The organism is Methyloversatilis discipulorum, from assembly GCF_000385375.1.
In the GTDB taxonomy this organism is placed as follows: Bacteria; Pseudomonadota; Gammaproteobacteria; order Burkholderiales; family Rhodocyclaceae; genus Methyloversatilis; species Methyloversatilis discipulorum_A.
Genome location: NZ_ARVV01000001.1, coordinates 3597820 through 3654030 on the forward strand (window position 1 = coordinate 3597820; position 56211 = coordinate 3654030).

Consider the following 56211-nt stretch of genomic DNA (forward strand, 5'->3'; position numbering starts at 1 on the left):
GGACGGCCTTCCGCGGCGACGCACAAACGGCTTAAACATGCCCGACCTCCTTCGCTGCCGGCGGACAGCCGCGCACGGCGCGCCTCGCCGACCACGGCGAGCGCAATGCGCAGATCGGGCTGCGGCAGATGCGCGCCCGCCTTGTCCGGCCACTCGACCAGACAGACGCCCGCGCTTTCGCCGGTTTGCCCGAAGTATTCGTCCAGACCTGCTTCGATGAATTCATCAGGATCCGTGAAGCGATAAAAATCAAAGTGATACAACGGGAAGTTTAAGCTAGAAATAGCATACGATTCAAGCAAAGTGAAGGTCGGACTTTTTACCTTTCCCGTGTGGCCCAGCGCCCTGAGCAGTCCGCGCACCAGCGTGGTCTTGCCGGCGCCCAGGTCGCCGTCCAGAAACACGCACAGGCCGGGCGCCAGCGCGCGCGCCAGTCGCGCGCCCAGCGCCTCGGTGGCGGCGGTGTCGGCGAGGTCCATCGTCAGGGTTGAATCATTCATGGCGGTCTGCGTGAAATCGGAGCGGCCGCCATTATCCGCCCGCGCGGTCGCGCAATGAGCGACACCCTGCCCTGCAGCCCGGACGGACTGGTCGCGCGCATACGCGACTGGGGACGCGAGCTGGGCTTCGCGTCGATCGGCATTTCCGGTGTCGATCTGGGTGAAGCCGAAACCCGCCTGCTCGACTGGCTCGCCGCCGGCCGTCACGGCGAACTGGACTACATGGCGCGCCACGGCGCGATTCGCGCACGCCCGGCCGAACTGGTGCCGGGCACGCTGTCGGTCATCAGCGCACGCATGCCGTACTGGCCGGACGATGCGGCGGACGCGCAGGCGGTGCTCGACGACGGCGACCTCGGCTATGTGTCGCGTTACGCACTCGGCCGCGATTACCACAAGGTGCTGCGCAACCGGCTGCAGAAGCTGGCAGAACGGATCGAGAGCGTGGTCGGCCCCTTCGGCCACCGTGCCTTCACCGACTCGGCGCCGGTGCTCGAAGTCGAGATCGCCCGCCGCGCCGCACTCGGCTGGCGCGGCAAGCACACGCTGCTGATCCACCGCGACGCCGGCTCGATGTTCTTTCTCGGCGAACTGTTCACCACGCTGCCGCTGCCGCCCGACGAGCCCCAGGCCGACCACTGCGGCACCTGCACCCGCTGCATCGACATCTGCCCGACCGGCGCCATCGTCGCGCCCTACCAGCTGGACGCGCGGCTGTGCGTGTCCTACCTGACGATAGAACTGGACGGCCCGATCCCCGAGCCACTGCGCCCCCTGATCGGCAACCGCATCTACGGCTGCGACGACTGTCAGCTGGTGTGCCCGTGGAACCGTCACGCGGCCAAGGCCGTCGAGCCGGACTTCGCGGTGCGCAACGGGCTGGACCACGCACCACTGACCGCGCTGTTCGCCTGGTCGGAGGACGAATTCAACCGCCGCCTCGAAGGCAGCGCGATCCGGCGCATCGGCCACGAGCGCTGGCTGCGCAATATCGCGGTCGCGCTCGGCAACGCGCCATCCTCCGCCGCCCACATCGCCGCGCTGCAGGCGCGCGCCGACCACGCCTCACCGGTCGTGCGCGAACACGTCGCCTGGGCGCTGGCCCGACAACATTCTCCGGACACACCGACATGACCGACCGCCTGAACGACCTTGAAGCCCGCATCACGCTGATGGATGACATGCTGGACGCGCTGAACCGCACAGTGTTCGAGCAGCAGCGCGCGATCGAGTCACTGCAGTTGCAGCTCAAGCACGTCTATGCGCAGGTGCAGGGCATGCAGCCGGCCGAACGTGCCGACGCGCAGCAGGACATTCCGCCGCACTACTGAGTCCGTCTCCTACCGCGTCCCGGACAGCGCAGTCAGCGTCCATCGCTGCACCGCCCACGCCAGCACATCTTCGCGCCCGGACGCCACGACGTCGGCCGGCGGCGGGTGGCGCAGGAAGGCGAGCGCCTCCTCCAGGTCGGTCAGCGCATCGGCCGGCTCCAGCGCCGGCGCGCGTGTCTGCTTGGACAGCTTCTCGCCGTTCGCATCAAGCACCACCGGCACGTGTGCGTAGCGCGGCTGCGCCAGGCCGAGCGCGCGCTGCACCAGGATCTGCCGCGGCGTCGAGGTGAGCAGATCGGCACCGCGCACGATGTCGGTCACGCCCTGGTCGGCGTCGTCCACCACCACAGCAAGCTGATAGGCACAGTAGCCGTCGGCACGCCACAGCACGAAGTCGCCGGAATCAGCCGCCACATCGACCGCGATGCGACCGAGTACGCGGTCGTCGAACGCGACCTCGCCTGCCGGCACGCGCAGCCGCCAGGCGCGTGGCGCGATGCCGGCGCGATCGCGGCAGGTGCCGGGGTAACGCCGTGCGCCATCGGAGGCCAGCGGCTGCGATTCGAGATCACGACGGGTGCAGGCGCACCCGTAGGCCGCGCCGCCAGCGATCAGTGTGTCGAGCGCAGCGCGATACAGCGCGGTACGCCGGCTCTGCCACACCACCTCGCCGTCCCAGTGCAGGCCGAGCGCGTCGAGCTGGCGCAGTATGGTGTCGGTGGCCGCGACTGAGCAGCGCGGCTCGTCCACGTCCTCGATGCGCAACAGCCAGCGGCCGGCGGCGGCGCGTGCATCCAGCCAGCTGGCCAGCGCCGCCACGAGCGAACCCTTGTGCAGCGGGCCGGTCGGACTGGGTGCGAAACGGCCGACATACAGGCGACGCTCGGCTACCATGCCGGCTCGCCTCCGAGCGACTTACACCCAAGGACCCCCATGGCCACCATCGAACTTACTGAAGACAGCTTCAACAGCACGGTCGAGAACAATCCCTTCGTCATCATCGATTTCTGGGCACCCTGGTGCGGCCCCTGCCGCAATTTTGCCCCGGTCTACGAAGCGGCGTCGGAAAAGTATCCGGACATCGTGTTCGCCAAGGTGAATACCGAAGAGGAACAGGGCATCGCCGCCGCCTTCGGCATCCGCTCGATTCCGACCCTGATGGTGTTCCGCGACCAGATCGTGCTGTACGGACAGCCGGGCGCGCTGCCGGCCGGCCAGTTCGAACAGCTGATCGAACAGGCCAAGGCGCTGGACATGGACAAGGTGCGCGCCGAAGTGGCCGCCCAGCAGAGCGACGGCGCGACGTCCTGATCGCAACGCAACGCCGGCGGATCCGCCGGCTCAGCGATAGCCTTCTTCGGCCAGCACGCGGCGCACCACCGGCCGCTCGCGCATGCGCCGGTAGAACGCCAGGCAGCGTGACGGCAGCGGCAGGCCGATGCGGTCGGCCCAGAAGGTGACGTAGAACAGCGCGGCGTCGGCGACCGTCAGGTCGTCGCCGAACAGCCTGCCGTCGTCGTCGATGCGCGCGTCGACCAGTGTGAGGGCCTCCTCCACCAGGGTCCGGCCCTGCGCCTGGATCGCCTCCAGCCACTGCGTGGCCGCCCCCTCGTTCACACCCGCCGGCAGGTAGCGCTCCGGCGTGAAGATGCGGGTGTAACCGGCGCCGTGCACGGTGCCCACGACATGGGTCATCAGATCGACGGCGCGCGCCGCGTCGAACGGCGACGCCGGCAACAGCCGTGCCCGCGGGAACTGCCAGGCCAGCCACAGCGCGATGGACTGGAATTCGGTCAGCGCCGGATCGTCGTCGATCTGCAGCGCCGGAATCGTGCCCTTGGGGTTGATCGCCAGATATGCCGGCCGACGGTGATCGCCGGCAGGCAGGTTCACGACGTATGCCTCGAACGGCAGCTCCAGATGTTCGAGCAGGATGTGGATGCCGGTCGAGCACGAGCCCGGCGTCATGTGGAAGCGCAATCGCATGGTCTGCCTCTGTCGGTGTGTGGCCGGCGCGTCGCGCGCCGCATCTCTCCCGCACCGGAAAAGCAAGATGCATGCAGCGCATGCACGGATCTTGCTGAGCGACCCGCATCCGCCGGCCAGCGCGGATGCATGAGCCCGCTCGCCCGCCTGAATGTGGACTTTGGCGTACGCGGCTGTCCTCATTGTCGCGTTCGCGCCGGCCGCACCTGCCGCCCGCGAAGGACATCCGATGAGCACCGACACCGCACTCGCACCGCGCAACCGACTGGCCGGTGAAGCGTCCCCCTATCTGCAGCAGCACGCCGGCGATCCGGTGCACTGGTATCCGTGGTGCGAGGCCGCCTTCGCCGAGGCGCGCCGGCTCGACCGCCCCATCCTGCTGTCGGTCGGCTACGCCTCCTGTCACTGGTGCCACGTGATGGCGCGAGAATCCTTTGCCGATCCGGCCACGGCTGCCGCAGTGAACGAGGGCTTTGTCGCCATCAAGGTGGACCGTGAGGAGCGACCGGACATCGACGGTCTCTACCAGCAGGCGCTGCAGCTGCTGCGTCGCGGCAACGGCGGCTGGCCGCTCACCGTCTTCCTGTCGCCGCAGGGCGTGCCCTTCTACGGCGGCACCTATTTCCCGCGCGAAGCGTCCGGCGGGCAGATCGCACTGCGCGACGTACTGGCGTCGGTCAGCACCGTATGGACCGAAAGGCGCGCCGATCTTGCGCGCCAGGACGAAGCGCTGATTGCGGCACTGAGCGCCGCCCTGCCACAGCCCACCGGTGCGCCGCTGGACCCGTCGGTGCAGGAGCAGGCGATACAGCAGCTGGCGGTCGCCTTCGACGCCCGGAACGGCGGCTTCGGCGGCGCGCCGAAGTTTCCGCACCCGACCGACCTCGATTTCCTGCTGCAGCTGGACAGCGACATCGGCACACCGTCGCCGCGCACGATGGCGCTGGAGTCGCTGCGTCACATCGCCGAAGGCGGTCTGTTCGACCAGCTCGGCGGCGGCTTCTTCCGCTACAGCGTCGATCCGGCCTGGCATATCCCGCACTTCGAAAAGATGCTGTGCGACAGCGCCATGCTGCTGCCGCTCTACGCCAATGCCTGGAGGGCGAGCGGCGAAGCGCTGTTCCGGCGTGCGGCCGAACTCACCGTGGACTGGGCATTGCGCGAAATGCGCAGCGACGACGGACTGTTCTGCAGCGCCCTCGCCGCCGACGACGCCAGCGGCCGCGAGGGGGGCACATATCTGTGGGAAGCGTCGGCGCTGCGCGAAGTGCTGACACCGGTCGAATGGGATCTGTGCGCCGCACACTGGGGGCTGATCGACCCGCCCGGCTTCGAGGGGAAGTTCTGGCATCTGCGCGTTGCCCGCCCGGCGGAAAAGCTCGCCACGATGCTGGGCCAACCGGTGGACGCTGTGCAGGCGGTGATAGACGAGGCGCGCAGTCGTCTGCTGGAGCGGCGCAACGAGCGCGGGCGCGCCGCACGTGACGGCAAGACACCGACTGCCTGGAACGCGCTGATGGTGAACGCGCTCGCCCACGCCGGCGCCGTACTCGGCCGCAGCGACTGGCTGGAGGCGGCGCGCACGACCTTCGACGCGCTGCGCGCGGCACGCTGGCGCGAGGACATCGACGGCGCCGACCGTCTGCAGTCGCTGCCCCGCATCGACGGCTTTCTCGACGACCACGCCTTCCTGCTGGATGCCGCACTGACGCTGCACGAAGCGATGCCGCGCGACGGCGACCTCGCCTTCGCCGCACGGCTGGCCGAGGTGATGCTGCTGCGTTTCGAAGACGACGCCAGAGGTGGCTTCTTCTTCACCGCACACGACGCGCTACCACTGTTCCACCGCAGCAAACCCGCCCTCGACGCTGCCACGCCTGGCGGCAACGGCGTCGCCGCGCTGGCCTTGATCAGACTGGCACGGCGTACCGGCAACACCCGCTACGTGAACGCGGCCGAACGCTGCGTGCGTCTGTTCGCCGCCACCGTGCGAGCCGACCCGGCCAGCCATACCCGCCTGCTCATGGCCGCGCGCTGGCTGGACGAGGGGCGTTGATCAGCGGAGAGGGCGCGGCGCTCAGGCGGCTCGCTGTCTCCGGTAGCGGATACGCATGATGGGCGACCAGTTGCCGTCGGCATCCTGCACGTGCGAAGACAGCGTCCGCTCGTCCGGACCATGGACCTCTATCGTGTCGCGGTAGCGCGCGGTGCCGCTGCCCGAGAAGGCCGGTCCTTCGCTGTACAGCGACAGCACGCGGCCGGCTGCGTCCAGTTCGCCCTCGTACTGCCACAGCGTCGTCATCATCGACCCTGCCCAGTTGCCGACGAAGCGGCCTCCGTCTGCGCGCGCGGGGTCGAAGCCCAGGGTCATCAGAGTGTAGGCCGCGCTGCCGTCCGGCATGTCACCGCGCCCCTCGAACAGCACCCACAGTTCGCCGAGCGCGCGCACGGTTTCGCTACCGCTCCAGCACGCGTCGTCCGCGGCCCCGTCGGCCACAGGTTCGCTCTCTCCGCGCCATTCACCCTCGAACTGCCTCAGCCATCGATGCTGATCCTGCGGCGCTGTATTCATCATCTTCTCGCCCTCCATCCTGTCGTGACGCCTTTCCCGATGCCCGGCGTATACGAGGTAGACGAACCGGAGCGGAAAGATTCGACAGCGGACGAAAAAAGCCCTGGCAACCACGGGTTGCCAGGGCTTCTGCGGCGGTGGAAATGCAGCTCAGACGTTGAACAGGAAGTTCAGCACGTCGCCGTCCTTGACCACGTATTCCTTGCCTTCGGCGCGCATCTTGCCGGCTTCCTTCGCGCCCTGTTCGCCCTTGAAGGCGATGAAGTCGTCGAAGGCGATGGTCTGGGCGCGGATGAAGCCGCGCTCGAAGTCGGTGTGGATGACGCCGGCCGCCTGCGGTGCGGTGTCGCCCTTGTGGATGGTCCAGGCGCGCACTTCCTTCACACCCGCGGTGAAGTAGGTCTGCAGGCCCAGCAGGTCGTAGCCGGCGCGGATCAGCCGGTTCAGGCCCGGCTCTTCGAGGCCGAGATCGGCCAGGAAGGCCTTCTTGTCCTCGTCGTCGAGGTCGGCCAGCTCGGCCTCGATCTTCGCGCACACCGCCACCACCGGCGCACCTTCCTTCGCCGCGAATTCGCGCAGGCGGTCGAGGTAGGGGTTGTTGTCGAAGCCGTCTTCGAGCACGTTGCCGACATACATGGCCGGCTTGATCGTCAGCAGGCACATCGGTTTCACGATGGCCTTGTCGTCGTCCGACAGGTTCAGCGTGCGCGCCGGCTTGCCTTCGTTCAGGTGCGGCAGCAGCTTTTCCAGCACGGCGACCAGCTTGGCGGCGTCCTTGTCGCCGGCGCGCGCCTTCTTGGTGTCGCGCGCAATGGTGCGTTCGACGGCGGCGAGGTCGGCCAGCGCCAGTTCGGTCACGATGGTTTCGATGTCGGCGATCGGATCGACGCGACCATTCACGTGCACCACGTTCTCGTCGTCGAAGCAGCGCACCACGTTCACGATGGCGTCGGTTTCGCGGATATTGGCGAGGAACTGGTTACCCAGGCCTTCGCCCTTGCTGGCACCGGCGACCAGACCGGCGATGTCGACGAATTCGACGATGGCCGGCTGTATCTTCTGCGGCTTCACGATTTCGGAAAGCTGGGCCAGACGCGGGTCCGGCACCTCGACGATGCCGACGTTGGGCTCGATCGTGCAGAACGGGTAGTTCTCGGCGGCGATGCCGGCCTTGGTGAGCGCATTGAAAAGCGTGGACTTGCCGACGTTGGGCAGGCCGACGATGCCGCATTTGAGGCTCATGTCTGGATTCCTTGATTAGGCACTCTTGGGCGCCTTGCCGGCGCCGGGCTTCGCATTGAGCAGGGTGGACACGCGCGTCCAGTCGCCAGCGGCAATCATCGGCCAGGCGTCGAGCGCACGCTCGATGGCGGCGTCGATGTCGCGCTGTTCCTCGATGCGCGGACGGTGCAGTACATAGTCGGCCACTTCCGACCCCGGCGCCAGCTGGCGCGGGTGACCGATGCCGATGCGCAGCCGCCAGTAGTCGTTGCTGGCCAGGTGGGCGCTGATGTCCTTCAGTCCGTTGTGACCGCCGAGGCCGCCGCCGAACTTCAGGCGCAGTTCGCCCGGCTGGATGTCGAGCTCATCGTGCACCACCAGTATTTCAGCCGGTGCGATGCGGAAGAAGCGGGCAAGCGCACCGACCGACTGGCCGGAGCGGTTCATGAAGGTCTGCGGCAGCAGTATTGTGATGCCGTCGGCACGCGACGAACCGGTGAAGCCGTTGAATCGCGCTTCACGGTTGAGCGTGACGCCCAGCTTGCGTGCCAGCCCCTCACAAAACCAAAACCCGGCGTTGTGCCGGGTTTCGGAATAGTCCGGACCGGGGTTGCCCAGTCCGACGACGAGCCGGGGCACGGCTTTGGAACCGTTCCCGGACATCGTCTGTACTTACTTCTCTTCGCCGCCTTCGGCCGCGGCAGCTTCGTCAGCCTTGGCGCCGCGCGGCAGCGTCACGGTGGCGATCACCGGATCGGTGCCGTGGGTCAGCGCTTCGACACCGGCCGGCAGCTTGATCTGCGACACGTGGACCGACTGGCCGACCGACAGGCCGGACAGATCGACTTCGATGAATTCCGGCAGCTGGCTGGGCAGGCACTGGACGTCGATCTCGTTCATCACGTGCGACACGATGCCACCCTGCAGCTTGACGCCCGGGGCCACGTCGGCATTGATGAAGTGGAACGGCACCTTGGTGTGCAGCTTGTGCGTGGCATCGACGCGCTGGAAGTCGACATGCAGCACCTGCAGCTTGTAGGCGTGCATCTGGGTGTCGCGCAGCAGCACGGTTTCCTTCGTGCCTTCGACGTTCAGCGTCAGCACGGATGCGTGGAAGGCTTCCTTGCGCAGGGCGTGGAAGATTTCGTTGTGGTCGAGCGTGATCGGCGTGGCGGGCTTGTCGCCGCCGTAGATGATGGCCGGGACCTGGTCGGCGCGACGCAGGCGGCGGCTCGCTCCGGTGCCCTGCGCATCGCGCTTCTTGACGTTCATTTCGATGGACATGATGACTCCTGGTGGATGAAGGGTCGCCCGCGACCAGGCGACCCGGGGTGTCCCGCTTCAATTACTCCATGAAGAGGGACGAAACGGATTCCTCGTTGCTGATGCGCAGCAGGGTTTCGGCCAGCAGCTCGGCGATGGACACGACACGGATGCGGCCGCAGGCCTGGGCGGCCGGCGACAGCGGGATGGTGTCGGTCACGACCAGCTGGTCGAGATCGGAATTCTGGATGCGATTGACGGCCTCGCCCGACAGCACGGCGTGCGTACAGTAGGCCAGCACGCGGGCGGCGCCGTGCTCCTTCAGCGCCTGCGCCGCCTTGCACAGCGTGCCGGCGGTGTCGACCATGTCGTCCATGATGACGCAGGTGCGGCCGGTCACGTCGCCGATGATGTTCATCACTTCGGACACGTTCGCCTTCGGGCGACGCTTGTCGATGATGGCGAGATCGCACTCGAGACGCTTGGCAAAGGCACGTGCGCGCACCACGCCGCCGACGTCGGGCGAAACGGCCATCAGGTTCGGATATTCCTGCTTCCAGATGTCGCCAAGCAGGATGGGCGTGGCGTAGATGTTGTCGACCGGGATGTCGAAGAAGCCCTGGATCTGGTCGGCGTGGAGGTCCACCGTCAGCAGGCGCTGCACGCCCACGGCCTGCAGCATGTTTGCCACCACCTTGGCGGTGATCGGCACGCGCGCGCTGCGCGGGCGGCGATCCTGGCGGGCGTAGCCGAAATAGGGCATCGCCGCGGTGATGCGGCCGGCCGAGGCGCGCTTCAGCGCATCGACCAGGATGACCAGTTCCATCAGGCTGTCGTTGGTCGGCGCACAGGTCGATTGCAGCACGAACACGTCCTTGCCGCGGACGTTCTCGAGGATTTCGACGTTGACTTCGCCGTCGGAGAAACGGCCCACCTGCGCGCGGCCGAGCGACATGTTGAGCCGCTTGGCAACGTCCGCCGCCAGTTTGGGGTTGGCGTTGCCGGTAAAGATCATCAGGCTGTCGTAAGCCATGCTGCCTCGCGAAACTCGGTGATTGCTGAATTGAAACCGGGAGAACCGGTCCTGCTCTTTCCAGGCGGATGACCGGTTTCAACCCGTCGGCATGCCTGCTGCCCTGAAAACACATCGGGCAGGCCCGCACTCCCTGCGGGCCCGCCCGATCAAATTTGGCTGAGGAGGAAGGATTCGAACCTTCGAATGCCGGAATCAAAATCCGGTGCCTTGACCAACTTGGCGACTCCCCAAACTCTGCATCGACCGCGTCGCGCTCCTGCGCCACACGGCGTCAAACCTGTGCAGTCATCCGGTACAGCGGGTGCTCGTCCAGCCCCTGTGCAACGAATCCCTGCCAGCCCGCCGGCCACGATGCCGACGACGCCTTCATCAAATCCTGTGCTGCCTGCAGATCGGCGCATTGTACAAACACGCACGCGCCCGAACCGCTCATTCTTACCGCGCCACGCCCGGCCAGTGCCGCCAGCATGTCGATGGCCTGTCTGACTTCCGGGTACAGCCTTGCCGCGACCGGCTCAAGATCGTTGCGCCCGAAAAGCGCCGCCGAGTCGGCTGCTGCAGCAAAGTCCGCTATTGTGCAAGCTTCAGTATTTCGTGTCAATTCCGGGTCGGCAAAAATCCGTGGCGTCGGTACCGACACGCCGGGCGCCACGACGAGGTAGGCCGCCGGCCGCAGTTCGAGCGGCTGCAACAGCTCGCCAACGCCCTCGGCGAAGGCGCTGCGACCGAACACGAAAACCGGCACGTCGGCCCCCAGCCGCAGCCCCAGCGCCTGCAGCCGCGCGCGCGGCAGATCAAGTTCCCACAGTCGGTTCAAGGCCAGCAGCACGGTCGCGGCGTCGGAACTGCCGCCGCCGACGCCACCGCCCATCGGCAGCCGCTTGTCCAGTTCGATGTCCACGCCACGCCGGCAGCCGGTTTCCGTCTGCAGCAGGCGGGCAGCACGCACGCACAGGTCGTCGGCCTCGGGCACGCCGGGCAGCGGGTTGACGCGCCTCACCTCGCCATCGTCCCGTGGCGAGAAGCGCAGACGGTCGCCGAAATCGACGAAGCGGAAGGCGGTCTGCAGCAGATGGTAGCCATCCGGGCGGCGGCCGGTCACGTGCAGGAACAGATTGATCTTGGCCGGCGCGTCGAGCCAGACCTGCCAGTCGATACGCGCAGTCACGGCAACGGGTACCAGGCGTCGATGCGCAGACGGAAGCTGTGTTCGCCGTCGCTGGCGTCGATCTGTCGCGGCAGCGCGTCCGGGCTTTCACCGTCGTACTCGGTGAATTCGACCCGCCAGGACTGTTCGGTCAGCACCGCGACACGGCCGGCGGCGTCGCGCGACCGCACGTCGGCACTCCCCGGCCGACCGGTCACCCAGTAGGCGGCCCGCGACAGCGGCAGTTCGGCGCCGAACACCGCACGCGACAGTTCGTCGAGCGTCGCCGCCTCGGTGACGCGCTGGCGCTCGTCGATCAGGCGCACCCCCTGCTCGTCGCGCACCAGCTGCGCCAATACCTTGCCGAGTGGTCCGTTGATCTGCAGCTCGTCGCGATCGCGGGCATGCTGCCAGTCCAGCGCCGCCGAGGCGGTCTGTTCGGGCCCTTTCACGACGAAGCGCCCGCTCAGCGAAAAAGCGGGATTGACCGCGTCACGCGCACGTTCGCGCAGCGCGAGCACCTGCGGATCTTCGACAGCCGGCGGCGGCAGCGCGGCACAACCGGCCAGCGCCAGAGCGCCGGCACACAGCAGCACGCGCATCACGGGATGTAGCGCTTGATGGTCGATTCCAGCGCGGCGTTGTCCGGATGCTGTGCAGCAACCGTGCGCCACAGCTTCTCGGCGTCCTCGCGACGACCGAGCAGCCACTGCACTTCGCCGAGGTGAGCGGCGATTTCCGGGTCGGGCCGGATCGCGAAAGCGCGCTCCAGATAGGTCAGGGCGCCGTTCAGATCGCCGCGCCGGAACAGCACCCAGCCCATGCTGTCGAGAATGAAAGGGTCATCCGGCGCCAGTTCGAGCCCCTTGGCGATCAGCGCCTGCGCCTCGTCGAGGCGGATGTTGCGATCGGCGAGCGAATAGCCGAGTGCGTTGTAGGCATGGGCATGATCCGGTTTCACCTCGATCACCCGGCGCAGACGCTGTTCGGCGACCTCGATGCGGTTCTGCCGCTCGGCGATCATCGCCGTCTCGTACAGCAGTTCCGCATTGTCCGGCTGCGCCACCAGCGCCTCCTCGAGCACGGCGTAACCTTCCTCGACCCGGTTCGCATCGCGCAGCAGCTGGAATTCCATCAGCGCCGAACGCGCCTTGTCGCCACCCGGCCGCGCGGCCAGTTCGCGCAGGTGGGCACGCGCTTCGTCGAGCCGCCCGGTGCGGCTGAGCAGCAGCACGTAACGCCCTTGCGCGCCGAGGTAGTGGTCCCCCTGCCCGACCTGGCGATACCAGTCGAGCGCTTCGTCCGGCTGCTTCAGCTCCTCGGCCAACTGACCGAGATAGAGCTTGATCAGGTTCATGTCCTGATAGCGCAGCGTCAGCAGCCGCTTGAAATAGGTCTGCGCGCCAGCGTAGTCCTGCATCTGCATCGCCAGCACGCCGACCGCGAACACGACGTCCGGATTGTTCGGCGCGCCGCCGAGGATGTTCTCGAACTGCTTGCGCGCCTCGGGGAAATTGCGTTCGGCGACCAGCGAACGTGCATATTGCAGCCGCACGTCGCGCGCCTGCGGATACTTCTTCAGGTAGTCACCCATCAGCCGGGTTGCCGCGTGCGGATCGCTTTCGGCGGTGGCCTGCGCCTTCAGCAGCAGGCCGGGCTCCCATTCCGGGCGCATGTCGTGCGCCTTGGTCGCATCGGCCAGTGCACGCTTCGGCTCGCGCGCCTGCATCGCTGCCTGTGAGCGCGCGAACCATGCTTCCGGGTACTGCAGATAGGGCTCGGTCAGGCGATCGACCATGGCCAGCACCTCGGCCTTGTCCGACAGGCGCCCCAGCACACGGTTGAGCCGCAGCAGACTTTCGCCTATCTGGTTGCCCTCCTGCGCGAGCAGGCTGGCGAGTTGCGGTTCGAGTTCCTGCGGCCGGTTCGCGTTGACCAGCAGGCCGGTCAGCATCTGCCGCGCCTGTACCGACTCGGGATCAAGTTCCAGCCAGAGCTGGGTGGCCTGCAGCGCGATGTCGTTCTGCCGGCTGAAGGCCGATATTTCGGCCGCGCGTTTGGCGATGCGCGGGTCGCGGGTCGACTGCGCCAGATCCATATAGGCGGATGCCGACAGACCCAGTTCGCCGCGCTGTGCCGCCACCTCGCCGAGCAGCAGCTGATAGGTGATCTGGCGCGTCAGTTCGATTTCGGGCAGCTGCGGTGCGCGTGGCGGCGCGGCCTCTGCCGGAGCCTCGGTCGGCGCAGCCGCCACCGGCGGCCGCTTGGCGGTCTGCGCGCAGGCGCCGAGCACGAGAGGAAGAAGGACAGCGAGCAGGAGGGGTCGGGTCGTCATGGGCATGATCGCCAGTGGCCAGGGTGATTTCGCAACGGACTGAAGCGCTTACGGCCTTTGAGTGTGACGGCTAGAATTCGTTGCAGCGCCCCCGGCGCACCGCCCTATGCGGCGCCAATGCCGGAAACGGCTTCGATCTTATTCCAAAACACGTCCCCGCCGCCGTGCCGCGGCTCACCTTTCCGATGCCTGAACTGCCAGAAGTCGAAGTGACACGCCGTGGCATTGCCGCGCCCCTGACCGGTCGCGTGGCGACCGCGGTCACGCTCCGCAACGCGCGGCTGCGCTGGCCGGTGCCCGCCGACCTGCCCGCCACGCTGCCCGGCCAGACGCTGCGCGACATCGACCGGCGTGCCAAATACCTGCTGCTGCGCTTCGACCGCGGCACGCTCATCCTGCACCTCGGCATGTCCGGCAGCCTGCGCGTGCTCGACCGCGACGTGCCGGCGGCCACGCACGATCATGTCGACATCGTCTTCGGCGACCGCGTGCTGCGGCTGCGCGATCCACGCCGCTTCGGCGCGGTGCTGTGGCACGAGGGCGCCGACGCGACCCACCCGCTGCTCGCCGGCCTCGGTCCCGAGCCGCTGGGCGACGATTTCAGCGCCGCCGGGCTGCACGCCGCACTGACGCGGCGGCAATGCGCGATCAAGCTGGCCATCATGGACAGCGCGGTGGTGGTCGGCGTCGGCAACATTTACGCGTCGGAGAGCCTGTTCCGTGCCCGCCTGCGCCCGGGCATGGCGGCCCGGCGCCTGACCCGGCCGCAGTGCGCGCGTCTGCACGACGAGATCCGCGCCACGCTGCGCGACGCGCTCGACGCCGGCGGCAGCACGCTGCGCGACTTCATGCATGCCGACGGCGAACCCGGCTATTTCCAGCAGTCCTATTTCGTCTACGGACGGGATGGCCAGCCCTGCCGCGTCTGCGGCACGGCGGTGCGCAACCGCCGGATGGGCGGACGTTCGACCTTCTTCTGTCCTACCTGCCAGCGATAGCGCGCAGCGCCTGTGCTAGATTGACATTTGCGTGGAGGAGACGGCGATGGGCATGCAGGAGGAATTGTCGGCATATGGCGCCTGGCGTACGCGGGTCGAACAGACCATCGTGCGTCTGCGCGGCTGGCTGTTCGAAAGCAACCTGAACGACAGCCACAACGATCTGTGCATCGAACAGCTGCTGCAGAAGCTGCGCGACGACCGCCTGGTCGTCGCCTTCGTCGCCGAGTTCTCGCGCGGCAAGTCCGAACTGATCAATGCCATCTTCTTCGGCGACCAGGGCGCGCGCGTGCTGCCGTCCAGCTCGGGCCGCACCACGATGTGCCCGACCGAACTGATGTACGACGGGTCTCGCCCGGCCTGCATAGACCTGCTGCCGATCGACACCCGGCGTGGCACCACCACGGTGTCCGACCTGAAATCACAGCCCGGCGCGTGGAAGCGCATCGAGCTCGACACCACCTCGACGGCGGCGATGCAGCAGGCGCTCGGACGCGTCAGCGAACAGCGCAAGGTGGCCATAGGCGAAGCCGAAGCGTTGGGCTTCCGCATCGACCTGAGTGGCGAAAACGGCCTGCAGCCCGATTCGCAGGGCATGGTCGAGGTGCCGGCCTGGCGCCATGCCATCATCAATCTGCCGCACCCGCTGCTGCGCCAGGGGCTGGTCATCCTCGACACGCCGGGTCTGAACGCGATCGGCGCCGAACCCGAACTGACGCTGTCGCTGCTGCCCTCGGCACACGCCGTGCTGTTCGTGCTCGGCATGGACACCGGCGTCACGCAGAGCGACCTCGGCGTCTGGAAGACGCATGTCACTGCAGCCGGCGGTTCGCGTCAGGGCCGCATCGCCGTACTGAACAAGATGGACAGCCTGTGGGACGGCCTGCGCTCGGAAACCCAGATCGAGTCGGAAATCGCGCGCCAGATCGCCTCCTGTGCAGCCACGCTGGACATCCCGGAGTCGCGCGTGTTTCCGGTGTCGGCGCAGAAAGGCCTGCTGGCACGGATACAGCATGACGGCACGCTGCTGTCGCGCAGCCGTCTGCCGCAGCTCGAACGCGCACTGGTCGAGGATCTGCTGCCGGCCAAGCGCGACATCGTCGGCGCCGCCGTCGACAAGGACGCACGCGAGCTGATCGCCCGCACGCGCGAGGTGCTGGCCGGCCGCCGACGCAGCATCGACGACCAGCTGGCCGAATTCTCCGACCTGCGCGGCAAGAACCGCGGCGTCATCCAGTACATGCTGAAGCGGGTGCGGGCGGAAAAGGAAGAGTTCGAACGCGGCCTCGAACGTTTCTACGCCACACGAAACGTGTTCTCGTCGCAGACCAATGTGCTGTTCGCCCACCTCGGCATGGACGCGCTGCGCGCGCGCACCAACCACACGCGCGAACAGATGGAGGCAGCCAACTTCTCGCTGCAGCTGCGCGACGCGATGAACGCCTTCTTCGACGACGTGCGTGACAGCCTGACCCGCTCGGCCGCCAGCGTGGATGAAATCTTCCGCATGATGGAAGCGATGTACCAGCGCTTCTCGACCGAACACGACCTGCGGCTGGGCGTGCCGGTGCCGTTCTCGGTCCATCGTTACGAGAAGGACATCACCCGGCTGGAAAAGGCCTTCCACCAGCAGTTCAACACCTGGCTGAACATGCTCACCACCGAAAAGCGCCAGCTCACGCAGCGCTTCTTCGAAACCGTCGCCGTGCAGGTGCGCAAGCACATGGAAGTGGTGAACCGCGACGTCGAGCACTGGCTGCGCGCCATCATGGCGCCGCTCGAGAACCAGGTGCGCGAGCACCAGAAACAGCTGAAACGCCGGTTGGAGAGCGTCAAGCGCATCCACGAGGCGACCGACACGCTGGAGGAGCGGATCGAGGAACTCCGGCAGAACGGCGCGGCGATCGATCAGCAGCTGGAGGAACTGGCACGCCTCGAAAGCGCGCTCGATTCGGCGCTCAAGGCGCCGGTACTGCGGGTCATCTCGGCCGCGGCCGCCTGAGCACGCCGCGGCCGGCGAGCGTCAGGCCTTGGCGGTGAGGTGGTTGTACTTCTCCAGCAGCTGTTCGCGGGTTTCCTTGTTGTTCGGATCCAGCGGAATGCAATCGACCGGGCAGACCTGCTGGCACTGCGGCTCGTCGAAATGGCCGACGCACTCGGTGCACTTGGACGGATCAATCACATAGATTTCCGGTCCCTGCGAAATCGCCCCGTTCGGGCACTCCGGCTCGCACACATCGCAGTTGATGCATTCGTCGGTGATTATCAAAGACACTTCATTTGCCTCCACGCATTGCTTCAACCTTGTCGCCTATCCGTGCGAGCACCGAAGGCTGCACGAACTTGCTGACGTCACCGCCCAGCGAGGCGATTTCCCGGACCATCGTCGCCGAGATGAACATGTACTGATCGGCCGGCGTCAGGAACACCGTTTCGACGTCAGGACGGAGCACCCGGTTCATGCCGGCCATCTGGAATTCGTATTCGAAGTCGGACACCGCGCGCAGACCGCGCACGATGATCCGCGCCTGGCACTCGCTCAGGAAGTCCATCAGCAGGCAGGAAAACCCGCGCACCTCGACGTTAGGATAGGCCGCGAGTATTTCGCGCGCCATGTCGACCCGTTCTTCGGTAGTGAAGAAGGGCCGTTTGGAACGGCTTTCGGCGACGCCGACGATGACGCGGTCGAACATCGCCGCTGCGCGCCGCACGAGGTCTTCGTGGCCGCGCGTGATCGGGTCGAAAGTGCCCGGATAGACCGCAATGGTGCCGTTCATGATCGTTCCAGCAGCTGGTAATGGACTTGCCCTGCCCGCCCCGCCCGCGTCGCCCGGTAATCGCCGAGCGCCGGCACGGGCTGTTCGGCCTCGCAGTAGATCACCGCGTCGTCGGTCAGCAGGTGCGGCAGATGCGGTACCACGCGATCGAGCAGACCCTTGCCGTAAGGCGGGTCGAGAAAGAGTACATCGAAGCGCTGCGGTGGCTGGGCGGCGAATTCTAGCGCATCGCCCCTGACCAGCCTGACCTGTGGTGCGGGCAGCAGTTCGACCGCTTCGCGCAGCTTGCCGAATGCGCGGGCATCGCGCTCGACCAGCGTGACCGAGGCGGCGCCGCGGGACGCGGCCTCGAAGCCGAGCACGCCGGTGCCGGCAAAGAGATCGAGGCAATGCAGCCCGTTCAGGTCCTGGCCCAGCCAGTTGAACAGGCGTTCGCGCACCGAATCCGGAGTGGGACGCAGCCCCGGCACCGCCGCGACCGGAAGGAGGCGGCTGCGCCACTGGCCGCCGATGATGCGTATGCGGGACATGCCGAGATTCTACCTGCGCGCCCGCAGGCACTTGTGGCGCCTTGTTTCGTGAAGCCGGGCGCCGCCGCAGGCCGCAGCCGGTCCTCAGTCGCCGGCGACGATCACCCGCACCATGTGGTCGGCGGACAGGCGGCGCTGGAAAGCCTCCTTCACCTGTGCCGCCGTCACCGCCTCGACCCGTTCCTGGAACTTGCTGAGCCAGTCCAGCGGCAGCCCGTAGAAACCGATGGTCGCGAGGCTGTCGAGCAGCTTGCGATTGCTGTCCAGGCGCAGCGAGAAGCCATCGACCAGATTGCGCTTGGCCGCCTTCAGCTCGTCAGCGGTCGGGCCTTTGGCGATGAAGGACGCCAGCGTTTCATCAACCACCTTCAGCGCATCCGCCGCCTGGGCGCGCTGCGTCTGCAGACCGATCTGGAACGGACCGGGCTGGCGCTGCGGGCTGAAATAGCTGTACACGCTGTAGGCGTATCCGCGCTTCTCGCGCACCTCCTTGGTCAGCCGCGACACGAAGCCACCGCCGCCGAGGATGTAGTTGCCGACCTGCAGCGGGAAGAAATCCGGGTCACCGCGGCGGGTCACCGGCTGACCGACGAAGATGTGGCTCTGGTTGGCCGGATGCGCGACGCGCTCGGTCGCGGCCTTGGGCATCGTCACGTCGGCGATCGGCGGCAGCGGTTCGCCGGCCGGCAGGTCGCCGGTCAGCTGCAGCGCGATCGCTTCCGCCTGTTCGCGCGTCACGTCGCCGACGATGGACACCACCGCGCGCGAGGCGACGTAATGGCGGCGGTAGTGCGCCAGCACGTCGTCGCGGGTGATGGCGGCGATCGACTCGACAGTGGCGCTGCGGCCGTAGGGGTGGTCGCCATACAGCGCTTTCGCGAAGCGCTTGGCGCCGATCTGGTCCGGTTTGGTGTCGGCTTCGCGCAGGCTGGCGATGGCACGCGCCTTCTCGCGTTCGAGCACGGCGGCCGGAAATTCGGGCGCCGTCAGCACGGTGCGCATCAGCGCCAGCGCGCCCTCGCGCTCACGTGCGCTGGCCAGTGTGCGCAGCGACAGCCCGGCGCGGTCGTTGTCGGCCGAACCGGACAGGCGGGCGCCGAGATCGCTGAGCTTTTCGGCCAGCGCGTCCTCGTCGAGGCCACCGGCACCGGAGTCGAGCAGGCCATGAGTCATGCCGGCGAGGCCGCTGCGTCCCTCGGGGTCACGCGCCGAGCCGGCGTCGAAATCGACCTGTACGTCGAGTATCGGCAGCACGTGGCTTTCGACGAAATAGACGCGTGCGCCGTTGGCGGCCGTCCAGTGCTGGATATCGACATTGGCCAGCGCCGGCGTTGCGAACGCCAGCACGCTGACTGCGCGCAGCAGCGCGCTGCGGAAGAATCGGATCATCGGAATCACCTGCAGGAAATCGTTGTGCGTACGCATCAGTGGCGCAGACCGGCCGGCTTGGCGCGGGGCTTCGCGTCCGGGTCGAGCGGCTGCGGATCGAGCACGGCGACGGTCAGCGTGTCGTCGCCGAAATACTTGCGCGCGACCGCCTGCACCTCGTCGGCGGTGACCGAGCGCAGCTTTTCCAGCATGCGGTCGGCGTCCTGCCAGCGGTAGCCGGACGCTTCAAGGCGACCGATCTCCATCGCCTGCACATAGGTGGAATCGAGCTTGTATATCTGCGAAGCAACGGTCAGCGTCTTGATGCGCTCGAGTTCGGCCGCCGACACACCTTCATCGGCGATGCGCTTCACTTCCGCCCGCAGCGCGGTCTCCAGTTCGGCCACCGTGTGCCCCTTGGCCGGCGTACCGCCGAGCATGAAAGTCACCTCGCCGCGCGCGGTCGAGTCGTAGTAGGCGCCCACCTCGACCGCGATCTGGCTGCTGCGCACCAGCGCGCGCGGCAGGCGCGACGCCGCGTGACCGTCGAGAATGCCGGCCAGCACCTCCAGCGCGTACGGTTCGCGATCGTTCTCGACGTCGCTCAGCTTCGGCACCTTCCACGCCATCGCCAGTTGTGGCAGTTCGGCCGGCGCCTTGACGGTGATGCGGCGCTCGCCGGTCTGTGGCGGCTCGGCAGTCACCTTGCGCACCGGCTGCGCAACCGGCTTCATGTGTCCGTAGTGCTTCTTCACCAGCTCGAATACCTTCTTGTGGTCGACGTCGCCGACCACCACCACGTAGGCGTTGTTCGGCGCGTACCAGAGCCGGTACCAGTCGCGCGCGTCGTCCGGACGCATGTTCTCCAGATCGTTCATCCAGCCGATGACCGGACGGCGGTAGGGGTGGGCGATGAAGGCGCTGGCCATCAGCTGTTCGTGCATCTGCGACTGCGGCTGGTCGTCGGTGCGCAGCCGGCGCTCTTCCATCACCACCTTCAGCTCGCGCGCGAACTCGTCGTCACCGATGACCAGATTGCGCATGCGGTCCGCTTCGAGCTCGATCATCTTCGGCAACGCCGCGGCGGGTACGCGCTGGAAATAGGCGGTGTAGTCGTGGCTGGTGAAGGCGTTGTCGTTGCCGCCGGCGCGGGCGACGATGTCGTTGAACTCGCCCGGCTTCAGTTTCTTCGTGCCCTTGAACATCATGTGTTCGAGCAGGTGGGCGACACCGGTGGTGCCGTCCTTCTCGTCCATCGCGCCGACGCGGTACCACACCATGTGCATCGCCACCGGCGCCCGGCGATCTTCCTTGACGATGACGCGCAGGCCGTTGCTCAAGGTGGTTTCAAAGGGGTTGGCGCGGGCCGGTGACGCCACTGCAAGCGTCAGGGCCAGTGCGCCACACAGTGCGATGCCATTGGAAAAACGGCGCAAATCCATCTGATACACTCTCCGCCAAAGTACGCGATCCGGGCCAAACCCTTGATCGCGCCTGTATTTTCAAGCCGTGCGGCTGTCTGCACGGTGCTTCACTGACCGTCCCCCACATGTTTGGTTTCTTCAAGAAGGACAAGCCGGCCGCACCCGAAGCGGTCGCGCAGCCGGAAACTGCGCCGACTGCGGTCGCGCAGGATAGCGCGCCCGAGGCGGCCGCGCCGAAACTGTCCTGGGCGCAGCGCCTGCGTGCCGGGCTGTCGAAGACCCGTGCTCAGCTCGGCGGCCAGCTCAGCGCGCTGTTTTCGCGCACCAAGGTCGACGACGAACTGCTGGAAGAGCTGGAAACCCTGCTCATCACCTCCGACGTCGGCCTCGACGCCACCACCCACCTGCTGGACGTGCTGCGCGAGCGCGTGCGCCGCGAGCGGATCGAGGACCCGGCCAGGCTGCGCGACGTGCTGAAGGAAGAGCTGACAAAGCTGATCGCACCGCTGGAAATGCCGCTCGATCTGGACGCGCACAAGCCCTTCATCATCATGATCGCCGGCGTCAATGGCGCCGGAAAGACCACCTCGATCGGCAAGCTGGCCAAGCACTTCCAGGCCCAGGGCAAGAGCGTGCTGCTGGCTGCCGGTGACACCTTCCGTGCCGCCGCGCGCGAGCAGCTGGAAACCTGGGGCGCCCGCAACAACGTGGCGGTGATCGCGCAGGATTCCGGCGACCCCGCTGCGGTCGTGTTCGACGCCGTCAATGCCGCCCGCGCACGCAATATCGATGTCGTGCTTGCCGACACCGCCGGCCGCCTGCCCACGCAGCTGCACCTGATGGACGAGATCGCCAAGGTGAAGCGGGTGATCGCCAAGGCCGACCCGACCGGCCCGCACGAGGTGCTGCTGGTACTGGACGGCAACATCGGCCAGAACGCGCTGGCGCAGGTGAAAGCCTTCGACGCCGCCATCGGTGTGACCGGCCTGGTCATGACCAAGCTGGACGGCACCGCGCGCGGCGGCGTCATCGCCGCCATCGCCAAGCAGCATGCGCCGTCGCGCCCGATCGCGCTGCGCTACATCGGCGTCGGCGAAGGCGTGGACGACCTGCAGCCCTTCCGCGCCGCCGAATTCGTCGACGCGCTGTTCGACACTCCGCAAGGCGCCTGATCGACGCATGATCCGTTTCGAACAGGTTACCAAGCGTTACCCCGGCGGCCACACCGCACTCGAACGCGTCGACATCGACATCGCACGCGGCGAAATGGTGGTCGTGACCGGCCACTCCGGCGCCGGCAAGAGCACGCTGCTCAAGCTGCTGGCGGTACTCGAACGGCCGACCGAAGGCCAGGTGCTGGTCGGCGGCGAGAACGTATCGGCGCTCAAGCGCGCCGCCCTGCCCTACTGGCGCCGCTCGATCGGGCTCATCATGCAGGACCAGCGCCTGCTGTTCGATCGCAGCGCCTTCGACAACGTGATGCTGCCGCTGGCCATCAGCAGCCACCCGCCGCGCGAGGCGGCAAAGCGGGTCAGCGCCGCGCTGGAACGGGTCGGCCTGGCCGGTCGCGACAAGGCGATGCCGGTCGAACTGTCCGGCGGCGAACAGCAGCGCCTCACCATCGCCCGCGCCATCGTGAACCGGCCGCAGATCCTGCTCGCCGACGAACCGACCGCCCACCTCGACGACGCCTACGCGCGCGACATCGCCGACCTGTTCCGCTCGTTCAACGAAGCGGGCGTGACCGTGCTGCTGACCACGCACGACGGCGGGCTGTTCGAACGCTACGCACCGCGCCGGCTGTCGCTGGCACACGGGAAGCTGCAATGAACTGGCTGCGTCTACAGATGCGCGCAGGGCTGCGCGCCGCCCGGCAGATGGTCCGCCAGCCCTTCAACACGCTGCTGGCCGCACTGGTGGTCGGCATCGCCGCCGCACTGCCGGCCACCGGCTACATGCTGCTCGGCAATCTGCAGCGGCTGGCCGGCAATGTCAGCGCCGCGCCGGAAATATCGGTGTTCATGCAGCCGGGTGCGAGCGCCGACGTGGTGAAGGACAGCGAGAAGAAGATCCGCGCGCTGGCCAAGGAGGGCCGCGTCGAACTGATTTCGCGCGACGCGGCGCTGAAGCGCTTCCGCGACAACGACGCGCTGGCCGAAATCCTCGACGCGCTGCCGGACAACCCCTTCGCCGACGCCTTCGTCGTGCGGCTGAAGGACGCCGACGCCGAGCGCCTCGAAGCGCTGCGCGCCGACCTCGCGAAGCTGCCCGAAGTCGAACACGTGCAGCTCGATTCCGACTGGGCCAAGCGGCTGGACGCGCTGATCGCGCTCGGCCGGCAGGCGCTGTCCATGCTGGCCGGCGTGCTCGGCCTCGGTCTGGTCGCGGTGACCTTCAACACGATACGGCTGCAGTTGCTGACCCAGCGCGACGAGATCGAAGTGAGCCGCCTGCTTGGCGCCACCGACGCCTGGATACGCCGCCCCTTCCACTGGTTCGGCGCGCTGCAGGGCCTGCTCGGCGGCGCGCTTGCCGGCCTACTGACGCTGGTCGCCACCCGCATGCTGGCGCAGCCGATGAGCGAACTGGCCGGCCTCTACAGTCTGGAATTCGTGCTGCGTCCGCTGGCCGTGCTCGACTGGGCGGTGCTGCTGGCCCTCTGCGCGCTGCTCGGCTGGCTGGGTGCCAGCGCTTCGGTGCGCCGCCACCTGTCGCGCATCGCCTGAGCCGATGCGTCTGCTGCTCGGTGCGCTGCTGACCCTGCTGTCGCAGCTCGCGCTGGCGGTGCTGCCGGCGCCGGTACTGCAGGCGCTGCGCTCGGCCGACATCCCGCCGTCGGCGATATCGGTGGTGGTGCAATCGGTCGAAGGCGGTCCGGCACGGATCAGCCACCGCGCGAAGCAGCCGATGAACCCGGCGTCGGTGATGAAGCTGGTCACCACCTACGCCGCGCTCGATACGCTGGGCCCCGCCTACAGCTGGCGCACCGAACTGCTCGCCACGGTGACGCCGCGCGACGGCGTACTCGACGGCGACCTCTACATCCGCGGCAGCGGCGACCCGGCGCTGTCGATGGAACAGTTCTGGCTGCTGCTGCGCGAATTGCGCAGCCGCGGCATCCGTGACATCCGCGGCGACGTGATCACCGATCGCAGCCGCTACGCTCTGCTCGCGCACGACCCGGGCGCCTTCGACAACGAACCGCTGGCGCCCTACAACGTCGGCCCGGACGCGCTGCTGCTGGCTCACAACGCATTGCGCATCCGGCTGCAGCCCACCGAAGGTGGCGCCCCCGTACTGTGGTCGGAACCGCCGCTGGATGGCGTGCAGATCGACAACCGGGTACAGCTGGTGGCGGGCGACTGCGGCGACTGGAAGGACACGCTGTTCGCCGCCGTCCAACCGGCCGGCAATGGTGCGCTGACCTTGCAGATCAGCGGCCGCTACGCGCGCGATTGCGGCGAGCGCATCTGGAATGTCGCGCCGCTGCCGCATGCCGACTTCTTCGCCCGCGCGCTGCGCGCGATGTGGGCGGAACTGGGCGGACGCATCACCGGCCGCGTGCGCGAAGGGGTTGTGCCGATCAACGCAGCGGTGCTCGGCGGCATCGATTCGCCGCCGCTGGCCGAGGTGATCCGCGACATCAACAAGTACAGCAACAACGTGATGGCGCGCCAGCTCTTCCTCGCGCTGTCCCCGTCCGGTGTGCCGGCGGACACGGTCGGTGCGGCCGCTGGCGTGCGTGCCTGGGCGGCGCAGCGCAACCTGCCGCTGCCCAGCCTGGTGATGGACAACGGCTCGGGTCTGTCACGGACGGAGCGGCTTTCGGCCTATGACCTGGCGGCGCTGCTGCGCCGCGCCTGGGCCAGCCCGGTCATGCCCGAATTCGTGTCGTCGATGCCGGTGCTGGCGGTCGACGGCACGCTGCGCCGGCGGCTGAAAACATCGCCGCTGGCCGGCCAGGCCCACCTGAAGACCGGCTCGCTGGCCGATACGCGCTCGATCGCCGGCTATGTGCTGGACCGCAACGGTCAGCGCGTGCTGATGGTCGCCTGGCTTAACCACCCGAACGCGAAGCGCGCTCAGCCGGTGCTGGAGGCGCTGCTCGAATGGGTGTGGAACGGCAATCCGCAGCCCTTGCCGACTACGGACTGAAGCGCGCCGCAAGGAGCCCGCGCATGCGCGGAGGCGGGCTAACCCGCTCCCGCGCACGACGGGCGCCGATCAGAGGCCTTCCAGTTCCTTCTGCAGTTCGCCCGACTGGAACATCTCCTTCATGATGTCGCAGCCGCCGATGAACTCGCCGCGGATGTAGAGCTGCGGGATGGTCGGCCAGTTGGCGTAATCCTTGATGCCCTGGCGGATTTCGGCGTCTTCGAGCACGTTCACGGTGTGCAGGTTCTGCACGCCGAGGTGCTTCAGGATCTGGATGGCAGTGGCGGAGAAGCCGCACTGCGGGAACTGCGGCGTGCCCTTCATGTACAGCACGACCGGGTTGCCGGTAACGGTTTCCTTGATGCGTTCCTGGGCGCTCATGTCTCTTTCCTTTGCGGATGTTTGAAAGTCAGCTGTCTGACCGCGCCTGCGCACGGACAGTGTGTAGGGACGCAGACGGGGCGCAAACGCCTCATCCACGTCGGATCATTCCGGGGCCAGCCGTCCTCCGCTGACCCGTTCGATGCCGGCAATATCGCGCCACGACGCGACGTCGGCAAGCCCGGCGCAACGCATCAGCGCGCGTACTGCCGGCGCCTGATCGTAACCGTGTTCGCACAGCAGCCAGCCGCCTTCGGCCAGTCGCTGCGGCGCCTGCCGGCACAGCGTGCGCAAGGCATCCAGCCCGTCCTCACCACTGGCCAGCGCTGCCGGTGGCTCGAAACGCAGGTCGCCCTGCGCCAGATGCGGATCGTCCGCCCGAATATACGGCGGATTCGACACGATGCAATCGAAGCCTTCGTCGACGATCGCTTCCAGCCAGTTTGAGGCGACGAAGCGGACTTCAAGCCCGAGCCGCTGCGCGTTGCCGCGGGCGATCGCCAGCGCCGCTTCGGAGCGGTCGAGCGCGGTCAGTTGCGCCTGCGGACACTGCGCCTTGATCGCCAGCGCGATGGCGCCGGAGCCGGTGCCGGCGTCAAGCACACGCGGCGACGCGAGGCCGGCGATGCGCGCCAGCGCCAGGTCCACCAGCCCCTCGGTTTCCGGCCGCGGAATCAGCACGCCGGGCGCGACCGCCAGATCCAGCCCGAAAAATTCACGCCGGCCGACCAGATAGGCCACCGGCTCGCCGGCCGCGCGCCGTTCAAGCAGGGAATCGAGAGTGGCCAGCGCGGCCTCGTCCAGCGCGTCGCGCCCGCGCGCGATCAGGCCGGCGCGGTCGCAGCCCAGCGCGTGCGCGGCCAGAACCTGGGCATCGCGACTGTCGATGCGGGCGCGCGCGGCGCGCAGCCAGTCGTCGAGCGTCATGGGTGGGCGCCGGTCAGGCGCCCTCCTCCGCCAGCTGCGCGAGCTGTTCGGCCTGGTGCTCGTGCGCCAGCGCGTCCATCAGTTCGCCCAGGTCGCCGTCCATGATGGCGTCCAGCTTGTACAGCGTCAGGTTGATGCGGTGATCGGTCATCCGGCCCTGCGGGAAGTTGTAGGTGCGGATGCGTTCCGAACGGTCGCCGCTGCCGACCAGGCTCTTGCGGGTCGAGGCGATCTGGCTGTCGCGCGCGCGCACCTGTGCGTCGCGGATGCGCGCCGCCAGCACCGACATCGCCTGCGCCTTGTTGCGGTGCTGACTGCGGTCGTCCTGACACTCGACCACGATGCCGGTCGGAATGTGCGTGATGCGCACCGCCGAGTCGGTCTTGTTGATGTGCTGACCGCCGGCGCCGGAGGCGCGGAAGGTGTCGATGCGCAGGTCGGCCGGATTGATGTCGATCTCGGCCACCTCATCGACCTCGGCCATCACCGCAACGGTGCACGCCGAGGTGTGGATACGGCCCTGGGTTTCGGTCACCGGCACGCGCTGCACGCGATGGCCGCCGGATTCGAACTTGAGCCGCTGATAGACGCCGTCACCGGTCACCCGGGCGATGATTTCGCGGTAGCCGCCCAGATCCGACTCGCTGGCCGACACCACTTCGACCTTCCAGCGATTGCGCTCGGCGTAGCGCGAATACATGCGGAACAGGTCGGCCGCGAAAAGCGCCGATTCGTCGCCGCCCGTGCCGGCCCGGATTTCCAGGAACACGTTGCGACCGTCATCCGGGTCCTTCGGCAGCAGCGCACGCTGCAGCTCGCCCTCCAGCCGCTCCATGTCGGCGGCCGATTGCTCGATTTCGAGCTGGGCCAGTTCCTTCATGTCGGCGTCGGCCAGCAGGCCACGCGCCGCCTCACCGTCGTCGCGCGCCCGGCACCAGGCCTGGTACAGCGCGATGACCGGCGTCAGCTCGGCGTGTTCGCGCGTGAGCTTGCGGTAATGATCGATGTCGGCGGTGACGCCCGGATCGGCCAGCGCGGCGTCGAGATCGGCCAGACGGGTCGACAGCTGTTCGAGTTTTTCGGCGATGCGCGGCTTCATGCGGAGGAATTCGGGGAGAGGAACGAGCGCCGGACAGGCCGGCACGGCGGACGGACAGGCGCGCCGCTAGGCGTCCCGGTCGTGCTGCGGGAACAGGCGCTGGACCAGCCCTTCGATCTGCTCGCGCGCTTCCGGCGGCGCTTCGTTGAGCAAGCGCGTCGGCCCGTGCAGCAGCTTGTTGGTCAGATTGCGCGACAGCGTGTCGAGCACGCGGTCCGGCGCTTCGCCGCGGGCGATGGCGCGCAGCGCGCGTTCGAGTTCGGCGGCGCGCATTTCCTCGGCGTGACCGCGCAGCGCACGGATGGCCGGCACCGCCTCGCGTGCCTGCACCCACTGCAGGAAGTTGGACACCCGCGCATCGATGATGGCCTGCGCCTCGACCACGGCCGCCTGTCTCGATTCGAGGCCGGAATCGACGATCTGCGCCAGATCGTCGACGGTGTAGAGGAATACGTCGCCCAGCTTGTCGACTTCCGCTTCGATGTCGCGCGGCACGGCGAGATCGACCATCACCATCGGTCGATGCCGGCGCTGCTTCAGCGCCCGCTCGACCATGCCCAGACCGATGATGGGCAGCGGACTGGCCGTACAGGACAGCACGATGTCGAAGTCGGCCAGGCGCTCGCCCAGTTCGTCGAGGCGGATCGCACCGACCTTGAGATCGCTGCGCGCGAAGCGCTCGGCCAGCACCTGAGCGCGATCCAGCGTGCGGTTGGCAATCACCATGTCGCGCGGCGTACAGCCGGCGAAGTGCGCCGCACAGAGCTCCATCATTTCGCCGGCACCGACACAGAGCACGCGCTGGCCGGAAATGCTGCCGAAGATGCGCTCCGAAAGGTGCACGGCCGCCGCCGCCATCGACACGATGTTGGCGCCGATCGCAGTGGTCGAACGCACTTCCTTGGCGACGGCGAAACTGCGCTGGAACAGCGTGTGCAGCAACGCGCCCAGCGTGCCTGCGCCCTCTGCGAGGCGCACCGCCTGCTTCATCTGGCCAAGTATCTGCGGCTCGCCCAGCACCATCGAATCGAGGCCGCTGGCTACCCGGAACACGTGGCGCACCGCCTGCTGGTGTTCCAGCCTGTATATATAGGGGGCGATCTCGGATGGGCCGATGCGGTGGTACTCGGCCATCCAGTCGAGCGCGCTGTCCGGGTCGTTGGTCGCGCAGTACAGCTCGGTGCGATTACAGGTGGACAGGATGGCCGCCTCCTGCACCGGTCGCACGCGCGTCAACTGGCCGAGCGCATCGGGCAGCGCTTCCGGCAGGAAGGTCATGCGTTCGCGCACGGCAAGCGGTGCCGTGTGGTGGTTGAGACCGAGCGCAAACAGGGACATGGACGGGCGTTGGGGCAGCAGGTTCGGCAGGATTGATCGGCAGAATAAGCCGAAAGTGCCGCGAATTATAGCAGCCGCGGTTTTCGCGCCCGCGCCGCCTCAGCGCACGGTGGCGAGCAGGGCCGACAGATGGCTGGCCGGTATCGCGTAACTGATGCCGCTCGGCTGCGACAACACGCTTTCCTTGCCCGCCTTGACCAGCACCATATTGATCACGCCGATCACTTCGCCGCTGTCCGGATCGAACAGTGGACTGCCGCTGTTGCCCGGGTAGGCGGTGGCGTCGAGCTGGAACACGGTGAAGGTGCCTCGCGCCAGCCGGTTGCGGTTGGCCGCGTTGAGCTGGCTCACGTTATCGACCGGAATCACCATCGGGGTGATGGCCGACACGATGCCGCGATGGGTGACCGGGGTGAAGCCCAGTACGCTGCCGATCGGGAAACCGGTGAAGGCCACCGACTGGCCTTCACGCACGTTGGCCGAGTCGCCGATCTTCAGCGCCGGCAATGCGGCACCCTGGATCTTCAGGATCGCCAGATCATTCTCGGTGCTCGACGCGACGATACGCGCCTCGCGCAGTTGCTGACGGCCGTCGACGCTGGCGATCACCGCCAGCGTTTCGAAACGGTCGGCGTCGAGCGGCACGCTGGCCACGTGTGCATTGGTCGCGACCAGCGTGCCGTCACCGATGACGAAGCCGCTGCCCTTCAGTTCGAAGCTGGGCGCGCGCGATCGCATATTGGTGCCGACGATGACGATGGACGGCTTGACGCGCACGATGGTGTCGCTCAGCGCGGCGCGCGCCAGCAGCGGCGACGACAGCAGCGCTGCGCAGACGAGGCGGCGCCGGCGATCGTCCGGTGCGCGCTCAGCCACGACGGGACACGAGCGTGCGCAGCACCGGCGAAGGCGTGGTCACGTTCTGGTCGTAGCGATGCTCGGTCTTGCGGAACAGGGTCTGGATGCGCTTCACGTACTCGCGTGTCTCGCGGTAGGGCGGTACGCCCTTGTAGCGGTCAACCGCCCCTTCGCCGGCGTTGTAGCCGGCGGTTGCCAGCACGACGTCACCTTCGAAATAGGCGAGCAGCCAGCGCAGATAGGCCATGCCGCCGCGGATGTTCTGTACCGGGTCATACGTGTCGCGCACGTTGAAGCGCTGCGCGGTTTCCGGAATCATCTGCATCAGGCCCTGCGCGTTCTTCGGTGAGCGCGCCTTGGGATTGAAGTTCGACTCGGTGCCGATCACGGCCAGCACCAGTTGCGGGTCGATGTCGAAATGCGGTGCCAGTTCGCGCACGATTTCGATCACGCGCTTGCGGTCGGCGGTAGTACCGAAGGCCGCTTCGAGATCGGGATCGATGTCGGCAACCATCACCGGTTCGGGCTCCGGTGGATCCTGCATGCACAGCGGCAGTTCGCGCGTCGGCGCACCGGTGAAGCGCAGCATGCGCTGCGCGTGTTCGTGACCCTGGCGGGCCGCCAGATCGAAGAAGGTCGCCGCCAGCGCGTCGTCGCGGTCCACACCGCGTCCGTTGGCGTACATCCAGGCCAGGTTGAACTGCGCCTCGGCGTCGCCGAGCTTGGCCGCCTGGCAGTAGAGCGCCGCCGCGCGGGCGGTGTCGCGTCGCACGCCCTCGCCGTGCTCGAAGGATCGCGCCTCGGCAAGCAGGCTGCGCGCAGCCGCTTCGGGCTCGAGCGCGTGCACCGGCGCGCTGGCGCAGCAGGCAATCAACAGGGCGAGTCGTACAGGCTTCATCGTCAGGCAAGCGTCGCCGGCGCAAAACGCGCCACATACCAGTTCATCGCCTCGGCCAGACCGCGCGACACGTCGTGTGTCGGCGCGTAGCCAAGAAGTGTTTGCGCGCGGGTGATGTCGGCCAGCGAATGGCGCACGTCACCAGCCCGGAAATCGCGATAGTGCGCCCGGGCGCCGGCAATGTCCGGGAATCGTTTCACGAGTTCGTCGCGCATCGCTGCAAACAATTGATTCAGCGAGGTCTGACGGTGAGCGGCAACGTTGTAGACGGTGTTCACCGCGTCGGTACGCTCGGTCAGCCCGGCCAGCAGATTGGCCTGCACAGCGTTGTCGACGTAGCAGAAGTCGCGACTGGTTTCGCCGTCGCCGTTGATCTGCACGGTATCGCCGAGCAGCAGCGCGCGCGCCCAGCGCGGAATCACCGCGGCGTAGGCGCCTTCCGGGTCCTGCCGCGCGCCGAACACGTTGAAGTAGCGCAGACCCACGCAGGGCAGGCCATAGCAGCGGCCGAACACATCGGCGTACAGCTCGTTGATGTACTTGGTCACCGCGTAAGGCGACAGCGGCTTGCCGATGACGTCCTCGACCTTGGGCAGATTGGGCGAATCGCCGTAGGTCGAACTCGACGCAGCATAGACGAAGCGACCGACGCCGGCGTCGCGCGCCGCGACCAGCATGTTCAGGAAGCCGTTGACGTTCGAATCGTGCGAGGTGATCGGGTCGGCCAGCGAACGCGGCACCGAGCCGAGCGCCGCCTGGTGCAGCACCACGTCGACACCGCTGCACACCCGGGCGCAGGTCGCCAGATCGCGGATGTCGCCCTCGACGAAATCGAGGCGCGCCGCGGCCTGCGACGGCAGGCCGCCGAGCACCTCGTCAAGGTTGCGCTGATGACCGGTCGAGAAGTTGTCCAGCGCCACCACGTTCTGGCCGGCGTGCAGCAGCACTTCGACCAGATGCGAACCGATGAAGCCGGCCGCACCGGTCACCAGCCAGCGGCGCGGGCGCGCGGCCAGCGCGGCGGACAGGGACTCGGGCAGGGTTGCAGGCAGGGTCACGGGCGGCTCACAGGCGCCAGACGCTGACGCCCTGCGCCTCGAGCGCGGCCGTATCGAACTGGTACTTGATGTCGGCCAGCACGCCGCCAGCCTTCAGCTTGCCGACGTAATCGGACAGCGGACGGGCGGCAAACTCCTTGTGCGACACGGCGGCGACGATGGCCTCGACCTTGGGAATGTCGTCCCAGTCGGTCAGCGACACGCCGTATTCATGTTCAGCTTCCTTCGACTCGGCCACCGGGTCATGCACGATGACCTCGACGCCGTAGCTCTGCAGTTCGCGGATCACGTCGATCACGCGCGAATTGCGCAGGTCGGGACAGTTCTCCTTGAAGGTAAGGCCAAGCACCAGCGCCTTCGCGCCCTTGACCGACGCACCGCTCTGGATCAGCTTCTTCACCGTCTGTTCGGCGACGTACTTGCCCATGCCGTCGTTGATGCGGCGACCGGCCAGGATGACCTGCGGGTGATAGCCCAGCATGTCGGCCTTGTGAGTGAGGTAGTACGGATCGACGCCAATGCAGTGGCCGCCGACCAGGCCCGGACGGAAGGGCAGGAAGTTCCACTTGGTGCCCGCCGCCTTCAGCACCTCTTCGGTATCGATGCCGATCTTGCCGAAGATGATGGCCAGTTCGTTCACGAAGGCGATGTTGAGGTCGCGCTGCGTGTTCTCGATCACCTTGGCCGCTTCGGCCACCTTGATGCTCGAGGCCTCATAGACGCCGGCGGTGATGACCGCCTTGTACAGGTCGGACACCTTCTTCAGCGTATCCGGCGTGTCGCCCGACACCACCTTGAGGATCTTGGTAACCGTGCGTTCCTTGTCGCCCGGGTTGATGCGTTCCGGCGAGTAGCCGACGTTGAAGTCCTGCAGCCACTTCAGGCCGGAGAACTTCTCGATCACCGGAATGCACACCTCTTCGGTCGCGCCCGGATAGACGGTCGATTCGAACACGACGATGGCGCCGCGCTTCATGTACTTGCCGCAGGTTTCCGAAGCGCCGACCAGCGGCGAGAAATCCGGCTGGTGCGCGTCATCGACCGGGGTCGGCACGGCGACGATGATGTAGTCCGCTTCAGCCAGTGCCGCGCCGTCGGTGGTCACCGTCAGTTGGGTGGCGGCGCGCAGGTCCTCGCTGCTCACCTCGCCGGTCGGATCGACGAACTCGCGGTAGGCGGCCACCTTGGCGGCCGACATGTCCACACCGATGGTCGGCATCTTCTTGCCGAATTCGACAGCCAGGGGCAGGCCGACGTAGCCGAGGCCGATCACAGCAACTTTGGTCATGATTTTCTATCCGGATTCAGTTCAAAGAGTTTTCATCAGATCGGCCACCTCGGCGGCACGTTCGTACTTGCTGCCCAGCGCAACCAGCGGCTCCAGTTCCTTGCGCGCATCGTCCTTGCGTCCGGCGCCGGCAAGCCCACGCGCCAGATTCAGGCGAAGATCGTTGGCGAACGGCGCCGCCGAAACCGCCTGGCGCATCATCTGCAGGCCACGATCGGCGTCGCCGGCGGCAAGCAGAATGCCGCCGTAGGTGTCGAGCACAGCGGGATTGCGCGGCGCCAGCGCGTAGGCTTTTTCGGCGTAGCTGCGAGCCCGCGCATCCTTCTGCTGGGCGGCGATCCAGGCCAGGTTGTTCAGCGCGATCACATTGTTCGCGGAGCGCGCGAGCGCGGCTTCGTAACGCATCCGGGCCTCATCGAGCGACTTGCGGACCAGCGCGACGTCGCCCAGGTAGAGCAGCACCTCGACGTCCTTCGGATTGTCCTTGAGCCAGCCATCGACCAGCGTGCGCGCATCGGCTGCCTTGTCGTCCCGCTCGAGGGCCGCGTGCAGGCGAGTCACGTTGGTGGCCGTGCGCTCACGGCTCAAGGCCTCGCGATACGCCTTGATCGCCTGGTCCGCCTTCGACGAGGACATCATCAGCTCGCCTTCCATCACGTAACCCAGCGCCGCCTTGGGCCGCTGACGCTGGACGTCACGCGCCACGCGGAGCGCCTCGTCGACCGCGTTCCGGCTGCGGTGGATGGTGATCAGCATGTTCTGAGCCTCGACCGTTTCCGGCTGCAGCGCCAGCACCTTGCGCAGCGTCTGGATCGCCTCGGCGTCCCGCTTGGCGGCAACCTGGGTCGCCGCGAGGTTCAGTTGGGCGCGGACCGATGTCGGGTCGCGCTCGACCAGCTTGGTACGCGTGGCGACCGATGCCTCCGTTTCGCCGGCACGTGCCTGCGCCAGCGCCAGTGCGTCGAGCACTCGCGGTTCGTCCGGCATCGCGTTGAGTGCCTCGTTTGCGGCCGCCAGCGCCTTGCCACGGTCGCCCGAAAGCTGGTGCAGCTCGATCAGCGCAAGCCGCGGATTCACCTGCTTCGGATTGGCGTCGATGGCCTGCCGCAGCAGTTTGAGCGACTCCGGCGTGCCCTCCGGCGTGCGTGCCTTGAGACCGGCGAGCGCCATCAGCGCGTCGGCGTTCTTCGGCGACTTGGCGACGAACTGCTGCAGCACCGCCTCCGCGTCGGCGATCTTGTCTTCGGTCACATACATGCGGGCGAGGTTGTTGGCCGCGCTGAAATACGCCGGATCGACGTCGAGCGCACGCTTGAACTCGGCGCGCGCGCGGTCGGGGTCGTTCTTCAGCAGATAGGCGGTGCCACGCAGATTGATGCTGACCGGGTCGGTCTGGCGCTTCTTCTCCAGCGCATCAATCGCCGCCAGCGCGCGGTCGGCGTCGCGGTTGCGCAGATGCGCAACGATCAGCACCAGGTCCGGCCGGCCGCTTTCCGTATCAAGCCTGACCGCCTGCTCCAGCGCGGCGATACCGCCCTCGCGATCGCCTGCCGCCAGCCGGCTCAGGCCGAGCCGCGATTGCGCGTCGGCATCTTCGCTCTGCTTTTTCGCGGCGATCTCGAACGCTGCCTCGGCGCCCTTGGCGTCGCCACCCGTCAGATAGACCTGACCGGCGAGCGCCTGCACCTCGGGGTTCCCCGGGCTGGACTTGAGCAGCGGCGCCAGCGCCTGTCTCGCCTTGTCCAGCCGGCCGGTCCTCAGATAGGCACCGACCAGCACCTTACGGATGAACAGGGAGTCACCGCCATGCGCGATCACCTTTTCGGCGTGCTGTTCGGCCAGCGCATACGATTGCAGCTCGAATTCGGTCAGCGCGGCCAGTCCGAGCGCCGGCACGTAATTCGGCGCGACAGCGAGCGTCTTGTTCAGACGGTCCCGCGCCTCGATGAACTTGCGCTCCTTCACCAGCAGCAGGCCGTCCAGATAGTTGGCTTCCGGCGCCTTCGGCGACACCTTGCGCAGCGCCGTCAGTTCCTTGCGCGCTTCGTCGATCTTGCCTTCGTTCGCCAGCGCCGATACGACGACGAAGCGCGCCGTGACATTGCTCGGCTTGACCTCGTAGACCTTGCGATAGGACGCCATCGACTGCTCGAACTGCCCCTGCGCCGATCTCATCTCGGCATCGAGGAACCAGGCCTCGGCACTCTTCGGGTCGGCGGCCAGCACCTTGTCGAGCAGCGCGTGGGCACTGGCGAATTCGCGCTGCGTACCGAGCAGGCGCGCCTTGCCCAGTCCGGCGTAGAGATGGTTGGGGTCGGCCGCGAGCACCTCGTCGAAAGCCGCTTTCGCGCCGTCCTTGTTGCCCACCGCAAGCTGCGCATGACCGATCGCGGCCCTGAGGTCGGCGCTGGCGGCCGGCGTCGACAGCTTGGTCGTGCCCAGACGTTCGATCGCCTGCTTGCTCTCGCCGGCCTCGACCATGGCGCGCGCCAGCAGGGGGGCCACCTGTTCCGCCGGATGCCCGGCATCGAGCGCACGGGTCAGTTCCTTGACCGCCGACGGTGCGTCGCCAGTCAGCATGTGGAGACGTCCCAATTCGTAGCGGGCGGCGGCGTTCGAAGGATCCTTCTGCAGCAGGTTCTTCAGCTGGATCGCCGTCGTCTGCAGGTCATTGCGCTCGAACGCCGAACGCGCCTCCGCCAGCAACTCCTCGGGCGGCTTGCTGCGGTCGCACGCAGCCAGCGCAGATGCGCAGAGAAGTACGGCGAGCAGTCGGCTGACTCGCGGAAGGGTCGGGAATGTGGGGTTCAAGAGCGATGCTCCAGGTCGGTTTCAGCGCAGGCCGAAACGATTCATCAGGTCGTAAAGGGTCGGCCGGCTCACGCCGAGCATTTCGGCGGCCTTGACCATATTGCCGTCGACGCGCGCCAGCACGCTGACGACGGCCTTGCGCTCGGCTTCCTCGCGGATCTGGCGCAGATTGAAGAAGCTGCCGTTCTCTTCCGCCGGCTTCAGGCCCAGGTCAGGCACCATGATCTGGTTGCCGTCGGCCATGATGGTGGCGCGCTTGATGCAGTTCTCCAGCTCGCGCACATTGCCCGGCCACTTGTGCGCCTCGATCGCCGCCACCGCCTCGCGCGACAGCGACATCGAACTGCGTCCCTGCTCGCCGGCGAAGCGCTTGACGAAGGAATGCGCCAGCAGCGCGGCGTCGCCCTCGCGCTCGCGCAGCGGCGGTATCGTGACGACGATTTCGGCGAGGCGGTAGTAAAGATCCTCGCGGAAGCGGCTTTCGCCGATCAGTGTCTGCAGGTTCTGGTGGGTGGCGCACACCACGCGCACGTCGATCGGAATCTCGTCGCGGCCGCCCAGTCGCTCGATCACCCGCTCCTGCAGGAAGCGCAGCAGCTTGGCCTGCAGCGGGCCCGGCAGGTCGCCGATCTCGTCGAGGAAGAGCGTGCCCTTGTTGGCGACCTCGATCTTGCCCGGCGTCTGCTTGGTGGCGCCGGTGAACGCGCCCTTCTCGTAGCCGAACAGTTCGCTTTCGAGCAGGTTGTCGGGGATGGCCGCGCAGTTGATCGCGACGAAGCGTTCGCCGGCACGCTCCGAACGGTCGTGCAGCGTCTTCGCCAGCACCTCCTTGCCGGTGCCGCTTTCGCCCAGCAGCAGCACGGTGGCGCGCGTTGCCGACACCTTCTCGATGGTGCGCAGCACGCGCAGCATGTTGGCGTCGCGCGTGATGAAGCGGCCTTCGACACCGAGGTTCTGATTGGCCAGGCGCGTGTTCTCGGTCTGCAGGTCATGCAGGCGGAAGGCGCGCTCGATCAGCAGCGCCAGCAGTTCGGGTTCGAAGGGCTTGGCGTAGAAGTCGTAGGCGCCCATGCCGATCGCGCGCAACGCGTTGGCGCGGTCGTTCTGTCCGGTCAGCACGATCACCTTGGACTGCGGCGCCAGCGCCATGATTTCGCCGAGCAGGGCCATGCCTTCGGTCACATCGTCCGGCGCCGGCGGCAGGCCCAGGTCCATCGTGATGACCGCCGGCTCGTGGCGCCGTATCTGCGCCAGCGCCGATTCGCGGTCACTGGCAAGCACCACTTCGTAATCGTCGAAGCTCCAGCGCATCTGCTTCTGCAGCGCAGGATCGTCCTCGACGATCAACAGCGTACGACCCTTGTCAGCCATGTCACTCCCGGTCAGGCGACGGCCGCCGCGGCCGTCTGCTGAGGAAACACGAGCCGGAACAGGCTGCCCCGCCCCGGCTCGCTGATTACTTCGATGCGTCCACCCAGATCCTGGATGTAGCGGAAACTTTCATAGGCGCCGATGCCCATGCCGTTCGCCTTGGTGGACTGGAACGGCTTGAACAGGCGCTCGCGCACGAACTCTTCGGTCATGCCGCAGCCGTTGTCCTCGACCTCGACCACGACGCCCTCCTGTCCGCTGCGCGCCCTGATGCTGACTTTACCGTTTTGCGGCGTGGCATCCAGTGCATTCTGCACAAGATGCCCCACAACCCGCTCTATCCGGTCTTCATGAGCACGGATCACCAGTCCGCTCTCGACTTCGAGCGCCAGCGCGCAGCCACTGCGCGCACGTGACCGATGCAGCCTTTCGAGCAGCGGCGTCAGCGATACCGGCGCCGCCTGTTCGATCGGCTGGGTGCCGGAGCGCAGCTGCAGCAGCATGCTGTTCATGCGGCCGACCGCGTGCTCGATGGTGTCCAGCATGTCCTGCTGGAATTCCGGGTTGTCGCGATGCTTCTGTGCGTTGCGCAGCAGCAGCGTGAGCTGGGCAATGAGGTTCTTCAGGTCGTGCACGACGAAGGCGCTCATCTTCGAGAAGGCTTCGAACTTCTTCGCCTCGATCAGCGCCTCCATCGCCTGCGTCTGGTTCAGCACGCCCGCCACCTGGCGGCCCGCCGTCTTCAGCAGGTCGCGCACCTCCCAGTTCAGGTCGACCAGGGCGCGCGGGCGGCACAGCACGACGAAGCCGAGCGGCATGTCCTCGCTGCCGAGCGGGCAGATGAGCCAGGCCTCGGGAATCTGCGCCACCCATTCAGGCAGGCGCATGTGGCCATAGACGCCGGGGCGCGAGCGGTGCTCCTCGATATTGACCACCCACATGCGACCGAGCAGCAGCGCGATCAGCGGACTGTAGGCCGGCTCGCGCGCGTCGATGGCCGGCAGGTTGAGCCGCGCCGCCGGCGCATACACGCCCTGCTCGTTGCGCAGCCACAGCATGCCGCCCGGGCTTTCGACCAGATCGGCCATCACCCGTATCGACGCCTCGCGCAAGGTGTCGACGTTGGAGGCGCTGTACAGCGTGTCGGCCAGCTTCAGCCACTCCGCCCGGTAGTCATAGCGCAGGCTGAAGAAGTGCTTGTTCACGAATACACGCAGCCAGGCGCGCACGCTGCCGGAGGCGATGGACGCCACCAGCCCCAGCGCACCGGCTGCCAGCACCACGGTCTGCAGTGCCGCACCCCACTCTCCGCCGAAGAAACGGACGTAGTAGCCGGCCAGCGCGATGATGAGCAGCGCTGCCCCGGTCATCACCAGCGCCGAAGTGTGGAACACCGCTTCGCGCGACACATTGAGCCGGATCGACCACTCGCGGATGCGCGCCGACGACGCGGCGAACAGCGGAATGGCGATGGCGTGCACCAGACCGCGCACCGCCCACAGGGTCGGATCCAGTTCGCGGAACATCAGCGCTTCGGAGAAGAAATAAAGGTCGAACACCAGCGTGAAGCCCAGACCCAGCGTCATCGGCTTGACGCCCCAGCGCCACTGCTGCGGCGTGTTGCGATAGAACTGCTCGGTCATCACCGCGCCCAGCAGGCTCAGCGCCAGGCCGCACCCCATCAGCCAGACCAGCACCCCCGCGTCGCGCGGCAACACCCAGGACAGCACGGCGTAGGCGAGCGCACAGGGCAGGACCGTGATCAGGGCCAGCCGTATCAGCCAGGAAGGTTTGCGTACCAGCCCGCGCAGGGGCTGGCGCCCATCGGGGTCGACCACGCAGGCCGCCAGGAAGAACAGAAAGAGCAGGTAGTGCAGGGCATCGGCCGCGTGCGCCAGCGTCCACCACAGCGGATGGGGGCGCCACACGAATCCGGTCATCGCGGCACACCACAGGGCGCCGCCCACCATGCACCAGCCGAGCAGGCGGGCGCGCGGCGACCGGCTGGTGCTCATGAAAAGCTGCAGGCAGAAGGCGGCGAATCCGAGCGCGGCCGCAGCGTATGCGTAAAGCGCAAAGGCGGCGGGGAGGGAATCCATCAGGACGCGGCGTCAGGAGTGTTGCAATGAACCGCATTGTGCCCGTGACCCGCCGGGCGCGCAGCGCGCGGCCGACCGGACACGGGGGCGACGATCAGCGGGCGCCGTCGCCGGTCAGCACGACACGCACGGTCTGCAGCAGCACCAGGATGTCGAGGAAGAGGGTGTGGTTCTTCACGTAGTAGAGGTCGTACTGCAGCTTCTGCACCGCGTCGTCAACCGAAGCGCCGTAGCTGTAGCGCACCTGGGCCCAGCCGGTGATGCCCGGCTTGACGCTGTGACGGGCGGCGTAGAACGGGATCTGGTCGGTCAGCTGATCGACGAAGAAAGGACGCTCCGGGCGCGGACCGACGAAACTCATGTCGCCGTGCAGCACGTTGAAGATCTGCGGCAGTTCGTCGATGCGGGTCTTGCGGATGAAGTGGCCGACGCGGGTGATGCGGTCGTCGTTGCTGCCAGCCCAGCGCGGCTTGCCATCGGCTTCGGCGTCCAGACGCATGCTGCGGAACTTGAGCACCTTGAAGGTACGGCCGCCCTGACCGACCCGCTCCTGGCGGTAGATGACCGGGAAGCCGGATTCGATCGCAATCGCGATGGCAGCCAGCAGCATGATGGGCGCGGTCACGACCAGCAGCACGCTGGCGGCGACGATGTCGAACACGCGCTTGACCGCGCTGCGGGCAAAGCCTTGGCGGAAGCCGTCGCCGTAGATGAGCCAGCTGGCACGCAGCGTGTCCAGACGGACCTGGCCGCGCATGCGCTCGAAGAAACTCGACAGGTCGTTCACGGTGACGCCCGCCAACTTGCAGTCCAGCAGCTCGCGCAGCGGCAGCACGCCACCGCGGCGCTCGCGCACCGCCACGACGATCTCGTTGGCGCGGTGGTCGCGGGCCAGCTGCATCACACAGCTGCCTTCCGGCATCACCAGCGTGGCCGGCACTTCGACCGCCTCTTCGGCACCGACCGGCACGAAACCGACGATGGTGTGGGTGGCGCTGGCCGAGGTCGATACGCTGGCCCACACGGAAGCCGCCTCAGCGCCGGTACCGACGACCAGGATGCGCCGCGTGAACATGCCGGCACCGTCGGCCTGCAGGAAGGACGCCGCGCGCAGCAGCAGGATGCCGCCGAAACCCATGCACAGCGACACATCGAGTGCCGGCATCGCGACGCTGCCCTGCGGCAGCAGGCGGAACACCATGTAGGCAACCGGCAGGCCGAGCAGGAAGGCAAACAGCACGCGCCCGACCAGTTCGGACAGATTGCGCGGCTGTTCCCGCTGGTACAGGCCCAGCGCGCTCATCAGCAGCGTCATCAGGATGGCGAACACCGAAGCCGGCAGCAGTGCGGGCAGCAACGATTCCATGCTGGCGGGCGCGCTGATCCAGGCGGCGCCGAAACCGGCGATCAACAGCACGATCGCCTCGGCGATAAGTCTCATGAGCGTGACGGAAGGTACGTAGTGACTGAACAGTCTGACCACAATCAACCCCTTTTCGGCCGCCCGGACGATGCTTCGGACCGGCCGCAAATATTGTCCCGACGCGGGGGCGCCGGCTTGTTGAGCGCGAACGATATGGGCTGAGCCGGGGATCACGCGTGAATCTGGTCACAAGAAGCCGCGGCGCACAGGGGCGGTGATAACTAACGCACGTTGCGACGCCGTTTCAGGGCTACTGGCCAGGCAGGGAGACACAAATTTCCACAATGAAAAAGCGCATTCCGGCGCCCGGCGGCGGCTTCAGGCAGCCAGCGCGACCGCAAACACCGTCAGGAAACAGAGCAGCAGCAGCACCTTGCGCCGACGCCCCGTGGTGAGCAGGCGGGCCGGCAAGGCACGGAGTCTGGCCGGCAGACCGTGGTCGAGCAGTGCCGATCCGCCGGTCGCGTAGGCGTCGGCCAGCGCCTCGACCGACACGAAACACAGCGTCGGGTAGCGCTTGCAGGCCTCGGCGATCAGGCTGTCGATGGCTGCCAGACTGTCCTGGTGCCGGGCCTGCCGACCGACGAAGTTCGAGCGGTGCGTTTCCAGCAGCAGCGGGCGTCGCTGCGCCCACTTGCGCGCCAGCGCGTCCAGCCCGCGCTCAGCGCGGTGGCCGCGCACCGGTTCGTAATAGTCGTCGCGCACCAGCGCCGTCAGCCCGGAAGCACAGCGCTGGCCGTTCCGGTAGAGCCGGCCGCTATCGACCGGCAGGCCGTCGGCGCCGCGCCGCTCGTAGCGTTCGCCCGGCGTCACCAGCGCGCGCACGCCAGCCGCCGCCCAGGCGGTCTCGACCTCATCGTTCCAGACGAAGGTCGGTGGCACGGCCACCGCCGGCATCACGCCGAAGACGCGGGCGAAGGTCGACACCTCGGCCGTCGCGCGACTGACGATGTCGGCCCTGTCCAGCGCCTGCGAGGGCAGGCTGGACGCGTCGGTCCAGCGGCTCTGCAACGGCGACGGCAGGTCTTCGGTGGCTGGAAAGGGCTGGTTTCGCCACGCCCGCAGCGCCGGATCCTGCGCGCAGGCCCTGTCGAGCACAGCCGGGTGATAGTGCTGCATGCCATGCAGCTGCAGCGAGAACACGCCGCGCGCCACGCCAGCGCGCATTTCCGCCAGCACGGGCGCCAGCCGGGCGTCGTCCAGCGCGACGCAGGCTTCCGCCTCGTCCGGTCGGGCCGCGTCCGGTCCGGCCAGGATGACGCCCAGGGTCATCACCGGGTGGCGGCCCTGCGCATCGGCGTGCGCCGACAGCACGCGCGCGATGTCGCGCAGCGCGTCGGCCTGTTCCAGCGGGCCGTAACCCCAGTCGTCCCCCTCGAACACCATGACAGGGTGGCGCAGACAGGGCTCGGCCCAGGCGCGCGCGAGATCGCGCCTGACGCAGTAAAGCGCGACCGCCCACAGCAGCAATGCCCCGTAAAGCCCGTACATCGTCCCCTCCTCCGGGTGCGCACTTTCGCACAGACCGGCCGCCGACTCCCGCTCCGGCCCGCGGCCGATCGTGACTGATGGCACTTCCGGCAGCGACAAGCCGCCGCCACCCCCTATCGGCCGCCGGTGCCGGTCCGGATAATCGCCGCGCACGTCCTCTGTCAGTCAGCCCCTCGTCCCCGTCCATGCCCTTCGAAGCGCGCCACACCCGGAACGTCCTCGCGGCATGCGTCGTCTATACCGCGCTGATCCTGTGGGGCAGCCTCTACCCCTTCACCGGCTGGCGACCGACCGCCGATGCACTGGCCTTTCTCGGCGTGTGGAACACGAAGGCGCTGTCGGCGCCCGATCTGGTCGTCAATGCCCTCATATACATACCGCTGGGCATCGGACTGCGCTGGCTGACGCGAAGCTGGCCGGCGCTGCTGTCTATCGCGCTGGCGACGGCCTTCGCCGCCGCCCTCAGTTTCGGGGTCGAAGCTGCGCAGGCGCATCTGCCGCAGCGGGTGCCGTCGCTGGCCGACTTCATCCTGAACACCGGTGGCGGGTTCGTCGGCGCCACGATCGCCGCGCTGCTGACGCCGCGCTGGCGCCTGGTCGCCCGCCTGCAGGCCTGGCGCGCGCGCAGCTTCCAGCCGACGCGCGACGCCGATCTGGCCCTCGTCGCCATTACCGGCTGGGCCCTGTCGCAGCTGTCACCCTTCGTGCCCTCGCTCGACCTTGGCACCCTGCGCAACGGCCTCGCACCGCTGGCGGCCACGCTGGGCGACCCGGCCAGCTTCGATTTCGCACGGATGGCCGCCTACGCGCTGGAACTGTTCGCGCTCACACTGCTGGCGCGCGACGCCCGCCAGCGCACGGCGTCGCTGACGCGCTTTCTGTGGCTGTTCGTGCTGGCAGTGCTGCTGTTCAAGGTGGCGGTGATCAGTCGCCAGCTTTCGGCCGAAGCGCTGGCTGGCGCGGCGGCCGGCCTGCTGTTCGGGCTGGCACTGCCGCGCCGCCTCAAACCGGCACGCCCGGCGCTGGCGGCGCTGGCCATGGTGCTGGCGCTGTCCATCGGCGAACTGACACCGGAACCCGGCGCGCTGCGACAGCTGAACTGGACGCCCTTCGTCGCTCACCTGAACAATCCGATGCTGGGCCTGAGCGTGCTGATCGACACCTTCTGGCCCTATGTCGCACTGGCGGCAGCTCTGCACCGTCTGTCGGGCGGCGGGCGCGGCATCACTCCGGTCATCGTGCTGGTCTGCGGCGGCCTCGCCTTCGGGCTGGAATGGATGCAGCAGTACGTGCCTGGCCGCACGCCCGACATCACGACGGTGGTGATGGCGCTGGCCGGCGCCCTGCTGGCGGTCCGGCATCTGGCGCCGGCAGCCGGTGAAGCGCCGCGGCCGCGCTCGCCGGTGCGTCCGCGACTGGCATTCACGCTGGTCGCCGCACTGCTGCTGAGCAGCGCCAGCGCGGTGTGGTCGCTCGCACGCACGCCCCCTCCAACCGTACTCGCCTCGGCGCGCAGCAAACCGACGCTGCCACTGCCCGAGGAACTTCAACTGCCCGCCCTGCCCGGCTTCCGCCACGCGCATCCGCGGCTGCCCTACCCGTCGGCCGGCGACATCGTCCGCCTGCGCGCCGAAAACCCCGACTACATCGCTCAGCTCGTCAAGCGCGCCAAAGGCGGCAGCGGCGATCTGAGCGCGGCCATCGAGGCGGCGGTGCTGGCGCCGGAAACGCAGGACGTGCGTGTCATCGTCGAGCGCGTCGTCCGGATGAAGCCCAACTGGCGCGGCCACGCGCAGACCAAGCCGATCGCCCAGGTCTATGACTGGCTGCACGACCGCGTACCGCCGGAACTGATGCCGAAGCTGAAGGACAAGGTGATCGAGGCCTGCAATCACCAGATCCGCGTCATCCGCCTGGAGGCGCTGTCGCCGTACAACGTCTATCTGTACAACGCGCCCTTCCAGGCGCTGATGGCCTGCGCGCTGTCCATCCACGGCGACGATCCGCGCGCGGCGCCGGTGATGGCCTTCACCTACGACTACTGGATCAACCGCGTGCTGCCGGTGTGGCGGCAGATCGGCGGACGCAACGGTGGCTGGCACGAAGGCAACGAATACGTCGGCATCGGCATCGGCCAGGCCATCTACCAGGTGCCCGCCATGTGGCGATCGGCCACCGGCGAGGACCTGTTCCGGCAGGAGCCGGCGCTGCGCGGCTTCCTCGATTTTCTGGTCATGCGCCAGCTGCCGGACGGCAGCAGCGTCAAGATCGGCGACGGCCGTTTCGGCCGCCGCGCGGTGGACGACGCACAGGCGCTGGCGCTCGAATACCGCCACGCGGCCGCCTACACGCTGTACGGCAAGCCCGACCGCAAGCCGGTCCCGACCTCGTGGCCCTGGGGGCCGCTGACCGACACCACGCTGTACTCGCCGGCCGCGGTGCAGACACAGCCGCTCACCCATTACGCCGACGGCCTGGGCTGGCTGCTCGCCCGCAGCAGCTGGCGCGACGATGCCACCCATCTGAGCTTCAAGGCCGGCGACAACTACTGGTCGCACAGCCATCTCGACCAGGGCAGCTTCACGCTGTACAAAGGCGCGCCGCTGGCGCTGGACAGCGGCTGCTACTGCGGCTACGGCACCGACCACCATCTGAACTACCACTACCAGACCATCGCCCACAACACGCTGACGGTGACCGATCCGGCCGACACGCTGCCGATGCCGGCGCGCCAGAACAAGAAGCCGCGCACCATCGCCAACGACGGCGGCCAGCGCCGTGTCGGTTCCGGCTGGGACCTGCACGCCGCGCCGATGGACCTCGAAGACTGGCGCAGCAAGTACGACGACTTCCACACCGGCCGCATGGTGCGCGTGGTCGAACAGGACGGCCTGCTGATCGCGCTGGCCGACATCACAGCCGCCTACACCAGCGCACAGACCGGCGCCCACAGCTTCCACCACCGCACACGGCGGGTCGAGCGCGCCTGGCGCATCTTCATCTACGACCGCGCGGCCGACATGCTGGTCGTGCAGGACACGCTGGAAGCGACGCACGCCGAATTCACCAAGCGCTGGCTGCTGCACAGCGCCGAGGCGCCGCGCATCGACGGTCGGCGCTTCGTGATCGAACGCGCGCCGGTGATGCAGGTCGCCGGCCTGCCGCGGCTGGAGGGCGAGGTGCTCTACCCGCGCGACGCGCGCATCGTGCCGATCGGCGGCAAGGGCTTCGAGTTCTTCGTCGACGGACTCAATTTCGATGAGAACGGCACGCTGGCCGCCAACATCGCGCGCGGCCCGTCCGACCTCGATCCGGGCGCCTGGCGGCTGGAAATCTCGCCCGCGGCGCCGGCGCTCGAAGACCGCTTCCTGGTCGTGCTGCGCCCGAGTCTGGGCGCACTGCCGCCGCTGGACGCCACGGTGGTCGAACAGGCGGATGGCATCGTCGCCGACATTTCGCTGCCGGGCCGCCGGCTGGCGCTGCGTTACCCGCACGACCGGCTGGCGGTCGAGGCGACCGTCACGCTGGCCGACGGCAGCCGCCGCACGCTCAGCGTCGAGGGCGAAGGCACGCGCGCGCCGGCCGCCGGATGGATAGATCAACTTCGCGCCTGGGTGTCCCGATGAACAGAGGATGGACTGCCGCGCTGGGCCCGGCAGCATGGATTGCGCTGGCCCTGCTGGCCTGCTTCGAACTGGCACTGCACAGCGACGCGGTGCTGCAGCGCTACCGCGCCGTGTTCGCGGTCGGCCGCGCCACCGACAAGATCGATTTTGTCGAACACGCCCAGCCGTCGTTGCTGGTGCTCGGCAACAGCCGCGCCGATAACGGCATCGCGCCCGACGCCCTGCTCGCCGCGGCCGGATCGCCCGCCGGTGTGCGCGCCTTCAACCTCGGCATGCCGGGTGCCAACGCACTGGTGCTGCACGGCGTGGCCGACCGTCTGCTCGAAGCCGGCGCCCGACCCAGTGACGTACTGATCACGCTGGACGAAACGCTGTTCCAGCACGAGGACTCGCTCGGCTACTACGGCTTTCTGGCCGAGCGCGACGCGCTGCTCGACGGCGGCTTTCATGCCGAGCTGTTCGGTTCGCTGCTGCGTACCTGGTATTACAGCGGCAATCTGCGGCAACTGCGCGAACCGGACAAACTGCTGCGCTTCGCCGAGGCGACGGTCGGCGAGGTCGAGCCGGTGGGCGGCAGCGCCGCGCAGAACATGGGCTACCGCGCCGGTTTCAAGGGCCGCTTCCAGAACCGCGAACAGCTGATGGCGCAGGAGGCGGGCACACGTGCGCCACCCGATCCGCGCATGGTCGATGCGATGCACAAGCTGGTCGACCGCCTGGTCAGGGCAGGCGTACGCGTGCACCTGATCGCCACCCCGCTGTTCGGCCGCGAATCGGCCTTCGGCCCCGGCGCCGCGCCCGGCCCCTACGCCAGCGTCACACCGGCGCTGGAAGCGCTCGGCGCGCGCTGGCTCCAGGTCGATGTGCCGGCCCTCGAACCCGACCACTTCGCCGACCCCGGTCACCTGAACGACGGCGGCGCCCGCCTGTACAGCGCCGCCCTGGGCGACGCCTGGCGCAAGGACACCGCACGATGATCTTCAGCCAGCCCGTCTTCTTCGTCTTCCTTGCCGCGCTGCTGGCGATCTACGGCCTGTGCCGCACGCAGCCGCAGCGCGCGGTCGTGCTGCTGGCCGGCAGCCTCATCTTCTACGCGTCGTGGAAACCGGCCTACCTCATCCTGCTGGTGCTGTCGGTCAGCATCAACTACCTGTTCTACAGCGCACTGTCGCGCACACGCAGCAAGCGCACGCTGGTGATCGCGCTGGTGCTAAATCTGGCGCTGCTCGGCGGCATCAAGTACCTGGGCATGCTGATCGACACGGCGATCGCCGTCGCCGCCTTCGCCGGCCATACCGACACCGGCCTCGACAGCCACTGGACGCACTGGGCGCTGCCGCTGGGCATCAGCTTCTACACCTTCCACATGCTGTCGGTGATGATCGACGTGTACCGCGGCGAATGGACCACGCGCATTTCCTTCCGCTCGTGGTGGCTGTACATCAGCTTCTTCCCGCACATGGTGGCCGGCCCCATCCTGCGCGCCTCCGAACTGGTCGAGCAGCTGGAGCGCCTGGGGCCGCTGCAGGCGCGTGACCTCAAGGTGGGTGCGCTCATCTTCATGGGCGGGCTGATCAAGAAGATACTGTTCGCCGACAACTTCGCCGGCCTGGCCGACGAACTGTGGGCCGACCCGTCGCGGCTGGACACTGCCACCGCGTGGCTGGCGGTCACCGCCTTCGCGCTGCAGATCTACTTCGACTTCTCCGGCTACAGCGAAATGGCGATCGGTCTGGCGCGCGGCTTCGGCGTCGATCTGCCGCGCAATTTCCGCTACCCCTACATCAGCCGCAGCCCGCAGGAATTCTGGCAGCGCTGGCACATCACGCTGTCGCGCTGGCTGCGCGATTACCTCTATGTGTCGCTCGGCGGCAACCGCGCCGGCTACGCGCGCACGCTGGCCAACCTGATGATCACCATGGTGCTCGGCGGGCTGTGGCACGGTGCCGCCTGGACCTTCGTCATCTGGGGTTTCCTGCACGGCGCCTGGCTGGTGGCGCACCGCGTCGTCCAGCCCTGGCTGCCGAAGCCGCAGGCGCCGGCAGGGCAGATCGCTTACGCCGTGCTCGCCTGGGGCTGCAGCATGGTCGTCGTCTGGGTCACCTGGGTGTTCTTCCGTGCCGGATCGACCACACAGGCCTTCGACATCTGCGCGCGCATGGCCGGGCTGGCCGGCAGCGACGCCAGTCCACCGGCGGTGCGCAGCTATGTCTGGCTGCTGACCGCGCTCACCTGCGTCCTGGTGCTGCTGGAGTCGCGCATCGTCAGCGCCTGCGCCAGCGGCCTCGACCGCTGGTCGCGGGTGACGCCGCTGCTGCGCGGTGGCGTCTATGCGGCCGCGATACTGTGTGTGGTAGTTTTCGGCGGCAGCACGCAGCGTTTCATCTATTTCGACTTCTGATCCGTGAGCGACATCCAGCGCTACCCCGATTCCCCGCGCAGCGAAATGCAGCGCTTCGTGCCCGCAGGCGCCCGCCGGCTGCTCGACGTCGGCTGCCACACCGGCGCCTTCGGCCACGCGCTGAAACAGGTACGCGACATCGAGGTATGGGGCATGGAGCCGGCCGCCGACGCCGCCGCGCTGGCAGCGACCCGGCTCGACCGGGTGCTCGCCGAGCCGATGGCGGCAGGCTGCGCTCTGCCGGACGCCCACTTCGACGCCATCGTGTTCAACGACGTGCTCGAGCACATGGAATCGCCGTGGCAGACGCTGGAACTGGCGCAGCGCTGGCTCACGCCGGACGGCGTCGTCATCATTTCGCTGCCCAATCTGCTGCACGTCGAGAACGTCGAGCACATGCTGTTCGAACGCGATTTCCGCTACGAAGGCCGCGGCGTGCGCGACCGCACCCATCTGCGTTTCTTCACCCGCAAGAGCGCGCTGCGCATGATCGAGGACTGCGGCTACCGGGTGGACACCGCAGTGGGCATCAACGAATCGTGGTGGTCGCCGTCACCGCTGCGCCGCCTCACCTTCCGCCTGTTCGACCGCTGGCTGGCCGAATTCAAGCCGCAGCAGTTCGCCTTCGTGGCGCGACCGCAACGCTGAGCTGCCATGGATGCGCCGTCGATCAGCGTCGTCATGCCGGTGTTCAACGGCGCAGCACATCTGGCCGAAGCCCTCGATTCGGTGCTCGCGCAGAGCCTGCCGGCGGCGCGCGTCGTCGTCGTCGATGACGGCTCGACCGATGGCAGCGCTGCGCTGCTGCAGCACTACGGCGACCGGATTACGCTGGTGTCGCAGACCAATCACGGCCAGGCGCACGCGCGTCGCACCGGCGCCGCCGCTGCCGGTGGCGAACTGATCGCCTTCATCGACCAGGACGACGTGTGGGATGCCGACAAGCTGGCGCGCCAGGTCGATCTGATGCAGCGCTTTCCGGAAGCGGGTGCCACCTACTGTGATCACCGGCGCATCGACGCCGACGGCAAGCTGCTGGCCGCCACCGGCTCGGGCTATGGCCTGCGCGGCAGCGGTCGCATCCTCGACGCACTGCTGCGCGGCAACTTCATCCTCAGTGCCTCGCTGGTGATGATCCGCCGCAGCGCCTACGAAGCAGCCGGCGGCTTCCTGCCGCAGCGCGGCTTCTGGGCCGACGACTACAGCCTGTGGCTGCGCACGGCCGCACACGCCCCCATCCTCTATCAGGCGGAAACGCTGGTGAGTTACCGCCAGCATGCGAACAACACCTCGGGCGACCGCTATGAGCAGGCGCGCGGCGACATCCAGGCGCTAGAGGAACTGTGCGCCCATCTGCGCGCAGCAGACATGACCGCGGCACTGCCGGCGGCCCGGCGCGCCCTGCGCGACGCCTGCATCGGCACCGCGATGCTGGCGCGACAGCGTGGCGAGTGGCGGCAGGCGCTGCGCCATCGCGTCGCCGCCTGGCGGACATGAGCGCGATCACGGACAGCGCCGCGCCGCTCGTGTCGGTGGTGATACCGACGCACAACCGGCCCGGACTGCTGCGCGAGGCGCTCGCCTCGATCGCCGCGCAGACCTGCACCGACTGGGAAGTGGTGGTGGTCGACGACGGCTCGACGCCGCCGATCGACGCCGCCGAGCTGGAAACCATCGTCGGCCCGCGGCTGCGCCTGGTCCGTCACGAACAGCCGCGCGGTGTCGCCGCCGCGCGCAACAGCGGCTTCGCAGCCGCCCGCGGCGAACTGATCGCGCAGCTCGACGACGACGACAGGCTGGCGCCGGAAGCCCTGTCCGCCGCCGCAGCGGCGCTGCGTGAAGCCGACGTGGCCTTCATCGGGGTGGACGCGTTCGGCGACGAGGCGGACGACGTCAATCTGCGACAGCGGAGTGCGACACGACGAGCACTGCGCCTCGCGAGCGCCCGCGCCGGAGACGACAGAGGTGTCATCACCTTTGATGGTCGCTTGTTTGCGTCGCTGCTGCTCGGCGTGCCGGCTTCGTTCCAGCACCCGGTGTTCCGGCGCACTGCACTGGATTCCATCAGCCCGATGGACAACGACCACTGGCCCGAATCGGCGTGGGCGATCGAGGCCGCTGCACGTGGGCTGCGCTGTGCGCTGGTCGATCAGCCGCTCTACCAGTGGCGGCGCGACGGTCAGAGCTATTTTTCACAGGCCGCGTTGGCCAGCCGCATGCACGAGCACGACGTAAAAATGAAACGCGCGCTGTTCGAGCGACTGCAGCCGGTGCTGCAAGCCGAACAGGGCCGGCTGCTCGGGCGCGCACTCGGCAATGCCCTGTTCGACCGCTGCTGGGCGACGCAGGGTGCCGCGCCCGGTTTCTGGCGAGATTTCATCCGTTCGCTGCGCCTGGCACCGCGGGCAGGCCATCTGGCGCTGCTGCTCAGGCGGCTGCGCGCCGACTGAGAACGCTTACTCGGCCGCTGCGGGCGCCGGCTCAGCCGCGGGAGCAGTCGCCGCGCCCGGCTCCGCCGCGGGCGCCGACTCGGCGGCCGGCGCCGCTTCCGGCGCCGCTGCGCCCTCTGCGGCCGGCGGCGCTTCCGCCGGCTTGGGCTTGGGAACGGACACCACCTCGACCGCCGCCGGCTTGATTCCGGCCGCACGCATCTCGGCGATGCGCAGGTCTATCTTCTTGTTCTCGCCGCAGTACTCACTCGCCTGCAGCAGCACCGACAGCGCATCCGACTTCTTGCCCGCCTGGTAGTACATGTCACTCATCGCGACCCAGGCGTCGACCAGCTTTGGATTGAGCTTGAGCGCCTCGTAGAACTTCTGCCGTGCAATGTCGTACTCCCCGCGGAGCTGGTGGCCGCGGCCGAGATTCACGTAGGCGTCCGGTCGCAGGTAGAAGGTTCTTTCCGTGCTGTCGACGATGTAGTTGAAGTTGCCGACCACCGCATTGGCCATGAACTCGCGCTGCTGCTTGTTGTTCAGATTGGCGTAAGCCAGATTCAGCGCCTTCAGGCCGAAACAGAAGTGGTGGATGTGCAGGTAGTTCTTCGGGCCCAGCCGCTGGGTCCAGTAATCCACCAGTTCCTTCGGCTCGCGTTCGATGCGTGCGCGACAGAACGGCGGATACAGCGCAAAGTCCTGCTCCGTCCAGTTGGTGGTCTCATTTCTGCGCGCTGAGACATCTGCAGCGAACACGAACAGCGGGAGCATCCAGACAAGGTGCCGCCAGCGACGGGAGTTTGGGGATCGCAGGATCGACGGAAGCATGCAAGGTCTCTCCGGTGGGTCACAAGGTCGAACAGTAGACCACGCGAAGCGCGGCGCGAACAGCGACGCAGCTAACGCTTGGCTTCAGACCGGCAACGCTGGCCTGCGCCACGGCGTGACAGGGTGTGCAAGGCATCGACTCCGTCTGATGCGATACTTTCGCGCTCACTCCCGCCGCAGAGGCGGATCTTCCGGAACCTGCCCCTTCATTCGCCCGCATGGCCGCCAGTCACAGCTTCAGACACAGCGTCGGTTGGCTCTTCCTGGGCAACACCAGCATCCAGATACTCACCTTCGCCTTCGGCATCGTGCTGGCGCGCCTGCTCGCGCCGGCCGAGTTCGGCATGCTGGTGACGATACAGGTGTTCACCGGCCTGGCCGGTTTCGTGTCGGGCGGCGGCATGGGTCAGGCGCTGGTGCGCGCCAAGGAGGCCACGAAGCACGACTACGACGTGGTGTTCACGCTGCAGCTGCTGATCGGCATAGCGATCTACGCGGTGTTCTTCTGCGCCGCGCCCTGGTTCGCCCGCTGGTACGACACACCGCTGTACGAGCAGCTGCTGCGCGTGTCGGCGCTCACCTTCATCACGCGGCCGCTGGTCAATCTGCCGAACAGCATTCTGCACCGTGAAATGCGCTTCAAGGCGCAAACCGTCGCCCGCGTGCTCACGCTGTTCGTGGCCAGCGGCACCAGCATCGGGCTGGCCTTTGCCGGCTGGAGCGTGTGGAGTCTGGTGCTCGGCGGGCTCGCCGGCTCCTTCACCAACGCGCTGGCGCTGTCGCTGATCGCGCGCTGGCGGCCGGGCCTGAGCTTCGAGTTTTCGCGCGGGCGCGAACTGGCACGCTACGGCTTCCTGGTGTCGGTGAACGACATCGTGGTCTATCTGCGCAACCAGGCGTCGAACTTCGTGCTCGGCCGCACGCTGGGCATGAGCGCGGTCGGTCTGTTCAACAAGTCCGACAGTCTGGTGCGCATGCCCAATATGTTCATCGTCGGCTCGGTCTACCAGGTGCTGTTCCGGGCACTGGCACGCGAACAGCACGACGACGCGAAATCGCGCCACATGTTCCTGCACAGCATCCGTCTGGTCGCCGTCTATGCGGCGCCCTTCTATGTGCTGCTGCACCTGTTGGCCGCTCCGATGATGAACGTGCTGTACGGTGCCCGCTGGATCGAAGCCGCCGGTCCGCTGTCGCTGCTGGCCATTGCCAGCCCCTTCCTGATGATCGCCAACCTGTGCGGGGCCGTGCTGGCCGCGCGCAACTGGCTGCACCGTGAACTGAAGGTGCAGATCGCGTTGCTGCTGCTGACCGGGGGCGCCACGCTGGCGGGCCTCGAGTACGGACTGAACGGCGTCGCGGCGGCGCTGATCGTGGTCGCCGCCTACAACGCGACGCATATGTACTGGCTGGCGTCGCGCTGCCTGGGCACCCGCTGGCGCGAACTGCTCGGCGCGCTGACGCCGGCGCTGCTGTTGGCCGCATTGATGGTCGCCGTCGCGTTGCCGGTCGAGCACTACGCGCAGAACCTGCCGGAACTGCTGCACCTGATCGTCGTCGGCGGCTGCAGCGCGGCCGTCTACGGGCTGTGTTTCCTGTTCCTGCCGATCGCAGCGCTTGCCGGCGAGCAGCAGAAGTGGAAGGCAAAGATTCCCTTCCTGCGTGCGGAGCCGCGCAAATGAGCGATCCGGTCTCGCGCCTGCTGCTGCGCCGGGCCGGTGGGCACGGCCCCGTCATGCTGATGTACCACTCGGTGGCTGCGGGAAGCGGCCGGCCGGACTGGCCGTGGGCGGCGTCCATGCAGCAGTTCCGCGCGCAGATGGACATCCTGCAGGCAGGTGGCTGGGCGACGCCGACCATGGGCGAACTGCTGGCCGAGCCATCGCGCTGGCAGGGCCGGGTCGCCGTCATCACCTTCGACGACGGCTATGCGGACAATCTGGCCGCCTTCGATCTGCTGCGCGAACGGCAGATGCGTGCCACCTGCTTCATCGTGACCGGTTCGATCGGCGAAGCGCCACGCTGGAGCTCGACGAACCGCCCTCCGCTGACACTGCTCGACCGCGCGCAATTGCGTGCCCTCGCGGAATCGGGCATCGAGATCGGCTCGCACACGGTGAATCACCTGCGCCTGCCGGCGCTCGACGACAACGCATTGGCGAACGAGCTGCGCGATTCACGCGCAGCGCTGGAAGACATCACCGGCGCGCAGGTGCGCAGCTTCGCCTACCCCTACGGCGCCTGGGACGCACGCTGTGCCGCAGCCGTACGCGACGCGGGTTATGCCGGCGCCTGCACCACGCGCACCGGCTGGGCGCTGCGCGACGGTGACCCCTACAGCCTGCGCCGCCTGACGCTGTACAACTCGGACAACAGCGGCAGCTTCATGCGCAAGCTGGCGGCCGGCACCAACGACGTAGGCTGGCCGGCGACGATGCGCCGGCTTCTGCATAGAAAAGGCTGAGCCGGGATGCTGTTCAACTCGTGGGAATTCCTGCTTGTATTCCTGCCGTTGAGCTTCTCCGGTTTCTTCCTGCTCGCTCGCGCGAACCGCCGCATCGCCGCCGGCTGGCTGTTCATCGCGTCGCTCGCCTTCTACGGCTGGTGGGAGCCAATACACGTCCTGCTGCTGCTCGCCTCGATCGCCTTCAATTTCACGGTCGGTTCCGCCATCTCGTCGGCGCATGCGGCCGGCGCGATGGCACGCGCAAAGCGTCTGCTGTGGCTGGGCATCGTCGCCGACCTGGCGCTGCTGGGCTGGTTCAAGTACGCGAACTTCGTCGTGAACAGCGCGAACGCGGTCGGTGACTTCGGCTGGCAGCTCGAACACGTCGTGCTGCCGCTGGGCGTGTCCTTCTTCACCTTCACCCAGATCGCCTTCCTGGTCGACGCCTTCCGCGGCGAAGTGAAGGAACGCAACCCCATCCACTACGGCCTGTTCGTGACCTGGTTTCCGCACCTGATCGCCGGGCCGGTACTGCATCACAAGGAAATGATGCCGCAGTTCGCCGCTGCGGCGACCTACCGCTTCAGCTGGGAGAACGTCGCCGTCGGCGGCACGATGTTCGTCATCGGGCTGTTCAAGAAAGTGGTGCTGGCCGACGGCGTTGCGGTGTACGTGGCGCCGGTTTTTTCGGCCGCCGGCAATGGCGTGCAGCCCGGCATCATCGAAGCCTGGTGCGGCGCACTGGCCTACACGCTGCAGCTCTACTTCGACTTCTCCGGCTACTCCGACATGGCGATCGGCCTGTCGCGCATGTTCGGCGTGCGCCTGCCGCTGAATTTCGATTCGCCCTACAAGGCGGCCAACATGATCGAGTTCTGGCGGCGCTGGCACATGACGCTGTCGCGCTTCCTGCGCGATTACCTGTACTTCGCGCTGGGCGGCAACCGGCGAGGGCCGCTGCGCCGCTACGTCAACCTGCTGCTCACCATGGTGCTGGGCGGTCTGTGGCATGGCGCCGGCTGGACCTTCGTCGTCTGGGGCGCGCTGCACGGGCTCTATCTGTGCGTGAACCACGGCTGGCGGGCACTGCGCGCGCGCCTGTCCAGCCGCCCGGCCGGCAGCGCTGAACGCCTCGCCGGCGCGGCACTCACCTTCGTCGCCGTGGTGCTGGCCTGGGTGTTCTTCCGCGCCAGCGACTTCGATGCCGCCTGGCGGATGATGGCCGCGATGCGCGGCGAGGCAGCCTTGCAGGTGCCCGTCAACTGGCCGCTGGCCTGGCAGCTGACCGCCGCGCTGAAGGCAATCGGACTGAGCGCGACACAGGGCGTGCCGGTGACTGCCTTCGATCCGTCCGGTCACGCGCCGTTCTGGATCGCCGGCCTGCTCGCCATCGTCTGGCTGGCGCCCAATTCACAGCAGATCATGGCGCGCTTCGAGCCCGCGCTCGAACACGCACAGGCATCGAGGATCGCCTGGCGGCCGACCCGGCTGACGGCGATCTGCGCCGGCTGCGCCTTCGGCTTCGCGCTGCTGCACCTGAATCGCGTCAGCGAATTTCTCTACTTCCAGTTCTGACGCGCATGAGCCGACCGCCGATTTCCTTCCGCCGCTACATGGCCCTGACGGCACTCAGCGCGGCGGCAGTCTGCGCCATCGCCTTCGCCATCAATGCGGCGGTCGACCCGCTGTGGCATTTCGGCGGCAACCGCTTCACTGGCGTCAATCCGCATTTCAACGAACGCCTGTCCAAGATCAACCTGCTGCAGCGCCGGATGGCCGATTACGACTGCCTGATCTTCGGCAGCTCACGCGGCACGCTGATGCCGGGTGACGCCTTCGCGCCGCACCGCTGCTTCAACCTGTCCTTCGCGAGCGGGCAGATCGAGGAATTCATCGCCTACGCCGACTACCTGCGCCATCTCGGCATGCGGCCGAAGCTCGTCGTGGTCGGCGTCGATGGCTTCAACTTCCTGCGCGAAGGGCGTGATCCGCCGTCGATTCCCGATTTCGTCCGCGAACTGCGCGCGCCGCCCGGCGTGCTGGCCGACTACCTGTCGGCCGGCAGCCTCGCGCTGTCCTGGCAGGCGCTGACCCAGCCCGGCACGCCGCGCTACTACGACCGCAATTTCGACTGCGTCATCCGCGCCGATGCCCCCGCCTTCGACCCGGCGCGCTTCCGCAGCGCGGAAGGCCTGCAGCGCAACGACGCCCGGCGCCGCCAGTCGATTCCGTTCGACAGCGCCAACTCGCGCCTGTACGGCGAACTGGCGAAGCGCTTTCCGGACGCCCGCGTGCTCGCCTACGTGCCGCCGGTCAGCGCCTGGCGCATCGACGAAATGGAGCGCAACGGCCTGCTCGACGGCTATCTCGACGCGCTGTACGCGACCGCCGGGCACTTCCCGCGCCTGATCGACTTTTCGCTGCCCGGCGAGCGGACAGCCCGCACCGACAACACCTACGACGGCTCGCACTACGCGGTGGCGGTGAACCGCGACATGGCCGCACAACTGATGTCGGAGGGGGCGCCCGCCTGGGGCGTCGAGGTCACCGGCGCGGGCCGTGACGTATACCAGCGCCGTTATCGGCAAGCGCTGCTAGCATTCCGGGACGCTCAAGAGTTTCGCGCATCCGCCCACCTACCGTGACCACCGCCGTCCGACCGTCCCTCGCCCCTTCCGCAACCCTGCCTCCTTCAGCCCAGCGGAGCAGCGCGGCGTGACGCCTGCCATCTCCATCGTCATGCCGTGCTACAACGGCGCCCGTCACCTCGCCCAGAGCGTGGCCAGCGTT

Annotated in this window: 52 protein-coding genes and 1 tRNA gene (3 of these 53 running past the window's edge); 21 read left to right on the forward strand and 32 right to left on the reverse strand. The window is 67.6% G+C overall.

Features of this window, described 5'->3' with window-relative positions; all coding sequences use genetic code 11:
- On the reverse strand, window positions 1-39 hold the start of the coding sequence (locus tag METRZ18153_RS0116725) for an N-acetylmuramoyl-L-alanine amidase (protein WP_043363944.1). Its footprint begins 1317 nt before the window's first position; only the first 39 of its 1356 coding nucleotides appear in the window; the start codon lies at window positions 37-39; its stop codon lies beyond the left edge, outside the window.
- A protein-coding gene (tsaE, locus tag METRZ18153_RS0116730; protein ID WP_029143839.1) for a tRNA (adenosine(37)-N6)-threonylcarbamoyltransferase complex ATPase subunit type 1 TsaE crosses the window boundary here: on the reverse strand, window positions 1-500 show its 5' portion. 13 nt of this gene lie to the left of the window's left edge; 500 of the gene's 513 nt are visible here — the first part of the coding sequence; its start codon is at window positions 498-500; the stop codon falls past the left edge of the window. Before tsaE ends, METRZ18153_RS0116725 begins: the two co-directional genes overlap by 52 nt.
- A 54-nt stretch (window positions 501-554) precedes the next feature.
- Here tsaE and queG point away from each other — a divergent pair, with 54 nt between their 5' ends.
- Both queG and METRZ18153_RS0116740 read left to right on the forward strand, forming a co-directional pair.
- The gene (queG, locus tag METRZ18153_RS0116735) at window positions 555-1634 is read left to right on the forward strand and encodes a tRNA epoxyqueuosine(34) reductase QueG (RefSeq protein WP_020165823.1); all 1080 of its coding nucleotides are present in this window, start codon (window positions 555-557) and stop codon (window positions 1632-1634) included.
- A complete protein-coding gene (locus METRZ18153_RS0116740) occupies window positions 1631-1831 on the forward strand; it encodes a SlyX family protein (protein ID WP_020165824.1) in 201 nt (66 codons plus the stop codon). Before queG ends, METRZ18153_RS0116740 begins: the two co-directional genes overlap by 4 nt.
- Before the next feature lie 9 nt (window positions 1832-1840).
- On the opposite strand, the gene gluQRS is transcribed toward METRZ18153_RS0116740, so the two are convergent.
- Entirely contained in the window at window positions 1841-2725 is an 885-nt protein-coding gene (gluQRS, locus tag METRZ18153_RS0116745) for a tRNA glutamyl-Q(34) synthetase GluQRS (RefSeq protein WP_020165825.1), read from the reverse strand.
- A 39-nt stretch (window positions 2726-2764) separates the two neighbouring features.
- On the opposite strand from gluQRS, the gene trxA reads away from it, so the two are divergent.
- Window positions 2765-3142 (forward strand): thioredoxin, encoded by a 378-nt coding sequence (gene trxA / locus METRZ18153_RS0116750; protein ID WP_020165826.1) that lies wholly within the window; start codon window positions 2765-2767, stop codon window positions 3140-3142.
- Between the two features lie 30 nt (window positions 3143-3172).
- Here the strand turns inward: trxA and METRZ18153_RS0116755 are convergent, their stop codons facing one another.
- Window positions 3173-3817 (reverse strand): glutathione S-transferase family protein, encoded by a 645-nt coding sequence (locus METRZ18153_RS0116755; protein WP_029143840.1) that lies wholly within the window; start codon window positions 3815-3817, stop codon window positions 3173-3175.
- Between the two features lie 229 nt (window positions 3818-4046).
- On the opposite strand from METRZ18153_RS0116755, the gene METRZ18153_RS0116760 reads away from it, so the two are divergent.
- Entirely contained in the window at window positions 4047-5873 is a 1827-nt protein-coding gene (locus tag METRZ18153_RS0116760; RefSeq protein ID WP_020165828.1) for a thioredoxin domain-containing protein, read from the forward strand.
- A 21-nt stretch (window positions 5874-5894) separates the two neighbouring features.
- Here METRZ18153_RS0116760 and METRZ18153_RS0116765 read toward each other — a convergent pair whose 3' ends face one another.
- The 9 genes from METRZ18153_RS0116765 to METRZ18153_RS0116805 form a co-directional block, all read right to left on the reverse strand.
- On the reverse strand, window positions 5895-6407 hold the full coding sequence (locus METRZ18153_RS0116765) for a DUF1579 domain-containing protein (protein ID WP_020165829.1): 513 nt from the start codon (window positions 6405-6407) through the stop codon (window positions 5895-5897).
- Window positions 6408-6539: 132 nt separating this feature from the next.
- Window positions 6540-7631: a redox-regulated ATPase YchF gene (gene ychF, locus METRZ18153_RS0116770; protein ID WP_020165830.1), complete on the reverse strand. Its 1092-nt coding sequence runs from the start codon at window positions 7629-7631 to the stop codon at window positions 6540-6542.
- A 15-nt stretch (window positions 7632-7646) separates the two neighbouring features.
- Complete coding sequence (gene pth, locus METRZ18153_RS0116775) at window positions 7647-8273, reverse strand: aminoacyl-tRNA hydrolase (protein WP_020165831.1); 627 nt, start codon at window positions 8271-8273, stop codon at window positions 7647-7649.
- A 9-nt stretch (window positions 8274-8282) separates the two neighbouring features.
- A complete protein-coding gene (locus METRZ18153_RS0116780; RefSeq protein ID WP_020165832.1) occupies window positions 8283-8894 on the reverse strand; it encodes a 50S ribosomal protein L25/general stress protein Ctc in 612 nt (203 codons plus the stop codon).
- Window positions 8895-8955: 61 nt separating this feature from the next.
- The gene (locus METRZ18153_RS0116785) at window positions 8956-9906 is read right to left on the reverse strand and encodes a ribose-phosphate pyrophosphokinase (protein ID WP_019916805.1); all 951 of its coding nucleotides are present in this window, start codon (window positions 9904-9906) and stop codon (window positions 8956-8958) included.
- A gap of 156 nt (window positions 9907-10062) precedes the next feature.
- Window positions 10063-10139 (reverse strand) — tRNA-Gln (locus tag METRZ18153_RS0116790).
- A 41-nt stretch (window positions 10140-10180) separates the two neighbouring features.
- Entirely contained in the window at window positions 10181-11077 is an 897-nt protein-coding gene (gene ispE, locus METRZ18153_RS0116795; protein WP_020165833.1) for a 4-(cytidine 5'-diphospho)-2-C-methyl-D-erythritol kinase, read from the reverse strand.
- On the reverse strand, window positions 11074-11658 hold the full coding sequence (gene lolB / locus METRZ18153_RS0116800; RefSeq protein WP_020165834.1) for a lipoprotein insertase outer membrane protein LolB: 585 nt from the start codon (window positions 11656-11658) through the stop codon (window positions 11074-11076). Before lolB ends, ispE begins: the two co-directional genes overlap by 4 nt.
- On the reverse strand, window positions 11658-13391 hold the full coding sequence (locus METRZ18153_RS0116805) for a tetratricopeptide repeat protein (protein ID WP_029143841.1): 1734 nt from the start codon (window positions 13389-13391) through the stop codon (window positions 11658-11660). Before METRZ18153_RS0116805 ends, lolB begins: the two co-directional genes overlap by 1 nt.
- Window positions 13392-13576: 185 nt before the next feature.
- Here METRZ18153_RS0116805 and mutM point away from each other — a divergent pair, with 185 nt between their 5' ends.
- Window positions 13577-14389 carry a bifunctional DNA-formamidopyrimidine glycosylase/DNA-(apurinic or apyrimidinic site) lyase gene (gene mutM / locus METRZ18153_RS0116810; RefSeq protein WP_020165836.1) on the forward strand — a complete coding sequence of 271 codons (813 nt, stop codon included), beginning with the start codon at window positions 13577-13579 and terminating at the stop codon, window positions 14387-14389.
- 46 nt (window positions 14390-14435) lie between these two features.
- Window positions 14436-16391 (forward strand): dynamin family protein, encoded by a 1956-nt coding sequence (locus METRZ18153_RS0116815; protein WP_020165837.1) that lies wholly within the window; start codon window positions 14436-14438, stop codon window positions 16389-16391.
- A 21-nt stretch (window positions 16392-16412) separates the two neighbouring features.
- Here the strand turns inward: METRZ18153_RS0116815 and METRZ18153_RS0116820 are convergent, their stop codons facing one another.
- From METRZ18153_RS0116820 to METRZ18153_RS0116840, 5 genes are all read right to left on the reverse strand, one after another.
- A complete protein-coding gene (locus tag METRZ18153_RS0116820) occupies window positions 16413-16664 on the reverse strand; it encodes a YfhL family 4Fe-4S dicluster ferredoxin (protein ID WP_029143842.1) in 252 nt (83 codons plus the stop codon).
- Window position 16665: 1 nt separating this feature from the next.
- A complete protein-coding gene (gene coaD, locus METRZ18153_RS0116825) occupies window positions 16666-17166 on the reverse strand; it encodes a pantetheine-phosphate adenylyltransferase (protein ID WP_020165839.1) in 501 nt (166 codons plus the stop codon).
- On the reverse strand, window positions 17163-17696 hold the full coding sequence (gene rsmD / locus METRZ18153_RS0116830) for a 16S rRNA (guanine(966)-N(2))-methyltransferase RsmD (RefSeq protein WP_020165840.1): 534 nt from the start codon (window positions 17694-17696) through the stop codon (window positions 17163-17165). Before rsmD ends, coaD begins: the two co-directional genes overlap by 4 nt.
- Window positions 17697-17780: 84 nt before the next feature.
- Window positions 17781-19121, reverse strand: a complete 1341-nt coding sequence (locus tag METRZ18153_RS0116835) for a M16 family metallopeptidase (RefSeq protein ID WP_020165841.1) — start codon at window positions 19119-19121, stop codon at window positions 17781-17783.
- The gene (locus tag METRZ18153_RS0116840; RefSeq protein ID WP_020165842.1) at window positions 19121-20506 is read right to left on the reverse strand and encodes a M16 family metallopeptidase; all 1386 of its coding nucleotides are present in this window, start codon (window positions 20504-20506) and stop codon (window positions 19121-19123) included. The genes METRZ18153_RS0116835 and METRZ18153_RS0116840 overlap by 1 nt, the downstream gene beginning before the upstream one ends.
- A gap of 107 nt (window positions 20507-20613) precedes the next feature.
- Between METRZ18153_RS0116840 and ftsY the strand changes: the two genes are divergently transcribed.
- The 4 genes from ftsY to dacB are packed head-to-tail and all read left to right on the forward strand — an operon-like array spanning window position 20614 to window position 24643.
- Complete coding sequence (gene ftsY / locus METRZ18153_RS0116845; RefSeq protein WP_020165843.1) at window positions 20614-21660, forward strand: signal recognition particle-docking protein FtsY; 1047 nt, start codon at window positions 20614-20616, stop codon at window positions 21658-21660.
- A gap of 7 nt (window positions 21661-21667) precedes the next feature.
- A complete protein-coding gene (locus METRZ18153_RS0116850; RefSeq protein WP_020165844.1) occupies window positions 21668-22318 on the forward strand; it encodes a cell division ATP-binding protein FtsE in 651 nt (216 codons plus the stop codon).
- The gene (gene ftsX, locus METRZ18153_RS0116855) at window positions 22315-23214 is read left to right on the forward strand and encodes a permease-like cell division protein FtsX (RefSeq protein WP_020165845.1); all 900 of its coding nucleotides are present in this window, start codon (window positions 22315-22317) and stop codon (window positions 23212-23214) included. The genes METRZ18153_RS0116850 and ftsX overlap by 4 nt, the downstream gene beginning before the upstream one ends.
- A 4-nt stretch (window positions 23215-23218) precedes the next feature.
- Window positions 23219-24643 carry a D-alanyl-D-alanine carboxypeptidase/D-alanyl-D-alanine endopeptidase gene (gene dacB, locus METRZ18153_RS0116860; protein WP_020165846.1) on the forward strand — a complete coding sequence of 475 codons (1425 nt, stop codon included), beginning with the start codon at window positions 23219-23221 and terminating at the stop codon, window positions 24641-24643.
- A 69-nt stretch (window positions 24644-24712) separates the two neighbouring features.
- Here the strand turns inward: dacB and grxD are convergent, their stop codons facing one another.
- From grxD to METRZ18153_RS0116925, 13 genes are all read right to left on the reverse strand, one after another.
- On the reverse strand, window positions 24713-25024 hold the full coding sequence (gene grxD / locus METRZ18153_RS0116865; RefSeq protein ID WP_020165847.1) for a Grx4 family monothiol glutaredoxin: 312 nt from the start codon (window positions 25022-25024) through the stop codon (window positions 24713-24715).
- Between the two features lie 105 nt (window positions 25025-25129).
- On the reverse strand, window positions 25130-25951 hold the full coding sequence (prmC, locus tag METRZ18153_RS0116870; protein WP_020165848.1) for a peptide chain release factor N(5)-glutamine methyltransferase: 822 nt from the start codon (window positions 25949-25951) through the stop codon (window positions 25130-25132).
- Between the two features lie 13 nt (window positions 25952-25964).
- The gene (prfA, locus tag METRZ18153_RS0116875) at window positions 25965-27050 is read right to left on the reverse strand and encodes a peptide chain release factor 1 (protein WP_020165849.1); all 1086 of its coding nucleotides are present in this window, start codon (window positions 27048-27050) and stop codon (window positions 25965-25967) included.
- A 66-nt stretch (window positions 27051-27116) separates the two neighbouring features.
- Window positions 27117-28388 (reverse strand): glutamyl-tRNA reductase, encoded by a 1272-nt coding sequence (gene hemA / locus METRZ18153_RS0116880; RefSeq protein ID WP_020165850.1) that lies wholly within the window; start codon window positions 28386-28388, stop codon window positions 27117-27119.
- Between the two features lie 99 nt (window positions 28389-28487).
- The gene (locus tag METRZ18153_RS0116885; RefSeq protein WP_020165851.1) at window positions 28488-29264 is read right to left on the reverse strand and encodes a S1C family serine protease; all 777 of its coding nucleotides are present in this window, start codon (window positions 29262-29264) and stop codon (window positions 28488-28490) included.
- Window positions 29257-30144, reverse strand: coding sequence for a lytic transglycosylase domain-containing protein (locus METRZ18153_RS0116890; RefSeq protein WP_029143843.1), 888 nt, complete (start codon window positions 30142-30144; stop codon window positions 29257-29259). Before METRZ18153_RS0116890 ends, METRZ18153_RS0116885 begins: the two co-directional genes overlap by 8 nt.
- Before the next feature lie 2 nt (window positions 30145-30146).
- Window positions 30147-31202 (reverse strand): SDR family oxidoreductase, encoded by a 1056-nt coding sequence (locus METRZ18153_RS0116895; RefSeq protein WP_020165853.1) that lies wholly within the window; start codon window positions 31200-31202, stop codon window positions 30147-30149.
- Between the two features lie 7 nt (window positions 31203-31209).
- Window positions 31210-32490, reverse strand: coding sequence for a nucleotide sugar dehydrogenase (locus METRZ18153_RS0116900; protein WP_020165854.1), 1281 nt, complete (start codon window positions 32488-32490; stop codon window positions 31210-31212).
- A gap of 21 nt (window positions 32491-32511) precedes the next feature.
- Entirely contained in the window at window positions 32512-35301 is a 2790-nt protein-coding gene (prsT, locus tag METRZ18153_RS0116905) for an XrtA/PEP-CTERM system TPR-repeat protein PrsT (RefSeq protein ID WP_157257251.1), read from the reverse strand.
- 21 nt (window positions 35302-35322) lie between these two features.
- Window positions 35323-36672, reverse strand: coding sequence for a PEP-CTERM-box response regulator transcription factor (gene prsR / locus METRZ18153_RS0116910; protein ID WP_020165856.1), 1350 nt, complete (start codon window positions 36670-36672; stop codon window positions 35323-35325).
- Between the two features lie 11 nt (window positions 36673-36683).
- Window positions 36684-38771 (reverse strand): XrtA/PEP-CTERM system histidine kinase PrsK, encoded by a 2088-nt coding sequence (prsK, locus tag METRZ18153_RS0116915; RefSeq protein WP_020165857.1) that lies wholly within the window; start codon window positions 38769-38771, stop codon window positions 36684-36686.
- Window positions 38772-38865: 94 nt separating this feature from the next.
- The gene (locus METRZ18153_RS0116920; RefSeq protein WP_081629131.1) at window positions 38866-40212 is read right to left on the reverse strand and encodes a TIGR03013 family XrtA/PEP-CTERM system glycosyltransferase; all 1347 of its coding nucleotides are present in this window, start codon (window positions 40210-40212) and stop codon (window positions 38866-38868) included.
- Between the two features lie 300 nt (window positions 40213-40512).
- Window positions 40513-41685 carry a hypothetical protein gene (locus tag METRZ18153_RS0116925; RefSeq protein ID WP_020165859.1) on the reverse strand — a complete coding sequence of 391 codons (1173 nt, stop codon included), beginning with the start codon at window positions 41683-41685 and terminating at the stop codon, window positions 40513-40515.
- Window positions 41686-41870: 185 nt separating this feature from the next.
- On the opposite strand from METRZ18153_RS0116925, the gene METRZ18153_RS0116930 reads away from it, so the two are divergent.
- The 6 genes from METRZ18153_RS0116930 to METRZ18153_RS0116955 are packed head-to-tail and all read left to right on the forward strand — an operon-like array spanning window position 41871 to window position 50162.
- On the forward strand, window positions 41871-45311 hold the full coding sequence (locus METRZ18153_RS0116930) for a VanZ family protein (protein ID WP_020165860.1): 3441 nt from the start codon (window positions 41871-41873) through the stop codon (window positions 45309-45311).
- A complete protein-coding gene (locus tag METRZ18153_RS0116935) occupies window positions 45308-46288 on the forward strand; it encodes a hypothetical protein (protein ID WP_020165861.1) in 981 nt (326 codons plus the stop codon). The genes METRZ18153_RS0116930 and METRZ18153_RS0116935 overlap by 4 nt, the downstream gene beginning before the upstream one ends.
- Window positions 46285-47712, forward strand: a complete 1428-nt coding sequence (locus METRZ18153_RS0116940; RefSeq protein WP_020165862.1) for an MBOAT family O-acyltransferase — start codon at window positions 46285-46287, stop codon at window positions 47710-47712. Before METRZ18153_RS0116935 ends, METRZ18153_RS0116940 begins: the two co-directional genes overlap by 4 nt.
- A 3-nt stretch (window positions 47713-47715) precedes the next feature.
- Window positions 47716-48360 (forward strand): class I SAM-dependent methyltransferase, encoded by a 645-nt coding sequence (locus tag METRZ18153_RS0116945; protein ID WP_020165863.1) that lies wholly within the window; start codon window positions 47716-47718, stop codon window positions 48358-48360.
- A gap of 6 nt (window positions 48361-48366) precedes the next feature.
- Window positions 48367-49209 (forward strand): glycosyltransferase, encoded by an 843-nt coding sequence (locus METRZ18153_RS20300; RefSeq protein WP_020165864.1) that lies wholly within the window; start codon window positions 48367-48369, stop codon window positions 49207-49209.
- Window positions 49206-50162 (forward strand): glycosyltransferase family 2 protein, encoded by a 957-nt coding sequence (locus METRZ18153_RS0116955; RefSeq protein ID WP_020165865.1) that lies wholly within the window; start codon window positions 49206-49208, stop codon window positions 50160-50162. The genes METRZ18153_RS20300 and METRZ18153_RS0116955 overlap by 4 nt, the downstream gene beginning before the upstream one ends.
- Before the next feature lie 6 nt (window positions 50163-50168).
- Here METRZ18153_RS0116955 and METRZ18153_RS0116960 read toward each other — a convergent pair whose 3' ends face one another.
- Window positions 50169-50918, reverse strand: coding sequence for a tetratricopeptide repeat protein (locus tag METRZ18153_RS0116960; RefSeq protein ID WP_020165866.1), 750 nt, complete (start codon window positions 50916-50918; stop codon window positions 50169-50171).
- A gap of 275 nt (window positions 50919-51193) precedes the next feature.
- Between METRZ18153_RS0116960 and METRZ18153_RS0116965 the strand changes: the two genes are divergently transcribed.
- From METRZ18153_RS0116965 to METRZ18153_RS0116985, 5 genes are all read left to right on the forward strand, one after another.
- Window positions 51194-52657 carry a lipopolysaccharide biosynthesis protein gene (locus tag METRZ18153_RS0116965; protein WP_020165867.1) on the forward strand — a complete coding sequence of 488 codons (1464 nt, stop codon included), beginning with the start codon at window positions 51194-51196 and terminating at the stop codon, window positions 52655-52657.
- On the forward strand, window positions 52654-53439 hold the full coding sequence (locus METRZ18153_RS0116970; protein ID WP_020165868.1) for a polysaccharide deacetylase family protein: 786 nt from the start codon (window positions 52654-52656) through the stop codon (window positions 53437-53439). Before METRZ18153_RS0116965 ends, METRZ18153_RS0116970 begins: the two co-directional genes overlap by 4 nt.
- Before the next feature lie 6 nt (window positions 53440-53445).
- A complete protein-coding gene (locus METRZ18153_RS0116975) occupies window positions 53446-54996 on the forward strand; it encodes an MBOAT family O-acyltransferase (RefSeq protein WP_020165869.1) in 1551 nt (516 codons plus the stop codon).
- Between the two features lie 5 nt (window positions 54997-55001).
- Complete coding sequence (locus METRZ18153_RS0116980) at window positions 55002-56066, forward strand: hypothetical protein (protein WP_043363945.1); 1065 nt, start codon at window positions 55002-55004, stop codon at window positions 56064-56066.
- A gap of 70 nt (window positions 56067-56136) precedes the next feature.
- Window positions 56137-56211, forward strand: partial view of a glycosyltransferase family 2 protein gene (locus METRZ18153_RS0116985; protein ID WP_020165871.1) — the beginning only. Its footprint extends 888 nt past the window's final position; the window shows 75 of its 963 coding nt (coding positions 1-75); it begins with the start codon at window positions 56137-56139; the stop codon falls past the right edge of the window.

Excerpts from the sequence above, each read along its gene's own strand:
- METRZ18153_RS0116965 (WP_020165867.1), top strand. The coding sequence starts at position 51,194 with ATGGCCGCCAGTCACAGCTTCAGACACAGCGTCGGTTGGCTCTTCCTG.
- METRZ18153_RS0116980 (WP_043363945.1), top strand. The coding sequence starts at position 55,002 with ATGAGCCGACCGCCGATTTCCTTCCGCCGCTACATGGCCCTGACGGCA.
- METRZ18153_RS0116960 (WP_020165866.1), bottom strand. The coding sequence starts at position 50,918 with ATGCTCCCGCTGTTCGTGTTCGCTGCAGATGTCTCAGCGCGCAGAAAT.
- METRZ18153_RS0116765 (WP_020165829.1), bottom strand. The coding sequence starts at position 6,407 with ATGGAGGGCGAGAAGATGATGAATACAGCGCCGCAGGATCAGCATCGA.
- METRZ18153_RS0116970 (WP_020165868.1), top strand. The coding sequence starts at position 52,654 with ATGAGCGATCCGGTCTCGCGCCTGCTGCTGCGCCGGGCCGGTGGGCAC.
- METRZ18153_RS0116840 (WP_020165842.1), bottom strand. The coding sequence starts at position 20,506 with ATGGATTTGCGCCGTTTTTCCAATGGCATCGCACTGTGTGGCGCACTG.
- METRZ18153_RS0116760 (WP_020165828.1), top strand. The coding sequence starts at position 4,047 with ATGAGCACCGACACCGCACTCGCACCGCGCAACCGACTGGCCGGTGAA.
- METRZ18153_RS0116940 (WP_020165862.1), top strand. The coding sequence starts at position 46,285 with ATGATCTTCAGCCAGCCCGTCTTCTTCGTCTTCCTTGCCGCGCTGCTG.
- grxD (WP_020165847.1), bottom strand. The coding sequence starts at position 25,024 with ATGAGCGCCCAGGAACGCATCAAGGAAACCGTTACCGGCAACCCGGTC.
- METRZ18153_RS0116935 (WP_020165861.1), top strand. The coding sequence starts at position 45,308 with ATGAACAGAGGATGGACTGCCGCGCTGGGCCCGGCAGCATGGATTGCG.
- METRZ18153_RS0116785 (WP_019916805.1), bottom strand. The coding sequence starts at position 9,906 with ATGGCTTACGACAGCCTGATGATCTTTACCGGCAACGCCAACCCCAAA.
- rsmD (WP_020165840.1), bottom strand. The coding sequence starts at position 17,696 with ATGTCCCGCATACGCATCATCGGCGGCCAGTGGCGCAGCCGCCTCCTT.
- hemA (WP_020165850.1), bottom strand. The coding sequence starts at position 28,388 with ATGTCCCTGTTTGCGCTCGGTCTCAACCACCACACGGCACCGCTTGCC.
- prsK (WP_020165857.1), bottom strand. The coding sequence starts at position 38,771 with ATGGATTCCCTCCCCGCCGCCTTTGCGCTTTACGCATACGCTGCGGCC.
- METRZ18153_RS0116900 (WP_020165854.1), bottom strand. The coding sequence starts at position 32,490 with ATGACCAAAGTTGCTGTGATCGGCCTCGGCTACGTCGGCCTGCCCCTG.
- METRZ18153_RS0116920 (WP_081629131.1), bottom strand. The coding sequence starts at position 40,212 with ATGAGACTTATCGCCGAGGCGATCGTGCTGTTGATCGCCGGTTTCGGC.
- pth (WP_020165831.1), bottom strand. The coding sequence starts at position 8,273 with ATGTCCGGGAACGGTTCCAAAGCCGTGCCCCGGCTCGTCGTCGGACTG.
- lolB (WP_020165834.1), bottom strand. The coding sequence starts at position 11,658 with ATGCGCGTGCTGCTGTGTGCCGGCGCTCTGGCGCTGGCCGGTTGTGCC.
- prfA (WP_020165849.1), bottom strand. The coding sequence starts at position 27,050 with ATGAAGCCGCGCATCGCCGAAAAACTCGAACAGCTGTCGACCCGTCTG.
- METRZ18153_RS0116925 (WP_020165859.1), bottom strand. The coding sequence starts at position 41,685 with ATGTACGGGCTTTACGGGGCATTGCTGCTGTGGGCGGTCGCGCTTTAC.
- METRZ18153_RS0116850 (WP_020165844.1), top strand. The coding sequence starts at position 21,668 with ATGATCCGTTTCGAACAGGTTACCAAGCGTTACCCCGGCGGCCACACC.
- METRZ18153_RS0116890 (WP_029143843.1), bottom strand. The coding sequence starts at position 30,144 with ATGAAGCCTGTACGACTCGCCCTGTTGATTGCCTGCTGCGCCAGCGCG.
- coaD (WP_020165839.1), bottom strand. The coding sequence starts at position 17,166 with ATGAACGGCACCATTGCGGTCTATCCGGGCACTTTCGACCCGATCACG.
- gluQRS (WP_020165825.1), bottom strand. The coding sequence starts at position 2,725 with ATGGTAGCCGAGCGTCGCCTGTATGTCGGCCGTTTCGCACCCAGTCCG.
- METRZ18153_RS0116780 (WP_020165832.1), bottom strand. The coding sequence starts at position 8,894 with ATGTCCATCGAAATGAACGTCAAGAAGCGCGATGCGCAGGGCACCGGA.
- METRZ18153_RS0116975 (WP_020165869.1), top strand. The coding sequence starts at position 53,446 with ATGCTGTTCAACTCGTGGGAATTCCTGCTTGTATTCCTGCCGTTGAGC.
- METRZ18153_RS0116815 (WP_020165837.1), top strand. The coding sequence starts at position 14,436 with ATGGGCATGCAGGAGGAATTGTCGGCATATGGCGCCTGGCGTACGCGG.
- trxA (WP_020165826.1), top strand. The coding sequence starts at position 2,765 with ATGGCCACCATCGAACTTACTGAAGACAGCTTCAACAGCACGGTCGAG.
- METRZ18153_RS0116955 (WP_020165865.1), top strand. The coding sequence starts at position 49,206 with ATGAGCGCGATCACGGACAGCGCCGCGCCGCTCGTGTCGGTGGTGATA.
- queG (WP_020165823.1), top strand. The coding sequence starts at position 555 with ATGAGCGACACCCTGCCCTGCAGCCCGGACGGACTGGTCGCGCGCATA.
- dacB (WP_020165846.1), top strand. The coding sequence starts at position 23,219 with ATGCGTCTGCTGCTCGGTGCGCTGCTGACCCTGCTGTCGCAGCTCGCG.
- prsR (WP_020165856.1), bottom strand. The coding sequence starts at position 36,672 with ATGGCTGACAAGGGTCGTACGCTGTTGATCGTCGAGGACGATCCTGCG.
- METRZ18153_RS0116930 (WP_020165860.1), top strand. The coding sequence starts at position 41,871 with ATGCCCTTCGAAGCGCGCCACACCCGGAACGTCCTCGCGGCATGCGTC.
- METRZ18153_RS0116755 (WP_029143840.1), bottom strand. The coding sequence starts at position 3,817 with ATGCGATTGCGCTTCCACATGACGCCGGGCTCGTGCTCGACCGGCATC.
- METRZ18153_RS0116805 (WP_029143841.1), bottom strand. The coding sequence starts at position 13,391 with ATGACGACCCGACCCCTCCTGCTCGCTGTCCTTCTTCCTCTCGTGCTC.
- ftsX (WP_020165845.1), top strand. The coding sequence starts at position 22,315 with ATGAACTGGCTGCGTCTACAGATGCGCGCAGGGCTGCGCGCCGCCCGG.
- ftsY (WP_020165843.1), top strand. The coding sequence starts at position 20,614 with ATGTTTGGTTTCTTCAAGAAGGACAAGCCGGCCGCACCCGAAGCGGTC.
- ychF (WP_020165830.1), bottom strand. The coding sequence starts at position 7,631 with ATGAGCCTCAAATGCGGCATCGTCGGCCTGCCCAACGTCGGCAAGTCC.
- METRZ18153_RS0116835 (WP_020165841.1), bottom strand. The coding sequence starts at position 19,121 with ATGCGTACGCACAACGATTTCCTGCAGGTGATTCCGATGATCCGATTC.
- mutM (WP_020165836.1), top strand. The coding sequence starts at position 13,577 with ATGCCTGAACTGCCAGAAGTCGAAGTGACACGCCGTGGCATTGCCGCG.
- prmC (WP_020165848.1), bottom strand. The coding sequence starts at position 25,951 with ATGACGCTCGACGACTGGCTGCGCGCCGCGCGCGCCCGCATCGACAGT.
- METRZ18153_RS0116740 (WP_020165824.1), top strand. The coding sequence starts at position 1,631 with ATGACCGACCGCCTGAACGACCTTGAAGCCCGCATCACGCTGATGGAT.
- METRZ18153_RS20300 (WP_020165864.1), top strand. The coding sequence starts at position 48,367 with ATGGATGCGCCGTCGATCAGCGTCGTCATGCCGGTGTTCAACGGCGCA.